This window comes from Pectobacterium sp. PL64 (genome assembly GCF_022477975.1).
Lineage (GTDB): Bacteria > Pseudomonadota > Gammaproteobacteria > Enterobacterales > Enterobacteriaceae > Pectobacterium > Pectobacterium jejuense.
In genome coordinates this window covers 2,364,530-2,420,924 of the sequence record NZ_CP092070.1, presented here as the reverse complement: position 1 = coordinate 2,420,924, position 56,395 = coordinate 2,364,530, and the positions used below count along the sequence as shown (strand labels likewise).

At 54.4% G+C, this 56,395-nt stretch carries 56 protein-coding genes and 4 pseudogenes (2 of these 60 cut by a window edge); 17 read left to right on the top strand and 43 right to left on the bottom strand.

The annotated features are described in order from the left end of the window. Nucleotides 1-411, top strand: the 3' portion of a protein-coding gene (locus HP572_RS10735) for a carbohydrate porin (protein ID WP_240585610.1). Its footprint begins 90 nt before the window's first position; 411 of the gene's 501 nt are visible here — the last part of the coding sequence; the start codon falls outside the window, past its left edge; it ends in the stop codon at nt 409-411. Between the two features lie 127 nt (nt 412-538). Here the strand turns inward: HP572_RS10735 and HP572_RS10730 are convergent, their stop codons facing one another. Then, complete coding sequence (locus tag HP572_RS10730) at nt 539-976, bottom strand: OsmC family protein (RefSeq protein WP_240585609.1); 438 nt, start codon at nt 974-976, stop codon at nt 539-541. Between the two features lie 102 nt (nt 977-1,078). Between HP572_RS10730 and HP572_RS10725 the strand changes: the two genes are divergently transcribed. From HP572_RS10725 to HP572_RS10695, 7 genes and pseudogenes are all read left to right on the top strand, one after another. After that, nucleotides 1,079-2,071 (top strand): GlxA family transcriptional regulator, encoded by a 993-nt coding sequence (locus HP572_RS10725; protein WP_240585608.1) that lies wholly within the window; start codon nt 1,079-1,081, stop codon nt 2,069-2,071. Nucleotides 2,072-2,302: 231 nt separating this feature from the next. Next, the gene (locus HP572_RS10720; RefSeq protein ID WP_240585607.1) at nt 2,303-3,283 is read left to right on the top strand and encodes a cation diffusion facilitator family transporter; all 981 of its coding nucleotides are present in this window, start codon (nt 2,303-2,305) and stop codon (nt 3,281-3,283) included. Nucleotides 3,284-3,319: 36 nt separating this feature from the next. Then, nucleotides 3,320-3,620, top strand: a pseudogene (locus HP572_RS10715) (ArsR/SmtB family transcription factor). A 312-nt stretch (nt 3,621-3,932) separates the two neighbouring features. Then, nucleotides 3,933-4,481, top strand: coding sequence for a cysteine hydrolase family protein (locus HP572_RS10710; protein WP_240585606.1), 549 nt, complete (start codon nt 3,933-3,935; stop codon nt 4,479-4,481). 745 nt (nt 4,482-5,226) lie between these two features. Then, complete coding sequence (locus HP572_RS10705; protein ID WP_240585605.1) at nt 5,227-5,436, top strand: TetR/AcrR family transcriptional regulator; 210 nt, start codon at nt 5,227-5,229, stop codon at nt 5,434-5,436. Between the two features lie 139 nt (nt 5,437-5,575). Then, nucleotides 5,576-5,782, top strand: a complete 207-nt coding sequence (locus tag HP572_RS10700; protein WP_240585604.1) for a hypothetical protein — start codon at nt 5,576-5,578, stop codon at nt 5,780-5,782. A gap of 51 nt (nt 5,783-5,833) precedes the next feature. After that, nucleotides 5,834-6,181, top strand: coding sequence for a carboxymuconolactone decarboxylase family protein (locus HP572_RS10695; RefSeq protein WP_005967016.1), 348 nt, complete (start codon nt 5,834-5,836; stop codon nt 6,179-6,181). A gap of 256 nt (nt 6,182-6,437) precedes the next feature. Here HP572_RS10695 and mobH read toward each other — a convergent pair whose 3' ends face one another. Continuing rightward, a complete protein-coding gene (gene mobH, locus HP572_RS10690; protein ID WP_240585603.1) occupies nt 6,438-8,228 on the bottom strand; it encodes a MobH family relaxase in 1,791 nt (596 codons plus the stop codon). A gap of 364 nt (nt 8,229-8,592) precedes the next feature. Here mobH and HP572_RS10685 point away from each other — a divergent pair, with 364 nt between their 5' ends. From HP572_RS10685 to HP572_RS10675, 3 genes are all read left to right on the top strand, one after another. Next, nucleotides 8,593-9,309: a hypothetical protein gene (locus HP572_RS10685; protein ID WP_005967010.1), complete on the top strand. Its 717-nt coding sequence runs from the start codon at nt 8,593-8,595 to the stop codon at nt 9,307-9,309. A gap of 1 nt (nt 9,310) precedes the next feature. After that, nucleotides 9,311-9,886, top strand: coding sequence for a hypothetical protein (locus HP572_RS10680; protein WP_152413512.1), 576 nt, complete (start codon nt 9,311-9,313; stop codon nt 9,884-9,886). A gap of 191 nt (nt 9,887-10,077) precedes the next feature. Next, nucleotides 10,078-10,437: a DUF3742 family protein gene (locus HP572_RS10675; RefSeq protein ID WP_371745329.1), complete on the top strand. Its 360-nt coding sequence runs from the start codon at nt 10,078-10,080 to the stop codon at nt 10,435-10,437. A 6-nt stretch (nt 10,438-10,443) separates the two neighbouring features. On the opposite strand, the gene HP572_RS10670 is transcribed toward HP572_RS10675, so the two are convergent. The 16 genes and pseudogenes from HP572_RS10670 to HP572_RS10595 all read right to left on the bottom strand — a co-directional run bounded on the left by HP572_RS10670 (nt 10,444) and on the right by HP572_RS10595 (nt 25,246). Then, nucleotides 10,444-11,967, bottom strand: coding sequence for a conjugal transfer protein TraG N-terminal domain-containing protein (locus HP572_RS10670; RefSeq protein ID WP_240585602.1), 1,524 nt, complete (start codon nt 11,965-11,967; stop codon nt 10,444-10,446). Between the two features lie 12 nt (nt 11,968-11,979). Next, the gene (locus HP572_RS10665; protein ID WP_240585601.1) at nt 11,980-12,330 is read right to left on the bottom strand and encodes a hypothetical protein; all 351 of its coding nucleotides are present in this window, start codon (nt 12,328-12,330) and stop codon (nt 11,980-11,982) included. Continuing rightward, nucleotides 12,327-13,725 (bottom strand): annotated as a pseudogene (locus HP572_RS10660) (integrating conjugative element protein). Before HP572_RS10660 ends, HP572_RS10665 begins: the two are co-directional and overlap by 4 nt. 10 nt (nt 13,726-13,735) lie before the next feature. Beyond that, a complete protein-coding gene (locus HP572_RS10655) occupies nt 13,736-14,671 on the bottom strand; it encodes a TIGR03756 family integrating conjugative element protein (RefSeq protein ID WP_240585600.1) in 936 nt (311 codons plus the stop codon). After that, the gene (locus tag HP572_RS10650) at nt 14,668-15,102 is read right to left on the bottom strand and encodes a TIGR03757 family integrating conjugative element protein (RefSeq protein ID WP_005966996.1); all 435 of its coding nucleotides are present in this window, start codon (nt 15,100-15,102) and stop codon (nt 14,668-14,670) included. The genes HP572_RS10655 and HP572_RS10650 overlap by 4 nt, the downstream gene beginning before the upstream one ends. 162 nt (nt 15,103-15,264) lie before the next feature. Further along, nucleotides 15,265-15,762, bottom strand: a complete 498-nt coding sequence (radC, locus tag HP572_RS10645) for a DNA repair protein RadC (RefSeq protein WP_005966994.1) — start codon at nt 15,760-15,762, stop codon at nt 15,265-15,267. A gap of 380 nt (nt 15,763-16,142) precedes the next feature. After that, nucleotides 16,143-18,992, bottom strand: a complete 2,850-nt coding sequence (locus tag HP572_RS10640) for a conjugative transfer ATPase (RefSeq protein ID WP_240585599.1) — start codon at nt 18,990-18,992, stop codon at nt 16,143-16,145. Then, a complete protein-coding gene (locus HP572_RS10635; RefSeq protein ID WP_240585598.1) occupies nt 18,992-19,429 on the bottom strand; it encodes a TIGR03751 family conjugal transfer lipoprotein in 438 nt (145 codons plus the stop codon). The genes HP572_RS10640 and HP572_RS10635 overlap by 1 nt, the downstream gene beginning before the upstream one ends. Beyond that, the gene (locus HP572_RS10630) at nt 19,410-20,816 is read right to left on the bottom strand and encodes a TIGR03752 family integrating conjugative element protein (protein ID WP_240585597.1); all 1,407 of its coding nucleotides are present in this window, start codon (nt 20,814-20,816) and stop codon (nt 19,410-19,412) included. The genes HP572_RS10635 and HP572_RS10630 overlap by 20 nt, the downstream gene beginning before the upstream one ends. Next, on the bottom strand, nt 20,806-21,708 hold the full coding sequence (locus HP572_RS10625; RefSeq protein ID WP_240585596.1) for a TIGR03749 family integrating conjugative element protein: 903 nt from the start codon (nt 21,706-21,708) through the stop codon (nt 20,806-20,808). Before HP572_RS10625 ends, HP572_RS10630 begins: the two co-directional genes overlap by 11 nt. After that, entirely contained in the window at nt 21,705-22,385 is a 681-nt protein-coding gene (locus HP572_RS10620) for a PFL_4703 family integrating conjugative element protein (protein WP_240585595.1), read from the bottom strand. The genes HP572_RS10625 and HP572_RS10620 overlap by 4 nt, the downstream gene beginning before the upstream one ends. Then, nucleotides 22,382-22,780: a TIGR03750 family conjugal transfer protein gene (locus HP572_RS10615; protein WP_240585594.1), complete on the bottom strand. Its 399-nt coding sequence runs from the start codon at nt 22,778-22,780 to the stop codon at nt 22,382-22,384. The genes HP572_RS10620 and HP572_RS10615 overlap by 4 nt, the downstream gene beginning before the upstream one ends. A 12-nt stretch (nt 22,781-22,792) precedes the next feature. After that, a complete protein-coding gene (locus HP572_RS10610; protein WP_240585593.1) occupies nt 22,793-23,152 on the bottom strand; it encodes a TIGR03745 family integrating conjugative element membrane protein in 360 nt (119 codons plus the stop codon). Between the two features lie 20 nt (nt 23,153-23,172). Beyond that, the gene (locus HP572_RS10605; protein ID WP_005966978.1) at nt 23,173-23,406 is read right to left on the bottom strand and encodes a TIGR03758 family integrating conjugative element protein; all 234 of its coding nucleotides are present in this window, start codon (nt 23,404-23,406) and stop codon (nt 23,173-23,175) included. Beyond that, nucleotides 23,403-23,780 (bottom strand): RAQPRD family integrative conjugative element protein, encoded by a 378-nt coding sequence (locus tag HP572_RS10600; protein ID WP_240585592.1) that lies wholly within the window; start codon nt 23,778-23,780, stop codon nt 23,403-23,405. The genes HP572_RS10605 and HP572_RS10600 overlap by 4 nt, the downstream gene beginning before the upstream one ends. A 587-nt stretch (nt 23,781-24,367) precedes the next feature. Further along, a complete protein-coding gene (locus HP572_RS10595) occupies nt 24,368-25,246 on the bottom strand; it encodes a LysR family transcriptional regulator (RefSeq protein WP_240585591.1) in 879 nt (292 codons plus the stop codon). A 103-nt stretch (nt 25,247-25,349) separates the two neighbouring features. On the opposite strand from HP572_RS10595, the gene HP572_RS10590 reads away from it, so the two are divergent. Next, nucleotides 25,350-26,282 carry a DMT family transporter gene (locus HP572_RS10590; RefSeq protein ID WP_240585590.1) on the top strand — a complete coding sequence of 311 codons (933 nt, stop codon included), beginning with the start codon at nt 25,350-25,352 and terminating at the stop codon, nt 26,280-26,282. A 1-nt stretch (nt 26,283) separates the two neighbouring features. Then, nucleotides 26,284-27,210, top strand: a complete 927-nt coding sequence (locus HP572_RS10585; protein WP_240585589.1) for an AEC family transporter — start codon at nt 26,284-26,286, stop codon at nt 27,208-27,210. 126 nt (nt 27,211-27,336) lie between these two features. On the opposite strand, the gene HP572_RS10580 is transcribed toward HP572_RS10585, so the two are convergent. The 7 genes from HP572_RS10580 to HP572_RS10550 are packed head-to-tail and all read right to left on the bottom strand — an operon-like array spanning nt 27,337 to nt 33,299. Continuing rightward, on the bottom strand, nt 27,337-28,086 hold the full coding sequence (locus tag HP572_RS10580; RefSeq protein WP_005966968.1) for a TIGR03747 family integrating conjugative element membrane protein: 750 nt from the start codon (nt 28,084-28,086) through the stop codon (nt 27,337-27,339). Next, the gene (gene traD / locus HP572_RS10575; RefSeq protein WP_240585588.1) at nt 28,083-30,242 is read right to left on the bottom strand and encodes a type IV conjugative transfer system coupling protein TraD; all 2,160 of its coding nucleotides are present in this window, start codon (nt 30,240-30,242) and stop codon (nt 28,083-28,085) included. The genes HP572_RS10580 and traD overlap by 4 nt, the downstream gene beginning before the upstream one ends. A gap of 4 nt (nt 30,243-30,246) precedes the next feature. Beyond that, entirely contained in the window at nt 30,247-30,786 is a 540-nt protein-coding gene (locus HP572_RS10570; protein ID WP_240585587.1) for an integrating conjugative element protein, read from the bottom strand. Beyond that, entirely contained in the window at nt 30,783-31,373 is a 591-nt protein-coding gene (locus HP572_RS10565; RefSeq protein WP_240585586.1) for a transglycosylase SLT domain-containing protein, read from the bottom strand. Before HP572_RS10565 ends, HP572_RS10570 begins: the two co-directional genes overlap by 4 nt. After that, entirely contained in the window at nt 31,355-32,071 is a 717-nt protein-coding gene (locus HP572_RS10560; RefSeq protein ID WP_240585585.1) for a TIGR03759 family integrating conjugative element protein, read from the bottom strand. The genes HP572_RS10565 and HP572_RS10560 overlap by 19 nt, the downstream gene beginning before the upstream one ends. An 11-nt stretch (nt 32,072-32,082) precedes the next feature. After that, complete coding sequence (locus tag HP572_RS10555) at nt 32,083-32,733, bottom strand: hypothetical protein (protein WP_240585584.1); 651 nt, start codon at nt 32,731-32,733, stop codon at nt 32,083-32,085. Beyond that, nucleotides 32,730-33,299, bottom strand: a complete 570-nt coding sequence (locus HP572_RS10550; RefSeq protein ID WP_240585583.1) for a PilL N-terminal domain-containing protein — start codon at nt 33,297-33,299, stop codon at nt 32,730-32,732. The genes HP572_RS10555 and HP572_RS10550 overlap by 4 nt, the downstream gene beginning before the upstream one ends. 197 nt (nt 33,300-33,496) lie before the next feature. Here HP572_RS10550 and HP572_RS10545 point away from each other — a divergent pair, with 197 nt between their 5' ends. After that, nucleotides 33,497-35,287: an ATP-dependent endonuclease gene (locus HP572_RS10545; protein ID WP_005966959.1), complete on the top strand. Its 1,791-nt coding sequence runs from the start codon at nt 33,497-33,499 to the stop codon at nt 35,285-35,287. After that, nucleotides 35,274-37,095 (top strand): annotated as a pseudogene (locus HP572_RS10540) (ATP-dependent helicase). Before HP572_RS10545 ends, HP572_RS10540 begins: the two are co-directional and overlap by 14 nt. Before the next feature lie 83 nt (nt 37,096-37,178). On the opposite strand, the gene HP572_RS10530 reads toward HP572_RS10540, so the two are convergent. From HP572_RS10530 to HP572_RS10505, 6 genes are all read right to left on the bottom strand, one after another. Next, entirely contained in the window at nt 37,179-39,458 is a 2,280-nt protein-coding gene (locus tag HP572_RS10530; RefSeq protein WP_240585580.1) for a helicase-related protein, read from the bottom strand. Between the two features lie 96 nt (nt 39,459-39,554). Continuing rightward, on the bottom strand, nt 39,555-39,800 hold the full coding sequence (locus tag HP572_RS10525; RefSeq protein ID WP_240585579.1) for a plasmid related protein: 246 nt from the start codon (nt 39,798-39,800) through the stop codon (nt 39,555-39,557). 204 nt (nt 39,801-40,004) lie between these two features. Further along, nucleotides 40,005-41,114: a DUF6094 domain-containing protein gene (locus tag HP572_RS10520; protein ID WP_240585578.1), complete on the bottom strand. Its 1,110-nt coding sequence runs from the start codon at nt 41,112-41,114 to the stop codon at nt 40,005-40,007. Between the two features lie 71 nt (nt 41,115-41,185). Next, nucleotides 41,186-41,833, bottom strand: a complete 648-nt coding sequence (locus HP572_RS10515) for a hypothetical protein (protein ID WP_240585577.1) — start codon at nt 41,831-41,833, stop codon at nt 41,186-41,188. A gap of 95 nt (nt 41,834-41,928) precedes the next feature. Next, complete coding sequence (locus tag HP572_RS10510; RefSeq protein ID WP_240585576.1) at nt 41,929-42,603, bottom strand: DUF3275 family protein; 675 nt, start codon at nt 42,601-42,603, stop codon at nt 41,929-41,931. A gap of 82 nt (nt 42,604-42,685) precedes the next feature. Further along, a complete protein-coding gene (locus HP572_RS10505; RefSeq protein WP_240585575.1) occupies nt 42,686-43,606 on the bottom strand; it encodes a DUF3577 domain-containing protein in 921 nt (306 codons plus the stop codon). Nucleotides 43,607-43,981: 375 nt separating this feature from the next. Here HP572_RS10505 and HP572_RS10500 point away from each other — a divergent pair, with 375 nt between their 5' ends. After that, on the top strand, nt 43,982-44,305 hold the full coding sequence (locus HP572_RS10500) for an H-NS family nucleoid-associated regulatory protein (RefSeq protein ID WP_044202785.1): 324 nt from the start codon (nt 43,982-43,984) through the stop codon (nt 44,303-44,305). Nucleotides 44,306-44,370: 65 nt separating this feature from the next. Here the strand turns inward: HP572_RS10500 and HP572_RS10495 are convergent, their stop codons facing one another. Together HP572_RS10495 and HP572_RS10490 are read right to left on the bottom strand one after the other, a co-directional pair. Further along, nucleotides 44,371-44,520: a hypothetical protein gene (locus HP572_RS10495; protein ID WP_240585574.1), complete on the bottom strand. Its 150-nt coding sequence runs from the start codon at nt 44,518-44,520 to the stop codon at nt 44,371-44,373. A 6-nt stretch (nt 44,521-44,526) separates the two neighbouring features. After that, nucleotides 44,527-44,850 (bottom strand): hypothetical protein, encoded by a 324-nt coding sequence (locus tag HP572_RS10490; RefSeq protein ID WP_240585573.1) that lies wholly within the window; start codon nt 44,848-44,850, stop codon nt 44,527-44,529. A gap of 548 nt (nt 44,851-45,398) precedes the next feature. Here HP572_RS10490 and HP572_RS10485 point away from each other — a divergent pair. Further along, nucleotides 45,399-46,289 carry a phage exclusion protein Lit family protein gene (locus HP572_RS10485; protein ID WP_240585572.1) on the top strand — a complete coding sequence of 297 codons (891 nt, stop codon included), beginning with the start codon at nt 45,399-45,401 and terminating at the stop codon, nt 46,287-46,289. A 208-nt stretch (nt 46,290-46,497) separates the two neighbouring features. Here the strand turns inward: HP572_RS10485 and HP572_RS10480 are convergent, their stop codons facing one another. From HP572_RS10480 to HP572_RS10435, 10 genes and pseudogenes are all read right to left on the bottom strand, one after another. Then, nucleotides 46,498-46,908, bottom strand: a complete 411-nt coding sequence (locus tag HP572_RS10480) for a hypothetical protein (protein ID WP_240585571.1) — start codon at nt 46,906-46,908, stop codon at nt 46,498-46,500. 124 nt (nt 46,909-47,032) lie between these two features. Continuing rightward, nucleotides 47,033-47,398 carry a DUF3085 domain-containing protein gene (locus HP572_RS10475; RefSeq protein WP_240585570.1) on the bottom strand — a complete coding sequence of 122 codons (366 nt, stop codon included), beginning with the start codon at nt 47,396-47,398 and terminating at the stop codon, nt 47,033-47,035. Between the two features lie 148 nt (nt 47,399-47,546). Then, entirely contained in the window at nt 47,547-48,344 is a 798-nt protein-coding gene (locus HP572_RS10470) for a GTPase (RefSeq protein ID WP_240585569.1), read from the bottom strand. Nucleotides 48,345-48,577: 233 nt separating this feature from the next. Continuing rightward, nucleotides 48,578-50,007: pseudogene (locus tag HP572_RS10465) on the bottom strand (DNA cytosine methyltransferase). 523 nt (nt 50,008-50,530) lie between these two features. Then, nucleotides 50,531-52,543 carry a DNA topoisomerase III gene (locus tag HP572_RS10460; protein ID WP_240585568.1) on the bottom strand — a complete coding sequence of 671 codons (2,013 nt, stop codon included), beginning with the start codon at nt 52,541-52,543 and terminating at the stop codon, nt 50,531-50,533. Between the two features lie 167 nt (nt 52,544-52,710). Then, the gene (locus tag HP572_RS10455) at nt 52,711-53,112 is read right to left on the bottom strand and encodes a single-stranded DNA-binding protein (RefSeq protein ID WP_240585567.1); all 402 of its coding nucleotides are present in this window, start codon (nt 53,110-53,112) and stop codon (nt 52,711-52,713) included. Nucleotides 53,113-53,173: 61 nt separating this feature from the next. Continuing rightward, complete coding sequence (locus tag HP572_RS10450; protein WP_240585566.1) at nt 53,174-53,734, bottom strand: DUF3158 family protein; 561 nt, start codon at nt 53,732-53,734, stop codon at nt 53,174-53,176. Next, nucleotides 53,731-54,549 carry a PFL_4669 family integrating conjugative element protein gene (locus HP572_RS10445; RefSeq protein WP_240585565.1) on the bottom strand — a complete coding sequence of 273 codons (819 nt, stop codon included), beginning with the start codon at nt 54,547-54,549 and terminating at the stop codon, nt 53,731-53,733. Before HP572_RS10445 ends, HP572_RS10450 begins: the two co-directional genes overlap by 4 nt. Before the next feature lie 279 nt (nt 54,550-54,828). Further along, on the bottom strand, nt 54,829-56,043 hold the full coding sequence (locus HP572_RS10440) for an STY4528 family pathogenicity island replication protein (RefSeq protein WP_240585564.1): 1,215 nt from the start codon (nt 56,041-56,043) through the stop codon (nt 54,829-54,831). Continuing rightward, nucleotides 56,043-56,395 carry the 3' portion of a DUF2857 domain-containing protein gene (locus tag HP572_RS10435; RefSeq protein WP_240585563.1) on the bottom strand. It continues 208 nt past the right edge of the window, so the window shows 353 of its 561 coding nt (coding positions 209-561); its start codon lies beyond the right edge, outside the window; the stop codon is at nt 56,043-56,045. The genes HP572_RS10440 and HP572_RS10435 overlap by 1 nt, the downstream gene beginning before the upstream one ends.

Sequence of the window (56,395 nt, the reverse complement as noted above, 5' to 3'; positions counted from 1 at the left end):
AGTGGTATTTCTTACAGACTGATATCACAGAGTGAGATATATCTCACCGATAACATCATTATGGAAAGTACAGCGCTGCTATCGGCCAGCAAAGATATTTTCAGCTCAGATGCGGGAGCATATTCTGATTTTGAAAATATAAGGACAATGATCCGCCCGTCTTATATCTGGGATACTTTCAACCAGACTGGGCTTGAACTGGGTTGGTTCAAGCAGAAAAATACGGACTTCAACGAAAATAGTTATACTGAATCGGGCACACAAACCACGCTCTTTCATGCCTTCAAAGTGGGGACTAGTATGCTGAACTCTAGACCAGAGATGCGCTTTTACGGTACCTGGCTATATGTTTTTGATAAAGATATTGAACGCTTTGCTTTCCCCAGCAGAAAAAAAATCAGTTCACTGTAGGTGTTCAGACCGAGGTGCTATTCTAATTATATTGCTATGAATCAGTTTTAAGGCGCGATTAGTATAAAATCGCCCCTTATTTTAGAAAAAATACCGTATCGTAAAATTTCAGATGGTGCAGTATCACTTACATGTTACCTGAAGATATTACTGCGTCACCGGATACTGCAATGTGTACCCCAGCATCTTTCAGTAGATTCCCAATCATGCATGATTTGTCTGCATCCTCCACCAGTACCTGTGCACTTTTTAATTGCGCCTGTGTGGTTTCTTCATTGAGTGCAATTTCCACATTATGCACGATTTTCATGTTAGTTTTTTGTGTGCCAGTTAATTCTGAACGAAGTGTGATACCGGATGCTGGAATGTTGTGGCCCTGTAACATGGCTGCAAGAGTCATTAAATAACATGATGCAGCGGATGCCACCAGCAGATCCTTAGGATTGGCTCCCTTTCCGGTGCCGCCAAAGTGCTGTGGAATAGCTACGGGAAGTTTCATTTCCTCAGATTCGATAATACCTGAACCTTGAGTTAAACCCGTCCAGTCGAGTGTCAACGTTGTCATAATTCCCTCTTTCATACAGTGATAGTTTTCACTACCTAGCTTCTGCTTGAAATGCTAAGGTGACAAGTGTCATTATCGACATAATTACAGGTAATAACGACAATGGGTGATGTGTTCACTGAAGAGATTGGGGTGTTGCTTTATCCTGGAGTTCAGCAGGCGGCAGTACTTGGTCTGACGGATCTGTTTTGTGTTGCAAACCAGTTTTCGTCTACCTGCAAGAAGAATAGTGGGAAAATTTTGCGGGTATCGCACTGGCAACAGAAAGAAATCTCCTCTGAGCCGGTGCGTGTTTTTGATACTGGTTCCGAGGAAGCTACCTCGGTGATTTCTGCAATGGTCATTCCACCGACACTTACTGATCCCGTAAATGTTGATGTAGTTGACGAAATGACAAATTGGCTTCGTAGCCAACATGCCCAGGGAGTGGTTCTGGGGTCTGTGTGTGCAGGCGCATTTTTACTGGCCGCAACGGGCCTTATGGCCGGCCGCCGAATGACCACGCACTGGGTATATGCAGATCTCTTAAAACAACGTTTCCCATCAGTGCTTGTCGATGCAGATCAACTGATCATTGACGATGGGGATATCATCACTGCGGGTGGGCTGATGTCGTGGACAGACATGGGACTTAGGCTCGTTGACCGTCTTCTGGGACCAACGATTATGGTCGAAACTGCACGGATGCTGTTAGTTGATCCTCCGGGCCGCGAGCAACGGTATTACAGTGTTTTTTCTCCAATACTGACTCACGGTGATTCTGCTGTTCTCAAAGTGCAGCATTGGTTGCAGGCGACTCAGGCTAAAGATATCAGACTCTCTATACTCGCTGCACATGCTGGTCTTGAAGAGAGAACATTTCTGCGTCGCTTCCAGAAAGCGACTGGGATGACGAGTACGGAATATTGTCAGCGCCTTCGGGTCGGTAGGGCTAGGGAATTGTTGCAGTTTGAGACTGCATCTATTGAGCGCGTTTCATGGGACGTCGGTTATCTCGACCCTGGGGCTTTCCGTAAGGTATTTACTCGGATTGTGGGGCTTTCACCCGGCGAATATCGGCGTCGTTTCAGCGCAGGTTCTAGAGAAACCTTTTGAATACAAAGGAAAGAAAGGCATCAACACATCAGACGGAAGTTTGCCCGTGCTTATCTTATTGATGGATGACAGTCCTATTAGTCAGTGTTTACGAGTGTTCCGTTCTTGTTTTAGCATTATCTATACATGTCGCTTGATGAGATAAACCTTTTAAGAAAAGAAACGGTCCAGCATTTGACATAAACATATAAATATGTATTTATATGTTTATGTCAAATGCTGGAGGTTTTTATGTCACATTCTCATTCCAATGAGCACCACGACCATTCGCATGTACCCACTGTCAGTAGTGCAAATGAGCGAAAGGTACTATTGTCTTTCTTCTTTACTTTTTCTTTCATGATTTTTGAGGTTATTGGTGGTGTTATGTCCGGCTCACTAGCATTGATTGCTGATGCGGGACATATGCTGACCGATGCCGCAGCGCTTGCGCTGTCTTATACCGCATTCCGTTTTGGACGGCGTATGGCTGATCCAAAGCGAACATATGGGTTCCTGCGAATTGAAGTTATTGCCGGATTCTTTAATGCCATAATTATGTTTTTTATTGTCGCTTGGATTTGTTATGAAGCTTTGAGGCGTTTTCAGGATCCTCAGGAAATTCTTGCTGGCCCCATGCTATGGGTCGCCATTGCAGGGCTGATCGTGAATGTGCTTGTGTTCTGGATCCTGACTCGTGGCGACAGTGAACACGTTAATATTAAAGGGGCATCGCTCCATGTTATGGGGGATCTGCTGGGTTCGGTAGGGGCGGTGCTGGCGGCAATTATTATCCATTTCACGGGGTGGACGCCAATAGACCCCATTCTGTCTGTGCTTGTATCATTATTGGTTTTACGTAGTGCGTGGAGACTGTTGACGAAATCATTGCATATTCTTCTTGAGGGGACCCCAGAAGATGTGACTCCAGCAGCGATAGATAAATTTATCTCTGATTCTGTTGCGGGGATCTCCTCCGTTAGCCATATTCATGTCTGGGTGATCACCTCTGGTCGCAGGGCGGCAACCCTGCATATCCGACCACAACAGAATGCGAGCATTCCAGAAGTGACGCAACTGGTTGAAGATGCACTCAAATCTCGATTCAATATTGAGCATGTCACGGTTGCTGTTGACTGGACTGATGAGGTCTCATCGTGCAGTCTTAGCCAGATACCTGCTTCTGTCAGTGGTCACCACGAACATCACCACCATGGGCAACACCAGCACTGAAGAAAACAAGAGGCAGTTTTGAACCGTCATAAATCTATGTTATTACATGATATTACCATCCTGGCAGAGACGTTCCGTCTGCTAGGTGATACCACTCGACTAAGGATTCTTTTCTTTTGTCTGTCAGGTCCCAGAGCGGTAGGGGACATTGCCGAGGGGCTTGATATTTCTCAGGCACTAGTCAGCCATCATCTGCGATTGCTCAGAGGGGCAAGACTGGTCAGAGGTGAACGAAAGGCAAAACAGATTTTTTACGAAAATTGATGATGATCATGTCAGGGGTATTCTGGTTAATATGGAAAGCCACATCGATGAGTGCCCTTCTGGTGAAGAATAAGCGAATTTATGCCCGCCGTTGTGGTACTTACGATCTCTCCGCGGATTTCTCATTAAGCGATGAGTGGTCATATGCCCTTCTAAGGGGTTAGTCGTTATTTAAGTGTTGTTGATCAGCAGATTTGTATTACACAGAAACTGGTGTGTAACTAACAGTCATTAATAAGCAACCTGCAGTATTACCGTTTCAACAAAAGCCTTGAGAAAATTCGTTTTGTCGTTTTTGGCGCTTTTAATGTCGACAGTGCCACTGTTTTGGTTGTTACCCTATTGCCATAATAGTGTTCATTAAAAGCGCAAACAGGAAAACATCATGAAACAACGTGGTTTAATCGTTATTGATCTTCAGAATGAGTATCTACCGGACGGCAAACTGCCTCTTTCAGGGATTGAGGCCGCCGCAGAAAATGCAGCAAGAGTGATTGCCGATGCACGACAGAAGGGGATGCCTGTTTTCCATATTCGTCATGAATTTGCTAATGGAGAGGTTCCTGTGTTTGTGTCGGGCACTGAAGGGGTAGAGATTCAGCCTGCTGTGGCTCCGGTGGCTGGAGAGCCAGTCATTGTCAAAAATTACATTAATGCATTTCGTGAAACAGATCTCAAACAGCAACTCGATACGCATGGGGTTGAGGAAGTGGTCATTGTTGGTGCGATGAGCCATATGTGTGTAGATGCGTGTGTGCGGGCATCTGCTGATATGGGCTACCCAGTTACGGTATTGCATGACGCTTGTGCCACGCTTGACCTCACCTTCGGCGGCGTAACGGTTCCCGCTGCTCATGTGCATGCGGCGATGATGGCTGCATTTGAGTTTGGATATGGTTCCGTGAAGTCAACAGAAGCATACCTTTCCGTCTGACAAGCGTTATATCCTTCCATACCATCCAGCCTGCTGGTGTTCGCTCTATCACAGGAGCGTCGCCAGTTGTTTCCCGGCGTTGTCAGAATAGGCAATGCCGTTTTAGTTATGCTTATTTCTGGTTTTCTTCACGACATGTGTCAAACCGGTAACCGTATTTACCGATTTTAGGTGAGTGCAGCCCTTTCCGGTGAATTCTCATAATGAGATCGTAGTCCTATCCGTGATGAAATTTATCTACATTTTATCGATAAATGACCCGATTTCATCGAAAACTGACCTTTTGCCTTACGGCGAGATTTTCTGATTCCACCATAATAACAGCAACGGGCTATGACACTCTGGCTACCGCTCCTATACTATAGCTTCAAAATTAACCAATGAAATGGGCACCATTACTGCGATATTGATGTGGCCCTTAGTTAATTTTGAGGAATTGTTACTCTTGAATCATTCTATTTTTGGATCAAAACATGGCTCTGCACCGATTCCTCTTTCACTGCTGGATTTCGCAATGGCAGGGAAGTCGCTGATGCTTGTGAAGCCAAAGCCAAAGCCAAAGCCAAAACTCGTGATTTAGCCATCGACACGCACACAAGCGTTCAGACCCTTCTTGGTCTTTCACCAAGAATTGTTGAAAAATGGCTTCATGAAATCAAAATTTGATAGCCTGCAGTAATACTTTAAAAAGGCATTGCGATTAATTTTTTAAGGTTGTAAAGTCTACCTACTAGTAGATAGACTTATGGTTTCTGAAAAAATTGACAAAACAGGACTTAGTAAAAGAATCGATGATCTGGATGAGGAAGAAGGATACTCCTCCTTTAGTTATGCTGATTTTGCAACAAAAATCGGAATAAGTAAGGCCAGCATACATCATCACTTTCCCTCTAAAGAAATGCTGGGGGAAGAGGTTATGGGGCAATCGCCTACAGATGTTGGCTCTTGGTCTTGAGTCCATTTTCAGGGAACAATGTAGTCTCACACAAAGGCTTAAGGCATATATGGAAATTTTTTTGGGAAGGGCAGAGTTTCGATGAGCTTTCTTTATGTTGTGCACTTTCTTCTGAACTTGAAATCTGCCAGAAAATATTGTGGAACTAACCGCAGATTATTTTAATATTCAACTCAATTGGTTGAATAAAATTTTACTTGCAGCAAAGCGAACTGGCGAGCTTGCACCAACTATTTTACCACTTAAAGCTGCTTGGCTAATAATTGGTAAATTTGAAGGCACAAGTATTGTATCGCGAGTACTAAGAAGTACCTCTATATATCAGGATAATCTCAAGAAGATATGATCATATTCTCTTGAAACTAATAAATCCACTGACGACACTTAGGAGTTAAATATGGCTGTAACTGATTGGAAAGATATGCGAGCTGGGTTGCTTGAGCGAGTTGGAGACCTTGGGAAACTCTCACCAGATACACTAAAAGGAGTAATGACGTTGGCTGGCGCTGGTGCAAAAACAGGGCACCTTGATGAGAAAACGCGAGAACTTATTGCGATCGCTTGTGCGGTGACCACCCGCTGCGAAGGATGTATCGCTGTTCATTCAGAAAGTGCGGTTAAAGCAGGCGCGTCTGAAGGAGAAATAGCTGAGGCTTTAGGCGTGGCGATTAATATGAATGCTGGTGCTGCTTTAACTTATTCGACTAAAGTTCTGGATGCAGTCAAGCAAATAAAAAATAGTTGATATGCTTTAGGATTATTTTAGTAAATTTTTTATTCCAAGGCAGCGACGGAAATATCTTGTCTGTCTCTGCTTTTTAGTAGATGTTAAGTTGTAGTGAATATAAATCAGTTGCAAAGTCATTGCATTTATCTTTAGGTGCTAAATTCCTTATTTTCATATCACCACTTTCAAGTGCGCGAACCTTTTCGACGCAGAAGAAAGACTGAAAACGCTACTTTACGCCGGCACCGAACAAAGGGAATAGTTCGCGATCAAATCACGAGCCTGATGCTGGTGATATAAGCGAGAGATACGGGTTATTTGGCAGCGCTTCGTCAAAAATCAACTCTGGATCGGATAACAGGTAGCCGTTCAGTCGGTGTGATTTGCGTGGTCCACTGATTGTGCAGACCCAGATGTTCAGGCCGTTGGTTTGTTTACGATGGATTTGCAGATGTTCAAAGCGTTTCTGTATCCACTGCCAGTCCTGAATTTTCTCCTGTTTGGCAAACGCACCGACTTGCAGGTGTTCTTGCGCATAGCGCTGGAAAACGCCAGGGCTGACCAAAAAAGCCGTATTGTCCACGCTATGTATCAGAGCCTTTGCATCATTGATGATGATCTTACGGGATTGAACCCCTTTTCGCAGCCAGGTCATGAAATGATCGGCGGAAGGTTGTTTGGTAGGCTCAGGATTGAATTGTGTATTCGAGGGCTGTGTCAAGGCTGGCTCATCAGCATCTGATGCGTTGCTGTCTGGAGGTGCGATGCGAGGTGCTTCTGCTGGGATCAGCATGGCAAGTACGTCTTCCATGGCATCGTGTTGTGCTGTGCCTGCCTGCGATGCTGCAATGCCTGGTGTGGTGGACGAGGCAGATACTGCCGGTTCAGTGGTGTCAGGTATTGAGTCGTTACTATCGGCGGGGCTGATGTCTACAGTCACCTTTCCTGTGAAGGGAGCCGGGCGCACGGATGCTTCCCAAATCAGCGCTGGAGAGAGCTTCAGCAGCGTGAAACTGTGTGACCAACCGGATGCGCTGCTGATGGTGGCTTTCCAGATTGCCTTGCCATCTAGGGTAGGCTGCAGTACGCCATGCTCCTGCAACACGTTGAACACAGCCGTGTTATTGGATGGAATGCCTTCGATTCCCTGTGCCAGCAGATGGGCTCGCAGTTTGTCAGAGACGGTCTTGCTGACCAGCCAAAGCGTATCCTCTGTCAGCCAGCCATCCGAAGCCTGGGGCTGGTTGATTTTCAATTCTTCCTTGAGCAGGTAACGCAACCCGTCAAGTAGCTTGCGCTGTAGCGCCTGCTTGGGGGCCGCCAGGATGACGCGGTTGGGATTTCCGCCCAGTTCCTGAGCCACTGAAGCGCGATCGGCCTGGATGACGAGTTCGCCCAGCATGCCGGCGTGTTCGTATTGGCCAGCGAGCACATACAGCAGCGAAGTCCAGAGGACAGGGTAGCTGCTAAGCCAGTCGAGGATGTGGCCATCGAGTATTTGCCGGTAGAGCAAGCCAGTGGCGGCTCCGTGCAGGCGGTATTCACGGTCATCCCGGTAGCGAAAGCGGTAGGGCTGTTTCAGCGGTCCATGCCAGGGGTGCCAGAGGCTGCCATCCTCGTGCTCAATGTGCAGATCAACGGCGATCTTGCCGATGTCGTGGAGCAGGGCTGCATAAGCGATGGCTGCTGTCCAGGCTTCTGATTGCGTGGCTTGATCTTCCGGAGGTGTGCCTGCCGGCAGCAGGTGGGATTGTCGCAGTTTCAATGCAAAGGCGACGATCTCAAGTCCGTGATCGAGCATGCCGCCATGGTAAGCATGATGATGCGTTTCCGAGGCGGGAAACAACTGTACCAACTCTGTGTAGCGCTCCAGAGGTCTGCGGTAAAGTGTGATGAATTGCTTGCGAGAGAGTGAGGTGCGTTGCCAGATATGTTCCAGCAGCTTTTGCCGACGAGGCGTGTCCAGCAAGGACGCAGCGGGTTCTGGCTGGAATAGCCCTTTTTCTGGCATGACAAGATCTGGCTGGGCTGGCGTGGGCTTTTTTCGCTGGAACAGAGTAAACATTGTGGTGCCTCAGGTGCGGGGTCACGGGCCTTTTCCTTTTCTGGGTAGAGCCTTTCCCCTTAACCCATTCCATTACCTGTTTTGCCCTTGTTGGAGCCTTTTGATATAGCGCTGTTTGTCTGTGCCATCGAGTATCAATGCGGTAGGGGGGAATTCTTTTTGTGTTGGGAAATGGATGGTTATATGAAGGTCTTGTGTCTCAGAGGTGTCAATGGGGCTTCGCGTGGCTCTAACGATCATGCTTCTGATAAAAATAAATAATGTATGGGGTAATGAGGCAGAGTGCTTCATGGTAAAAGATATTTTCAGATAAGATGTATGGGAAATGGATGTTACATGGTTATTGAGCAGTGGAAGGACGAACGTGAAACTTTATGAAAACGTGGTGATTGGTAATTTTCTTTATGGATTGGGTGTTTCCATAGGAGGACGTCTTAAATCCGGATACCTTCCGAGTGCTGTCAGTTTGTTGCAGCAGACTCCGGAAGATAAGGCGCTAGGTGATGTTCTGCTCGATTTTCCAGGCACGTTACGTCTTATCGAGTTCAAAGCACAGGGGAACTACTCTAAAAAAGAACTCTCTCGGTACAAGAATCTGTTACCGGCTATAGAAGGTTCGCCGGAAATGCTGAGTATCTCTCGCAGAGTTCACTGGTATGTGGAAACGGCACCCTCTGCTCTGAAAGGTGTTGAAGCATTCTTTTCTCCTTATCTTGATGTATTCGAGACAGAAAAACCTGCGAAACAGCCATTTGCTCTGGAGAGGTTCATTGAATCCGTGGCGGATGACGCGGTTTCGTCGAAGAACGATGAGCGGGATGCATTGGAGAAAGACTATCTGAAGCTTGTGCGCTGGTTTCAGGGCGCGGGGGAAACCGGTGCGGGTGCGCTGATTGTGATTGTGGGTTCTGGTGGTGGCATAGAATTTGTTGCGCTGGAGGATTTGATGGCGCTGAACATGTCCTATCAAAAATGGATGGCGTATAGGCAATATCAGGAATTGAAGATGGAAAAAGCATTGGAAACGGGGCTTAAGAAAAAAGAGCTGCAAAAGGAGCTAGGACGGAGCTATGGGAGATAACATGGATAGACGCCTGACAGATCATGATGTCCAGTTGTTCTTTGACGCGGCTAAAAAGTTGAGGGAGGCAGCGGAGTGCGATGGTGAGAAAGCCAGGGAAGCAACGGCGACTTTGGAATCTTTTGTTAAAAGTATGAGCATCCACCTTCAAACTTTGGAAAAAGGTGTTTCCCACAAGATAGCTGATTCAGCGGAAACAACTGCCAACCGGGCTGCGGAGCTACTGAGTGCCAAGTTTCGGCAGGCAAATGATGCAGCTAAAATAGCAACAGAGCAGTACCAGGAAGCGGCAGAAAATCTCAAATTTAAGAACTGGCTTTATATTCTGGGTCCACAGATTGTAATGATGCTGATTTTTATCGCATCTATTTTATTTTTGGTGCCTTCGTTAGACGAGATTCAGCAACGCCGAACAGAACTGTCATCTCTTAATGAGCAGATCAAAAATTCCCGTCTAACATGGACCACGTGCGACGGCGACAAAAAATGTTTCCGGACTGATGAGCGTGGGCATGGTGGGAAGCTCTACACAAACGAACGAGATGGCAGTACCTGGCGTATTCCTTGGACAGAGTAATTCCATTCAAAAGCCATTCTTGAAACTGCCCGCTGCCGAGTGTTTTTCTCCCCCCCGAAAAACTAGATATTTGATGTATGGTATTTCTGCTCTAAGCTAAGTAGACAAGGCGATTTCTATAACCACATCGCGTATCAATCGCTGTAAGGTGGGCTTTCGGTACAAACAGGTGATGCAGGCAAATGATGACCATGAATAGCACGAGCCATAACAGTATTGCAGAACGCTTTGGCCGTTGGCTTGGCAAAGGCTGGCGTGGCTATGTGCGTTGTGAGCAACAGATATCATGCTGGCTTGTCGATCAGGGAATGTCTGCGAAGGGTGTGTTTACTCTGCTGTGGATTATCAAACTGGCTCTTCTGGGACTATTGCTTTATGTGGCATTCTGGTTGGCTCTCTTGCTTATTTTTGTTGTCGCTGCTGCCCCGATGGCTAATGCTGCTGGGTTCGGCGATGAGCCTCCAAAGCCAGAGTGGCGTAACGGCCCTGCAGGATTCGGGCTGTATACCTACGATGGCTTTCGTATTGATCCGCATATTGACGACGATTAAAAGAGCTTATTTTTTCGATACGGATTTAAGTGCCATGCCACCCCCTTTGCCTCCTGCTGTTTTGACATCACTGGTCGCTCCCGCAAGCCCTTGAAGAACATTGCCGGCGCGGATGCCTGCCCAAGCCAACGCCATGATCCAGAATGTGGGTAGTACAATGAACATCGAGCCCATAACGAAGTTCAGCAACATGTCGCCGAAGGTATTGTGCATGCCTACAAGCGGATCAACATTGTTATGCGGCCGATTCCAGCCCCATCCCCATCCGTAAAGCGCATCGAGGATCGTACTGTCGAGCCAGCGTGCAAGCTGGAACCAGAAATCCACAAAGAACAGCGCAAATTGCACGATGCTGAGCGTGACAACGGTCTTCAGGTCGTAGGTGCCGACCAGGAGCACCAGAGGGATACAGATCACCAGCGCCATCTTCAGTAGTGCAAGCACCATCGGCAGTGCCTGGCGTACGACGTCCAATGCCGGGAATGCGGCGATCCCTCCAATGGTCATGCCGATGTCTCCTGCAGCACGTGTGACGATATTCGGTAAGGTTTTGTCGATTTGACCGCCATAGTCTGTGTAGACATTGCCTTGGTTGAGTTTTTGCTGGCGGGGAGAAGCAAGCGCCCTGATGACGGAGTCATCTACCTCTGCTCGGCTGATGAATCCCGCCCAGTTGGCGATGCGACTGAGTAGACTGGGATCGACCTGTGCCAGCAGGCGTGCGCGTAAACCGTTGCCACCATCACTCCACCACTGTCGGCAACTTGGGTAGCCCGCACCGCTTGGCACCTGAGCCAGTCCAGCGTCACGATTGCTGTCGTAAGCCCAGCCCTCACGTGGTGTCTTGGCGCGGTAGGTGTCATAGAAGCCGCCGGTGCTGACAAAATAGGTCGAGCCGATCCAGGTCACGTCGTGCATTTGTGCTTCATCAAGATCAGGACGGCTCATGAACAGTTTGGCGCGTGCAGGGCCGTAGCAGTCGTGGGTAAAGTCTGCGACTTCCTGAGCCAGTAGGGGATCATCAATACGGGTGGCATTGATCTCCATCCACATTTGTCGCAGGTCGGTGCCGCATGGGATAGTCGCCACCGAGGCACCCGTGATCGCGCGTGAGAGCGCATGCATGAAGGCCCACCATATTGGCACTTTTGCACTCTGGTTGTTGAGGGTGCTGAAGGATTGCGACCAGCCCGTGTCTTCGGGCTGGGGCACGCTGATCTGGCACTGTGCCGAACGCGCCTGATCGTACCTGAGTGTGTTGAGGTCAACATCAATGAACGGAATACCGGCGAACATCACCACCACGATCGCCACCCAGACCCGGTTTTCAATGCGCATTGAAGACAGTACGCCCTTGTTGCCTTCGTCGGCACCCTCGGTACGGGATCTCAGCCACTCGTCGATGATGATGGCCACGAAGGGGAGGACGAACACACCGCTGGAAACCAGTACAGCCCAAATGCCGTTGTGGACGACCCAGCTCACCAGAGTCAGGTAATACTCCAGATAATCGGTGGTGAAAAGCGTCATGGTCATATTCCCCTATACGTCCTGTACCAACAGGCTGAATTCCAGCACCAGTAATGCGGCTATACCGGAAATCTCGGCACGAATGAGCCTGCGCCGGGCGTCGGAGCTGGTATTGCGCAGGAGCAGGCGGCGGCGCATCCACAGCCAGCCATAAACGGTGGCACCGTACAGGCACACGCGCCACAACAGGAAATAGCTGGCCGCATCGGCCAGCCAGTGTTCCCAGCCAGCGATGCTGCCAGCAAAGTAGATGCCCAGAACGTTGGCTGTGACGGTGATGATCAGCAACACCACCGTCCACAGGAGGACTCTGACGGTACGCCAATGGAACAGACGGTGTGATCGTAACCAGGCAAAACTCATGGTGTGCCTCCGGGGTTGGGGCGCTGCAACTGGTCAAGACGGTTAGGTACGGGATCGCCTTCATAAATGCCGCGTGAGCCGGCTGCGCGTGCGCTGTGGCGCTGGATGATGGCCATCGGCGAGTTGTTGGCAAGTTCGCGGCGCAGTTCAAGCTCGGTTTTGAGATTGAGGATCTCGCGGTCAAGCCTGTTGCTTTCCTGATCGACGGCGGCAACTGCCAATTGGTTGGCGGCGACGTTTGGCTCTTTCCTGCCGGTCAGCAGCGTACGTTGCAGCAGCAGGGCTTTTTCCAGTACCGATGCCAGCGCGACTTCGGAGGCCAGACGTCGGGGTAGGATGTCTTGATCAGGTTCGTCACGCAGTGCCTCGATCACGCCACGGGTGATGGGCAGTGAGGCACTGCCCGCTTCGCGAAGGTTCTCGAACGTGGTATTGCGGGTTCCCCTGACCAGTTCCTGCAGGGCTTCCAGCTTGGTGTCGTATTCGTCCTGGATGATTGGGGTCAGCCCGACGCCTGGTACGGTCTCGGTCTTGGTGCAGCCTTCGCAGGTGCGTTGTTCCTGTTCGCCCAGCACACGCGTGGCAAAGTCGATGGCTTGTTGGGGGGATGCCCACGTCTGGCAGGACAGGCTTTGGCAATTTGCCGGATCGATGGGGGTAGTGTCGGTTACCCCACGGCCATTGACCAGGTTGTAGCCTGCACGGGTTACGTCACCCGACGACCTTGATTGAGCGCTGACCTGCACCACCGGCATTGCTGCCACCCACCCACGGTATGCCGTCGTTGCCCCGGTTGTTTTCGGCCTGTTCAATGGCTGACACGGCGTCGCTGCTGCTGACCGCCTGACGCAGCGCCATGCCTTCGGCGATCTGGCTCCAGCCGAGCTGGCCGCCTGCGGTGTCTGCCATTTTTTCAGCCATCGCTCGGCAGGTGAGTTTGGAGCGATCAAAGTCGAGTCGTGCTTGCAGAACGCCATTGGTCAGCAGGTTATAGAGGCCCGGATCGGCCCGCTGGATGATCAGTGCGGGCAACGAGGCGACGGCGCTGGTGGCGTTCTGGATCACGTTGCCCATGATGTTCTGAAAGCCGTTGGTCAGCCCATTGAGCTGATTCTGTATTGTGGTACTGATGTTCATGTCACCGCAGATCAGGTTGCTGTTCCAGCCCACGCCGACACCAATCGAGCGCATTCCGGCCGCACCGCTCATTGATACGGCGTTACCGCCGCCGATGGAGTACATCACTTCATCACCAATGACGGCTCCGCTGTTCTGGAAGCCTCCGTCCTGTGCCAGAGCCAGGCCACTGCTCAGCGTCAGTGCAGCAACCCATAGCGTGTGTTGCCACTGGCGCGGTGCAAGAATTGAAAATGCTTTCGGGTCGAGACGTTTCATCATCATGTCCTCAGTTGAAATCCACGCTGCCGAGAAAGGTCTGGCCGCGTCGCTGGCAGCAGCTATAGGGTCGCCAGAGTGCCCAGGCATAGTTGTCTTGCTGTGCCTGAGTGCGTGTTCCGTTGTGTGGGAAGACCGTGCAGGAATAGGAGGGGCGAGGAGCCAATTCTTGCCATTTGCCGGTTGCAGCATCGCTTTCCATCAGTGCGCCTGCCGGCCAGTAACCGTCGCGTGCATTGGCGAGCAGGGGTTGGTATACGTGCAGTTGCCCTCGGCGGGTCACGATATCGCCTACCCGCTGGGCGACCACGGCGCTGGCCTTGTAGCTGTCCACCTGGTGCAGGAAACCGCCGCGCGGATAGACGTTGCCCCACAGGTTCAGTGCGGTGCGTGCGCCGATCTCGCGCATACCGGGGATCAGTGCCTCGGGGTACACCGATTCAGGGATGTTGTAGCGCCATGCGATGGTATCGAGTGTGCTCAACAGGTACGGCATGAAGGCGGTGCCAGCACCGTCGCAGATGGTGCCTGATGATGATGCAAACTGACTGAACACCTGGCCGCCGGGATGGCCGCTCACGTCTGCGTTACGGAACCTGGATAGGTTGTTCTCGCTGCCATGGTTGCTGGTGCCGTCACCACCGCTCCGGGCCGTGGTGTTGGTTTGGCTCATGGCGCGTACTTCAAGCCATGGATTCTCACCAGTGTTGCCGTAGCTCGACACCACGGCGTCGGGGACGTAGTGCCTGACTTTGACGGAGGTACGAACCGTACATCCGAATTTGGTACAAAGCAGCCAGTAGCAGATCCCGGTGACCCGGTATTCCAGGCAATCAGGGGATAATGATGAGGAGATGATGGCAGCGGTGTTGAGGGAAAACGAGGAACTGGCTGCCGTGAGCAAAACGGTGGCAAGGCTGACGCGCAGACGGTGGGGGAGTCTCATGGCTGAGCCTTCCTGTATGTGTTGATACGCGCCACTGCTTTGGCGACGTCAGGTTCGCCATAAACCACATAGCGTTGAGCGACAATGACGGCCGGAAGGGTGGTAATGCCCAAGCTCCAGGCATTGACAACATCCTGATAGGCTTCGTTGATGCGTTGCTGCAGAGCTGTGCCGCCTTCTTTCAGGCGTTGTTGCACGATGATGGCAGCGCGGACGGGGTCTTGGGGGAGGTTGGCTGCTAGCTCAGCTTCGATGCGGGAGGGGCGGTCCAGCTCGATGAGCTGGGTATTGCCCAGGTTTTGCATCGGGTGTCGAGTGTCAGTGACGGCCAGAACCTCTGTGGCCTGTGCTGGTGAAGCCAGCAACACAATGAGAAAGCCAGCGGCAATCGTATGCCGCCAGAGGGAAGAGGTGAGAGCGGGAGACAGCATATCGGAGCACCACGAAATTGATCATGGCGGTAGTCCACTCCAATCTGCGTCAGGAAACGACAAACAATCGGGAAGAGCTGATCTCCGGTTTTAGGGAAGAATAAGCAAAAAGGCATCGAGTTGTCCTAAAGGGACCATTCGATGCCATGAAGAACAGGATGGTCAAAGTAGCCCCATTTCAGCAAAGGAAAAGGGCCGCCCCTGACCGACAATGACATGATCCAACATGCGCACGTCAACAGCGTCCAGTACTCCTTTCAGGCGGGAAGTAATGAACTTGTCTGCATTACTGGGTTCAGTGAGTCCTGATGGATGATTATGTGCGAAGATGATAGCTGCGGCATTGTGCGCCAGTGCTCTGGATAACACGACACGGGGATACACTGACGTGCTGTTTACCGTACCCTTGAACAACTCTTCATAGGCGATGACTCTGTTTTGGTTATCCATAAACAGTGCGGAGAAGACCTCGTTAGGCTCCTGTGCCAGTCTGGTACGAAGAAAATCCATAGTGGCAGCCGAGTTTTGTAGTGTCTGGCCGCCACGGAACATCCTACGTTCCACGATTTCCATAGCGCGGGCGATAATCCAGTCTTCGTGCTGAGCGTCCAGTATGTTGAATAATCTGGCGCTGTTTTTGAGAACAACAGATGTAGACATTATTTGCCTCCTTGAACAAATGGAGGTGCCGTTCCTGGAGGACGGTTCCCCCAATGTGATGGAAAGTGCATCCTCCGCCTGAAACTGGCGGATATCCGCGTAATTGATGCGAAGCGGAACGGGATACAGTCAGCACGGCGGGTGTCGTGCCGTAGCCTCGAAGACTGTTGGCTACCTGGGCTTGTTGCTGGCGACACCAGCAGACAATTCAGGGGGCGTTAAGTATTCGTGGTGTGGATAGCAGATGTTGTTTTCATTGAAGTTCCCGGCTGAATGTTGTGCATATTGATGCTTGAGTTGAACATGAACAGGTAGCTGAGTAGAGCAACAATCCGAAACCGTTGAAATCCTTTATCAGGCGATGCTGAGTGCTCCGCTGATCACCTCTGCACAAGGGGCGTGATACCACGCGCATGATCAATCATTTCGGCCACTTTGAACGCGGCATCCAGCTCGCCAATCCCGAACTGCTGCATTAGTTGGTAGCGTTCGGCTTTTTCCTCGGGCTCGGTCTGTGCCAGGGCGAGATAGAGGCTGGGCGGTACGGCACGAAATAGCACTTCCAGGTTCTTGGAGAGGATGACACCTTCGGTGAATTTGCCGGATTCTTTCCGGGCTGACAACATCAGTGCCTTCTGCGCGGGTGTCAGTTCCCTGAATCGCGCGATTTTCTCGACTTCGTCGGGCGGCATCGACAGGCAAATCCACCACTCGATCATGTTGAGCATCGGTTCTGCGGCCTTTGGCAGATCGTCGATGTTCTGCGTTGCGAGCCAGAACCATGCCCCAAGTTTGCGCCACATTTTCGTGACCTTCACGACGTAGGGCGAGAGCAAGGGGTTTTTGGTGATGATATGGCCTTCGTCCGTCACGTTGAGGATAGGGCGGCCCTGGAACTGGTCGCGCTCGGCGATGTTGTTGACGGTATTGATCAGCGAGATGTAGGCGATCGACAGTTGTGCGTTGTAGCCTTCGCGTGCATAGGTCGCCAGGTCGACCAGGGTGAGATCGGCCTCGGGCCAGGGGGTGCCGTCGCGGTCGAACATTTCACCATCGCTGCCCTGGCAGAACATATCCATTGCGTCGGCCATCTCCAGCAGGCGAGCGCGCCGGATTTCCGGCAACGTCGTGTCATGACCACGCTCACGTAGCGCATCGCGCACATCGCGGGTCAGCACGGTACGGTTGGTTGTTACGCAGTGCTGGGCGGCATCCAGAATGCATTGGCGGATCAACGAGCGATCGGCGCGGGTCATGCGGGCTTCTTCCTTGTCTTCACCCCCCGTGATCATTAAACGTGCGGTGATCTCCAGTTCGCCCAGCACATCACGTTGTTCGTCGGCCTCGGTTTCCTTGCTCTGTGGCTCGTCATCCAATTCATCGGCATCGAGTGTTTGTACATCACTGGGCGTCTCAATGAGTCGACGGGCGTCGGCGAACGGTGCGAGACTTACGCCTGCACCCGGAGCGAGCTTGACACGGTTGACAGTCAGCCCCAAACGTCGGGCGAACTCGCAGAAAAGCCCGAAGGAATTGCCAGCCTCCACAATGAAGATCCGTGGACGATAGATAGCTGTGACCTGATTGAGCAGGTTGTTGAGGGTGGCGCTCTTGCCCGACCCCGTAGGGCCGAACAGGAAAAGGTGCGCGTTCATCTGCCGATCCAGGCGGTTGAAGGGGTCGAATGTGATCAGGCTTCCACCGCGATTGAATACAGTGATCCCCGGGTGACCCGTACCCCGGCTACGTCCCCAGGTCGGTGAGAGGTTGGCCACATGCTGGGCGAACATCAGTTGTGTGTACCACTGTTTGCGGTCCTGTGCCGGGTTGTACATACACGGTAGCCATCGCAGATAGGTGTTGAGCGGTGCGACTTCATCTTCTTCGCGTACCGGCTGCAGGCCTGCGCCCAGCATCACGTTGGCCAGTTGCAGCCCTCGGCTGTCGAGTTCTTCTTCATCCTTGCCACGCAGGTAAAAGGCCAGGCTGGCACGGTATAGTTTGTGGGCGCTGCCGATCAGTGAGCGCGCCTCTTGCACATCCGCCAGGGTTTGTTCGGAGGCCAGCGTTTCGCCAACGGCTTTCTTTGCCAGATGATTCAGGTGTGCTTCGAGTACGTCCTGTGGTGCGGCAACCAGTGTCAGGCACATCATCGTGTCTTCCGGCATCTGGTCGAATAAGGTGTTGATGGCGTCGCCTTTGCGATTCTCGCCTGTCATATGACCTACACTGGGCGGTGTGCGCAGGCGGTCGGTCGTCATCACCCGATGCGGCATGCCGTCAAAGTGCCACTCGCCCCTGGCCGTATCTGAACGTGGCTGGCCGAAGAACAGCCTCTGGCTGAAATCGCACCCGGAGGCCAGCTCGATTTCGTCGAGGTCGTGGGTGTCCGGGTAGGCGGTCAATTGGTAGAAGCGTTCGCGGTCTTCGGCGCTGGGGCCCAGCAGCGTGGGATGTGGGTTGAACCAGCGCAGCAGCCAGTTGTGGATGTGCGGTGCGTCCAGACGCTGTGCGCGGATACCTGCGTTGGCCAGACCACCGCTCAGGCGATCACAAACCACGTTCAAAGCCTGTTCGGGCATCAGACCACGTCGCGTCGTGCTGCCTGCGGTGCGGCGATAGACGACCATGCGTACCCGTCGAGTTTGCCCTCGCCAGGGCAGGCGCGTGACCGTCGTATCCTCGAACAGGCCTCCCTGCTTTGCTACTGCGCGCAGGTGATGGGCCATCGAATGCAGATAGAATTCGGTAAAGCGTGAACGCTGCGCACGTGGCTGGATGTAGCCCTTGAGGGTCTGCAGATACTGATCAAAGTTGGTCTCGTCCTGAGCGTAGAGTTGCAGTACCCAGGGATTGTCGTCGAGCTCGTCGAAGCTGTCCTGCAGCGCGTTTTCCAGCGCATCTCGTGCCTGGGCCAGCCAGACCGGCTCACGGCCTTCTGTACCCAGCGGGGTCAGTTCAAAGAAGGCGGCGACTGAGATACCATCCTCCAGCAGCATACTTTGTGATTCGGGCAAATATTCGACCCAGGGCAGCAACGCGACAAACGATGGGGCCACCTCGTACAAGGCCTTCTCATCCGTTTGCGTGGCGGGGCGGTTCCCCCTCACGCTGGCACCGGGTTCGGGAATGCCAGTTTGCCGCAATGTATCGGTGTGGCGCTGCCAGCCGTCCGGCTGTTCGCCTTTGGTCGGCACAGTGGGCTTGCGCCAGGGAAGCGACCAGACCATCAGTAGTCCTCCGTACGTTCGCCCGGCATTGCGTATTGCACACGCTGGTAGAGGGGGAAGATAGTGGTGTAACCCGGTACCGGAACCGGGTCCGTCCCCGCCAGATGCGGGAACACGTACATCAGCAGGTCGGGGTTGGGCAATCGCTGAAACTGGCTGCGTACTTCATTGTCGGCGGTACGCGTGTAGTGTTCCTGTTCTGCAGGAGCAGCTTGCCCATCCGCATGGCTGAGTGGACGGCGCAGGCTCTGACGGGCATCAAGCAGTTGGCGATAGGCCATCTGTCCCACTCGACCTCCATTGCTGCTCTCTTGCTGCCAGATGTCCTGCATGGTGCGACCCCCGTGGGGTAACAAGTCTTCCTTGCTCGTGGCGCAGCCGGTCAATACGGTCACTGATAGCATGATTGTCAGCGGTTTAGTCCAGTTCGAGCGCATGGCTTTCTCCAATACGATGGTCGACCTTGCGGCCTTCGGTGTCGTAGTCAATGGCGAGCGGTTTTTCGAGGTGAACGGCGACGTGTGCGCCTGGCTTCACATAGACTGCTGCGAAGGCCTGTCCATAGAGCTTGTTGACCCAGTCCGACATGTCGCGTACGCCGCCGGCGAGAATGCGGCCCACAGCCTCGTTGCTGCTGATGCCCACGGTGCCGAGGGAGCCGTCGGCACCGGCGTAGGACATCTGACCGCTGTCCGAATCGATGAGGGATGCCGCGCCTGCGCCTGCTGCGGTGATCAAAGCCTGTGTACCGAGATACTGCTGGGCATTGCTGCGGCGCTCGCCGGACACACACGGGATACCGTAGGGATCACTGATCCACCCGAGACCGTTCTGGTCATTGCTTTGCTGATTACTGCGTTCGCTGTCTTCCGGAATTGTGCGGATGGTGCCGTCGTGGAAAACGAAGGTGATTGAGCGTACCTGTCCCCTGACGCATGAGAGCGTCCAGTCGCCGGACGCGGTGCCACTGAACACAGCGCCAGCCACATCGGGGATATCGATGCCGTTGGCCGTCAGATTGTCGGGGCCGACCAAGACTTTGAAGGGGTAGGGGTCATTGACGGTGCCATCGATCGGTACGCGGCCAATCAAGGCTGTCATCACGACTGAACCCATCAGTGTTGAATTGGTGGGGACGGTGTAAACGGCTTTGGCGGGGTTGGTTCCGGTCGCGTTTGTGCGGGTACTGGTGACGCTTTCGACCGTGGTGTCCAGCGTCTTCTGGGCGGGCCCGAAACGTGTCGGAAAGTTCAGCGCAGTGTTGCCATGACGGCCATCAGTTTGTCTGGCATCGTCAGGCTCTACCCAGCGGATCGTGGTCTCGTCGCTGAATCCTTCAGCATCCCCGTCTCGCAGGCCAAGGCCGACTGGCAGGTCGCCGTGACCGGCGTTGCCGATACTGTCCAGCCGCCGTTGCAAATCTGCCAGCAGGCCCTCAGTTTGTTGGCGCTCGTTGTTGAGTTGCTCCTGGTCGCGGCGAAGGCTGGCCCGCTCGGATTCCAGTGTGGTACTGATACGCTGGTCAATGGCACTTTCACGTTGACGCAGACGCTGGTTTTCTTCTCGTTGTGCCCGGTTGTCGGTGGCGGCGGTTTGTAGCTCAGTGCGTAATTGCCGAACCTGGGCCACCAGCGTCGCGACAGTATCGCGTGGGGTGTCACCTTCGATGCCCAATGCCTTCATTTCCTCCGGGGTGAGCTGGCTGCCCGTTTCTGCCGTGGCAGGGGACTGTGTGCCGCCACCAGAGAACAGGCGGATGCCAACGAACAGGACCAGCAGTGCGACTGGGATCATCAGCCATTTCAACAGACCGTTACTGCGCATGATGTACCTCCGTTGTTGGGGGCGTGGTGGCAGGCAAGTGAATGGCAGGATCAAAGCGCTGGATGGCGGGCAGTAGCGACTGCGGCAGTCCGTGCTTGCGGGTAACCAGATACAGCACCGTGGTGTCTTCGGGGGAGCCGCGTGGGCCGAGCGCCGTATGCTGGAAAGTGGCGGTGAGGAAATCACCTTGTAGTGCGCGTGGATCGAGTTCAATCCAGCCATTGCCTGTATGGGTCAGTCGCACGGCAGTGACCCACTGATCTTCCAATCGCCATGAGGCCAGCGCTTTTGCCTCGACAGGCAGTGTCGGCAGCAGCGTATCCAGTGGCAGGTCGCGGCGCAGGCTGATGCGCATTATGCCGGGTACAGGCTCTAGGGTGCGTAATGGCGCGTACAGGCTTTGTGCGGCGTAACGTGTGAGTACCACGGCCACAGGCGTTTCACGTTGCGCCGGTCTGGCCTGATCTGTCGTGGAGGGGCGGGTTGCGTTGTCTGGCGGCTGACCATAGCGGGGTGGGGTTGCATGACCTTCAACGATGCGTATCGGCTCAAGTGCTGGCTCGCCGTCTTTGGCTGGTGTGGCCGCAATGTCGAGCAGGATCAGCGCACCGCTGTCGGCGTCCTGCAACTGCAATCGGGTGGGTTCGATAGGCTCGCTGGCACGCAGGTAGATGGCTCCACCTGCGCTCTGTACACGCAGACGGTCACCGATGCTGGCCGGGACGCCGACACGGACATTGCGATCTACGAACACAATGCGTTCCTGCCCAACAGAAAGTGGCACTGCAAGTGGCAGCCGCTCCCAGCGCAGGATTTCCACGGCATGGAGCGCAGGAGTCTGTACCAAGGCCATCAGCCCCAGCCAGATGAGACAGAGACGACGATGTTTCATGGGGTTTCTCCTTGTGTGCCCAGGCCGCCGCGACTGGGGGCTTCCTGTGCCGGGGCTGCGATGCGCTGCGGGGCACCGTCATAGCAGTCCAGCATGAGGCCGAACGGGTTACGGGCTGGATCGATATCTGCACGCGTGACTTTCACTGGATAGCGCACCAGAGCGCGTTTGACCTGCTCCGGGCCGTGGTACTCGTCGGCGCTGAGGTCGAGTGTGACGACCCAATCACGATCAGAGACCACGCGTACCCGTGCTGTAGGGTTATCGCCATAGCCGCGACCGGGAATTTCGTAGACGCCGCGTACACGTTGCCGCAGTTCGCCCGTGCTGCGGCGATAGTCGTAATCTGCCTGCAAAAAGGCACGGCATGCCGGGGTGAAATACGGTGATAACGCATGGAGGTTGCGCGTGTAGTCCTCTTCTCCGTTAGTCGGCCAGCGGTTGAGTTGCTGGAACACATAGAAGGTGAAGGCGTAGACCGATTCGGGAGGCACTTCCCACCAGGCCCGGGAACTCCCCGAACGCAGATCGGGGGGGACATGGATCGTCAGATCGCGCGGTGCGCTCCACCAACCGGCACCCATGACCAGCGCCACCAGCAGTAATGCGCTGGCACCGATGCGAAGGGTCTTGATGTGCGCTTGTAGATTCGTGACTTCGTTCTTGAATCGGCTCATCGTATCGCCCTCCGGTTTGACCAGAAACCCGAGCGTGTGATGAGTCGGTACCCACCGACCCAGCCAGTGAGCAGCGGGTAGCGAGTCGTGATGTGCCATTGCAACTGACGGTACAGCCAGGTATCAGGACGGCCCCGTTTCTGTCGTCTCAAGAAGCCACCACCGATGAACACGCCGCAGGCGATGCCCAGCACAATGCAGGTCGGTGCCAGAGCAATGGTTGAAAGCAACCAGGACAGCGGCACGCCGATGATCAGCCCGGCGCTACCGGACAGGCCGCAGCAGATCCACAACTCATCAGCCGTCAGGCCGCGTACCACCACCGGATGTCGATTAAGCCGATGTGGCAGGAACGTGATGGTGCCGTCCGTACGGACATGTGGAGGCTCTGACATGCCCAGTCCCTCTTACAAAATGCCGGTGGCTTCGGTGAGCAGCCAGATGCCGATCACCAGCAGTACCGCCCCAACGGCGACTGTCAAGCCGAATTGGCCCCAGGTTTTCTTGCCGTTGTGGATTTCGGCGTACGTGCCGTAGGCGTGATAGCACACGCCGATGAACATGCTGGCGACCACCAGTAGCGCCACCAGCAGCACGATGTCGTAGCCGTAATTGCGGATGGTTTCCATAATGCCGCCACCTGTGCCCCGAGACGGGTTTTCCAGTTGCGGCAACCCCTGGGCGAAAGACAGCGCAGGTAAGGTAGCAAGACCCATGGCCAGTACTGCATGTTGTGCGAGACGAGCGGGAGATAGGAGGTATTTCATATGGGGTTGCCCCTTTCTGGTTACGAGAGCAGGAAAAACGTCAGCACTAGGTACATCGCGAGAAAGCGTACGATGACACCAAGGAACTGACGCTGGTTGAGCTGGTTTTCTGCCCAGCCGACGTAGGCGGTTCGGATGGCCCATGCGCCCCAAAGCAGCAGTACTGCGAATACGACGCCGATGAAAACGGCGGACATTGCCGCAGGTGTAATACCGCTATTGGCTTGGAAGGCGTTGATTTGTGCGGCAGTCATGGCTTGTCCTTCAGGAAGGTGCCACCGTGTTTTGCTGTCGATTCCTGGCGGTAGTTACCATTCAGCTCGTTAGGGTCGCGCGGCTGGGCGCGGGATGGTGTGAGATGAGCCTGGATACCGGTGCGTATGCGAGCAAGGTCATCGCGTAGTCTTGGGTAGTCGAAGTAATAGCGTTCTCTTGGTTCTGCGGATGTTCTGGATACACTCTGCACTACGAGGCGTTCCAGTGTGTCGAGTTGCCTTAGTGCCGCAACCAGATCCTGGCGTTGTGTTGGTGTGTCTGCATGGGCTGTCAGTGGGAGGTTCACTAATAGGGCAGTGAGTAGCAACGGTGCGCCGAAACGCACCGCGTGGATACGGGTTAGTAGTGCCATCGCGCGATATCCTCGTTAGATCAACAATGGGGTGATCGTGGCGATGTAAGGGGGGTAGGTCTGCAAACAATGGGAACTGGATAGTATCCAGATTGATGGAAAAAGCAGTAACAATCCAGATCTCACAAATTTTGATCTTCAGGTAGATATTTCGTCTATCTCATGCAGACGTCCCTGCCTGTAACATGTACGTATTTTTTGAACGTTAATGACCAGAGAGAGTGTTATATCAGAGACGATGATGAACTATTCTCAGGTACGCAGTTGATAGGAACATCGCCGTGTTAGTAACCTGTCGCTTGTGACGTGTCGATTATCACTAGTGATTTCATAAGGGATGGCCAAGTCAGGAAGCAACCAGCAGGAGGCTCACGTATGATGATCCGACCTTCTGTGTGGGACTGCAATTGTGGATCGCATGGCTGGCCCTACAGATTTCTGCCATGCTCACTAGTGGGCGCTAAGTAATGCGGTGGTAGTGTTATCTTTATAAACATTAATGTAGTGTAGCGTCTCAATCGAGTAGCTCCTGCACCAGCATTAATTGCCTTAGTAAATAGGAGGTAGAAGTGCTGGTTTTCTTTTTATTATCTCAAAATAGATTTTGCTACTTTCAAAAAGGCATTTGCTGCTGGGCTGGCCTGATTTTTGTTGGGAACAGCCAAGCCAATAAACCTTCTTGCTTTGGGGGTTAGCGGCCGTTTTACTACTCCAGGGCATAAGGCCATAATCTGAGCTGGAACGGCAAGGTCTGCAACGATTGAAACACCCGCGCCACTTTCCACCATTTTTACAATAGTGATTATTTGGGAGTATTTGTGCTTGATCATTGGGTGAAAGTTTCCTGCGGAGAAAATTTCCTCGACATATCTCCCACTGCCGGCAAGGGTCATGATAAATGGTATTTTGCACAGGTCTGATAAGTGAATGGCCTGGCGCTTAGCCAGCGTATGATCAGTAGGCACCAACGCCACAAACTGATCCTCCACCAGTGAAATAGTATCAAAGTGGTCACTGGGCAGAACAACAAAACCTATGTCCACATGCCGTTCGGTTATCCATTGATTAACTTCGCTATCTGTTCCTTCTTCTACCAGAACGTCAATTCCTGGGTACATTTCATTGAATTTTTGGAGAATTTTAGGAAGTAACTGCAATGATGATGATATGCCAAGTGAGCCGATTCTTAGTATGCCCTGATTGACTCCTCGAATAGCGGATATCTCTTGGTGCATGGCTTCTGAAATACTAAGAATCTCCCGTGCTCTGACTAGAATACCTTGGCCTACGGTGGTGACTTCGATAGTTGCCTGTCCTCGTGTAAGCAATGTCAGACCCCATTCTTTCTCCAAATTTTTGACAGCATGGGAAACCGCCGACTGACTTATACCCAGTTCCCCTGCGGCTGCAGTGAAACTGCCAAGTTTCGCCACAAGGGCAAATATTTCCAGTTGAGTGAAGGTCATTAATAATCCTATTTTGTCATGAGTTATTGCTCATTTTACTATTATATTAAATGAGTAATAGCATTTGAGACCAGTGACAAAACAATAAACTACGGATTCTCCTATGACTACTTCAACAGCCACTACTTCGCCGACGGCAGAACGGCCCTCCTTAAGTCCCATGTTGGGGGCCAAGTTGACCTTGGTTGCATTTTTCTGGGGGGGGACCTTTATAGCGGGTCGGGTGCTGGCTCTGTCTATGCCTCTTATGACAGCGGCTTTCTGTCGTTTCCTTGTTGCCTCTGTGCTGCTGCTTCTGCTGTCATTAAAGTTAGAGGGTGGATTGCCTCGCCTGAATCGTTCCCAAATGCTTACGACAGCGGCGCTGGGGTTGACAGGAATATTTCTATACAGCGTTTTTTTCTTTGGTGCCTTGGCACAGATTCCCGCTGGGCGAACCGCATTGTTTGTTAGCCTAAATCCAATTGTGACTGCTATTGCTGCCAGTTTTATATTCAGAGAGCGTCTTGGTGCGAAGAGATGGCTTGGTATCGGTATAGCTTTGGCTGGGGCAATGATAGTGATTACGCGGGGCGACTTTCTAGGCGCTTTACACGACATCAGTCGGTCATTTGGGATCGGGGAAATGCTCATGTCGTGTGCCGTACTAAGCTGGGCTGCCTACACATTAATTTCACGAAAGGCGATGGAGTCTCTTTCGCCCGTTGCCGCAACAACCTATGCCACCTTGTGGGGGTTATTTTTCCTTCTTATGGCCTCAGTAAAAGAAATGAGCTCGATTCAATGGCTTTCCCTAGGTTGGTCTGTTTGGGCCTCTATTTTTTACCTCGGTGCAGTGGGAACGGTGGTCGCGTTTATTTGGTATTACCAGGGAATCAAGGCGGTAGGCCCATCAAGGGCTGCGGTATTCACCAATCTCGTTCCTGCCTTCGGCGTGTTGTTATCGGCTGGATTGCTTCAGGAGCCAATTCTCATTTCCATGCTGATCGGCGGCGCATTGTCCGCAGTGGGCGTTTCCTTGACGAATCGGAAATGAAATGATTGCCTCCATGTTGCTGGCTTTGGTACCGATTGCCCTACTGATTACGCTTGGGGCAGGAGTTCGGCGGTATGAATTCATCGCGGAAACGTTTTGGCCGCAGGCAGAGCGACTGGGTTACTACATCTTATTACCCTCACTCTTTCTTCATGGATTGGCGACGGCGGACCTGTCTGGATTGCCTGTGCTGACAATGGTGAGCTCCCTGGTGCTGTCGACCGTGGCTGTGGCAAGTCTTATAGTGATTTTTCGCTGGTGGCTGCCAGTGACTGACCCCGCTTTCACTTCCGTGTTCCAAGGAGGAGTGCGATTCAATAACTATGTGGGCGTATCGGTCGCAGCAGGGCTGTTCGGAGCCCAGGGGATCGCGCTGGCAGCGGTCGCCAATGCGGCGATTGTGCCAACGGTCAATATTCTGTGTGTGCTCGTTTTTGCGCGCTACTGCAATCGTGGTTTCTTTTCTGTGAAAAGCATAATACAGCAACTCATGAGCAATCCCCTAGTGGCAGCGTGCCTCATTGGTATCATCCTGCAGGTAACAGGCTGGGGGCTGCCGGGTGGCATTGAACCTGCTCTTAAAGCATTGGGGCAGGCTTCCCTGCCTCTGGGCTTGCTATGCGTCGGGGCAGCCTTGGACTTCTCCTCGGTTCGAAAATGGGTGTGTCCAGTGTTGCTTTCATCCCTGGCAAAGTTTGTTCTCATGCCATTGGCAACTCTGGGTGCTTGCTATGCCTTGGACCTGCAAGGACCGGCCGCTGTGGCTGCCTTGCTCTTTCAGACGCTACCCACTGCCTCTTCGTCATACATCATGGCGCGCCAACTTGGAGGGGATGCCCCACTTATGGCCGGAATAATTGCCAGCCAAACCCTTTTGGCTGGCTTGGCTCTGCCGTTTGCTGTGTCGTGTTTGTCCGGTTGGACGTAGGGGCTTGTCTATTGAGGGGCAGGACCTATTACACGTTCGCAACGAGGGTTGATCGAGCAGTCTTAATTTAAGACGAATAAGGTATTTTTCGTTGCGATAGCACCTGCACTGGTTCTTTTGCCGTCCTCACAAATATTTCTTGAAACTACTCGCTGTCAGCGCCACAGCAACGCCCAGCAATGCAGCGCCGGGCAGCAGAATCATCAGCGGATGAACCGATACCGGCAGTGCCAGATAGGTTACCCAGGGCAGCACAGCCAGCGGCAGTAACGCGGCCTTTGCCCTGTGGTAAACAAAGCCTGATTCCCGGCCCGCGCCAAACCTGCGCACATCACGCCGTACCAGGCCATCAACCAGGCCCACAAACACAGCCATGACAATGAGCGGCAATGTCAGTACCAGCACCAGCAAGCGCACCATGAACGTCAGCGTGGTGAAGGCTGCGGCGATCAAATAGTTTTCCGACCATACATAGACTTGGCTCACAAAGTAGCGGAAGTCGCGTCTGGGTATCTGGCTGGGAACACGCGCACGCTCGGCGGTCTGCTTCATGCGCTCAAGCAGTCCGGTTTTGACGAACATCCATTCATATCCGGTATCGACAATCTGGTGTGCCGTGCGGCCCGGCTCCTGCACGATGACGCTGCGGATAAAGTTATTCGACAGGTGTCCCAATTCGTACTGCAGCATCGCCTGCGAGTGTTGCCAGCCCTGGTCTTTCCAGAAAAGATGCATTCCAGCGCATTCCACGATGATTGAAATCAGCAATGAGCCAATCAGCACACCCACTAACCTGAATGGCAAGGTGATGAAACTGGCCAGCAGGCTTTTCCGGCGTGTCTGCTGATGTTGTGCCGTGGCCGCTGGATCGCTCATGGCGCTTTACTCTCGTCGATAATATGGTCGGCATCCTCATCAAGCAGTTCAGGCGGTAGCGCTTGCTCCTGTAGCGTAGGCGAGCCTTGGTTCTGCCACCATTGACCGGTATCGGTGTAGCTTTGACGCATGTAACCTGCCAATTGCTGAAGATCCGTCGGCATGATTTCATCTGGATCGGGGGCGGGCAGGGGCATGCGGACTTTCCACAGGTTGCCGCCTTGAAGCAGAGCAAAGCATTGCCCTTTCGGAAGTTGAACCACATGGGACGGCTCAATCATCGGCACGCTCGACATGCTGATGCGATCCTGTGTGTTGCTGGTGAAGTCGGTTTTGGCGTGGATGTCGGAGCTGTCTGTCGCGCCGCTGACCACTGTCGTCGTGTAGACCTCCACCTTGGGCAACTGTTTTGTGAGCAGTTCGGCGGTGGCTGTCTCGCGCACGCGCAGCATGAACAGGTTGTTGAAATTGCCGACGACTTGACCGGCTTTGGCGCGATTGCCGATGCGGGCTTCAATATCGCTCAGTGTCTGAGTGTAAGCGGTGACCTGGATGCCGGCACCGCCGCCTTTGTTGATCATCGGGATGAATTCGTCGCCCATCAGTTCATTGAATTCATCGGCATGAACATTGATTGGTACTTTGGTGTCAGCCGATGCACCGGGCAGGCCATCGTCGATGCCGAATTTATAGATGTGTCCGGCCATCGAGACCATATCGCTGAACATCGAGTTGCCCACCGCAGCGGCGACTTCGGCATCGGAGAGCGCATCGAGTCCGACGTAGACGACCGCGCGTTTCCTGATGATCTGCATCCAGTCGAAAATCGGCCTGGGATCGCTCAGATCCGAGTAGTTCGGTGCCAGCAACTGGGCGATTTTGCCGCTGGTGAGTTTTTCAAGCAGAGGCAGCAGGCTGGCGACGATCTTGTCAAAGTACGTTTTGTCGTAGCGAACCGCTGATCTCAGTCCGTCCAGTACGGGATCGTAGTTGCGGGCCTGACTGAGGTATTGTTCAAGGGCGACCACGCGCTTTTCGCGACCGATCATGTTCCTAGGAATGTTCTTCTCGTTGAGCTTGGCTTCAATCTGGACGATGACCTCCCAGGCTTTCGGTTCTGTGCGGGCGAAGTAATGTTGGGCGTACTCGATGAACAATGCATCGATATTGATGACATGGCGCTGGATCAGCAGGTAGTCAGGTCGTTGCCCCAGCTCGATCAATGCGCGTGCAATCACATTGACGAATCTCCAGGCAAATTCTCTGAATGCAGCAGAGTTACCCTCTCCGGAAAGCTGCCCTGCGATGCGGGTCGCGACTTCGCTGATGCGACCAAAACGTCCCACCGCGTTGTAACGAGCGCTGATCTCCGGCCACCCCAGATGAAACACGTAGAACGCATTCTCTCTGCCTGCACGTCTGGACTCGACGAACATTCTCTTGAGCAGATCCGCGTCGCCTTTAGGATCGAAAACAATGACCACTTCGTGCTCGTCCAGGTGATTCTTTCGACGGATATCCTGGGTGATGAATAATTCAGCCAGGCGCGTTTTGCCTACGCGCGTGGTGCCCAGTACCAGGGAGTGGCCGACACGCTCACCCAAGGGCAGGCTGACGTCCACCTCGTCAGGCTCAATACCATGCAGACGCGGTAAGCCGCCAACGGGCGGTAATGGCCGCACCGGATTGAGCGGTATATTCCAGGTCGTAAGACGGGGTAGTTGCGATAATAGGAATGGTGCGAATTCCAGTCGCTCCTCCAGACGTCGGGCCAACTGGTAGGCGGATGTCGGCTCGACATAACGCCTGAACTCAGGTCGGTAGGTTTGCATCAACCGGTGAGTGTGTTTCTGCTCCCAACGGAATCCTTTGCCAATGAACAAGCGTTGTTGGCTGACTGGCACGTCGCGGCTGGTCATCACGTAACGTGGCAGGCGACGGATATTGCGTCGGTAGCGCAGGATCACCTGTGCATCGCGCCAGCGCAGTGTGCCAAAAATCCCGAAGGCCAGTGCGCTGCCGATGCCTATGTCCGGACTCAACGCGAGAGACCATGGTGCCGTCAGGCACAGCAATGCGGCTCCGGCACAAACCGCAACGGTATAGAGTTCTACGGGTGGACGCAGCAGTACCTCGACTGGCTGAGACTGTGCCATTGTGTTATTGCTCAATTCCCGTGCTGGTGATGAGCACGGGGTAATGCCGCAGGCCAAGTCGCTCAGTCAGGTCATCGGCCGCCACTGGCGCGAACTGCAAATTTGGTGCGATAGCACGCAGGCGTGCCAGGCCGTCTTTGGTCTCGACGTTGACCACCAGGCCGATGGCACCTCGTTCGTGAAGTAATACGCTTTGGCGCTGCAGCCATGCATAGGATGCCTCATCGTCGCCGACCAGAAAGAACGGTTGCAGGCCCGGTGCATCGATGCCCCTGCGTGTTACGGTGCCAGGGGAGAGCTTCGGGCTGCGTACTGGCAGCATGTCTGCTTCGGTTGCTGGATTTACCTGCATCGGTGGCATGGCAATGGGAGGGCGTGGGGTATCGGGTGAGCGTACCTGAAGGTTGAGCGCCTCGTAGTACGGCAGCGCAGATGCCCCGCCGTGGTCTTCCACCACGATCGGCGGCTGTGCTGCGTGAATCAACGGCGATACGGTGGCCAGTGTCAGGAACAGGCTGTATGACGTCTTAATATGGATCATCATGGGGTGGTTTCCTTGCTGAGAATGGTGGGGACAGTTTGCTGCGGCCCCAATACGCGTTGAAGGTGTTGCGACACACTGCGCCGGTAGCGTGCCGCAGGCGCACCTCCAGCAGGCCGGTGGTAGCGACCCATTGCCAGAAGCCAGTCCTCGCCGGGAATATGCTGCTCCTTGAGGATCTGTGCCGCGATCGTCAGGTTGTTGTACGGATCGAGTAAGTCGCAGGGCTGGCGGTAGCGGTGCTTTTGCCAACCGAGATTGATCTGCCCCAGGCCTACGTCAATGCGGGTAAGTGGTATGTCTTGCAGAGCCTGGTGTATTCCTGCACAGGCCTGCGCCTGGCTGGTGTATCGGCGAGACTGGCCTACCACATTCAGCGACCACGGCCACGGCACGATACGTTCTGCACGGCGCACACCACTTTCCTGCAGCGCCACCGCATAAAGGACGACAGAGGGAATACCCGCGCGTTGAGCCGCCAACTGGTAGGCCGGTGGGGGGATCTCCTGGGCTCGAGCCAGACTGGCCATCAGTATGCTTACCAACAGTGTCCAACTTCGTTGCATGGATGTCAGGGCTGACGCTGCCATTGACCATTTACCTGTCTGATACTGGCGGGCAGGTCTCCGGACAGCCCAAGAGACAACCAGCGACCTGCGTCGTGGTTCAGTGTGATGGTGCTATTGCGTACCAGCTCTGGGTCAATCTGTGCGTGTCTGGCCCAATCCCGGATGCGCACGTCGTCCTGATGTGAACCGACCATATACAGGTCGAAGGGCGTGCTGGAGGCCTGTAAGCGCTGCACAAGTTGGGTGCATGGCTGGCAATTCTCCTTGACGAACACCGCCGTGCGTCCGTTTCCAATTACTGTGTTTCTGTTGAGTCCGGCATCAGGCAAATTTACCCGCAACAGGTCGGGATTCTGTCTTTGCCAGGCTTCGTCGTACGCTCGCTGATAGGCCAGAAGTTTTTCAACACGACGTGCTTCTGCCTGTACTTGTAGTTCGGCATAGCGTTGTCGCTCGTCGTCACTGCGGGCCTCAATACCCAGTGCGGATAGTGGGTCGAGGTTGGGTGAGTAAGTGCCAAGGGGCCCTTCCATGAGTTCGCGATAGCGTAACCATTCGTCAGCGTTCAAGCCCCAGTCCTGCGCCAGGCGTTCGTCCCGGAGCTGTTCGACCTGGGTCGGTACGATACGGGATTGCATCGTGGTGGAGGGCTGTGCCATCGTGGACATTGTCAGAGTGGTCAGTGTGGTAGTGAGGAGGATCGTCATCAGACGTTTCATTGTCTTCTCCATCAGGGGATCGTCAGGCGTCGTGTCTGCCCGGCACGGCTGAAAATTGCGGTGTCGCCATCGATGGTTTCCAGTCGCCACTGGCTCACGGCTTCACCAGGTAATACAAGCTGGATTTGCTCAGGTGCGGGTTCTCCACTGGCCGGCGCAATCGATACCATGCGTTGTCCAGCGCGCAGCTCCAGACCCAGGATGCGAAACGGGAATGGCATTTTCTTGGGCGTGGTAACAGCAGGATTGGTGGTGCGGCTGGTGGTTGGGGCGCTTTGAATGGCTGCTTTCTGTTGAGACTTGAGTTGCGCCAGCTCATCACGAAGCGTTTGCACGACTTGTGTGGAGGCGTAGTTTTCCTGCGTTTGCTCCATCTGAGCGATACGAGTTTCCAGACTGTGTTGCATGCTTCGTAAGGCTGTTGCACTGGCTGGGTCCGGGCGTGCTTCAAGGGCCTGTATGCTGTCGGCCAGCTCTGTCAGCAGACCTTCCAGTACCTGAATCTGTTGCAGGCTGGAATCCGCCTGTTCGCGTTTGACCAGATCGGCTGTTGCGCGATAGTTCAGGACGGCAAGAGCAGTCAGTACACCCAGCCACACCCAGACCAGGAGTCGGATGATCATGGTTGAGGTGTGCCTCAACGTGATGGCGGTGTTGTTCATGGTTGCCCTCCAGCAGGAGGGAGGGGCTTAACCGCCCCGGCGACTCGGGTGTCGTCATTTGCTGTGTCAGTGCCAGCGTCGATATCGGAGCGTTTGAAGCACACTTGTCGCGTACGGTTATCGACATACAGCGCCCAGAACGGCCCGGCCAAGGTAAGCAATGCCTCCTGCAAGGTCATCGGGCCGAGGTGCAGATGCGCAACGGGCAGTGGCAGTGAATAGAGTTCAATAGCAGACTGGGCTGTTTCGCAGAGCTGGTAGCCACTTCGCTTGAGCGCATGCCGCAGGCCGTCACCCACGGTAGCGCGGGAATGCTCGGGTATTGATACGTCAATCACCTGCAACAACAGATTACGCTGCGCCGCATCGGGAGCCAGTTCAACCAGGGTATAGCGTCCGTAACGTACAACGGGAATGAAGTCCGGCGTAGCGTCGGGAACCGAGGTGACCGCTTTGATGGGCGGAGAGGGGAGCTGGGCAGTGGTTGTTGTGCATCCGCTGCTCAAGGCTGCAATGATCAGCAGGTGACTGACAAACAGCCGCCGGATTGAATGTGTTGGTGACATGGTTCAGCTCTCTATAGCGATGAGCTGTTACCTTCGTCTGAGGCGTGGGGTTGATCAGCAAAGAATGCGCAATGAGCATGAGCCGTTTTGATCTCAACCGTATCTACTTCGCAGATTTGGTAGCGCCAGGCAGTATCTTACAGTTTGAGTGCTACTATTATTTTTTGGAAGATAAATAAAAAGATAGGGAGGTAGCAATGCGGATTTCTCGAGTCCGGTTAATTAATTTCGCCAACTTCTCCAACGTTGATGTTGAAACGGGTGAAAGCATTGTTATTGTCGGTGAGAACAAAGTAGGTAAGAGCAATTTTATTCGCGGCTTGCAGTTGATTCTTGACCCTGGGTTGTCCGAGCGCGATCGGCAACTGGGCTTTGAACATTTTTGGGATGGATTAGGCGAAGAAAAATTGGGGGAGACGATTGAAATTTCAGTGGATCTTACTGATTTTACTGACGATCCCCGATTGATGGCTCATCTGAATGATTGTGTTGTTAATCCAGGACCACCCATGGTGGCTCGTCTTACCTATCGCTTTCAGCCAAAAACCGAGTTAAATCGTGCCCCTGAATCGCTAAAAGACTATGAGTATGTGATCTTCGGTGGTACTGATCCCGATATGCATATTGGCGGAGCGCTTCGCCGTATGTTACCCATAGATGTTCAGGGCGCGTTGCGTGATGCTGAGAAGGATCTTTCAAGCTGGCGCAATTCACCATTGAGACCACTTATTGAGGAGCTCACCGCGTCGCTAGATGATGATGCTCGTGAGGAAATTCAGACTCAGATCGACGAGGCTCAACGGGAGCTGGCTGGTCATGATGACGTAGTGGCGACAGCTGAACGAATTAGCGAACGGTTGGTAGCTATCGCGGGTGATCAACATGCCGTTCCAGTATCGCTGGGGCTTGCTCCGGCTCGCGTTGATGCTCTGCTACGCAGCTTACGCTTGTTGCTCGACAATGGTATCCGTGGCATTGGTGATGCCAGCCTTGGGACGGCCAATCTGATTTTCCTTGCCCTGAAAAGCCTCGAGCTTGATCGTCTTGTTGATGACGGAGAACGAGACCATACGTTTTTCGTCGTCGAGGAGCCAGAAGCACACCTACATCCGCATGTGCAGCGCCTTGTCTATCGTTACTTCTTGGGCACTGATGGAGATAATCGTGATGAAAGTACTCCGCTGACAACGATTCTGACCACCCATTCCCCACATATCGCCAGCGTTACGCCAATCAGATCCATCGTTCTGCTGCGTCATGACCCGGAGGAAGAGGAGACAATTGCTCTTTCAACGGTAAATGCACCATTCACGCAGCGGGATGAGGATGATCTACAGCGCTATATTGATGTCACTCGTGGCGAAATATTTTTTTCGCGAGGTGTTGTCCTTGTTGAGGGCGATGCTGAGCGTTTCCTTGTCCCAGCTTTCGCTGATGCACTGGGTATCCCGCTCGACATGCTTGGGATCACTGTGTGTTCGGTCGGTGGAACTAATTTCACCCCGTATGTGAAACTCCTAGGGCCACAAGGGCTTGATATTCCTCATGTGATTCTGACAGACCGTGATCCAGTGAACGGCAGGCATCCACGTGTTCGCAGACGGTTCATCAGTCTCCTTGAATTGGTTGAATATGAGCACTACCGCGACTACGAAAATATGGATGCTGAAGATGTGATCGGACTTGCCAACGATTACGGGTATTTCGTTAATGAGAATACCCTTGAAACTGAACTGTTCGAAAGCGGACTGGCTGAGGAGATGATAGATGTAATCCGACAGGAACTTCCACAACTGAAGCAAGAGACTCTAAATACATTGCAGCAATGGCTGGACGATGGTGAAGTCGATCAAGGTCGGTTGTTGAAGCTAATTGAGCGAATTGGCAAAGGGCGGTTCGCTCATGCGCTGGCCTCCTCGGTGTCGGAGGATGTTTGCCCGGATTACATTCGTGAAGCACTGGAGCATATCCGCGATGCTGTCGCGTAGTGTAAGTGCAGCCTACCTAGCCCAGGCTTCCGAGTTGGCTGGAAATCCTGGTCAGTTAGCCGCGTATAACTCCCTGGGGCATTGCGTTGTGCTTGCCGGGCCTGGAAGTGGCAAGACCAAGACACTTGTACTGAAACTGGCCCGTATCTTGGCCGAGGATGTTCAGGCACCGCGTGGTGCTGCATGCATCACATATAGCCAGGAATGCGCGCGTGAGTTGACACGTCGTCTTGAAGCGCTGGGGCTCAGAGAGGCACCGAATCTCTTTGTCGGAACCGTTCATGGGTTCTGTTTGCGTCATCTGTTGATGCCTTATGGGCGATTGGCCGATCTGCCGATCTCATTTCCGCTGTCGGTGGCTTCTCAGCGTGTGGGTGATCGGTTACTGCGACAATCTGGTGATCAGCTCTTTGGCTCAGGTCATCCCCATAAGGCCATTGATCTCGGGCGGCATCGCCGTTCAGTGCTGGACCGCAACAGCACTGCTTGGCGTTCAGAGGAGGAACTCGCTGCCTGGACCGAGGCTTACGAATCGGCATTACGGCAGGATGGGCTAATCGACTACGACGACATGGTGGTATTCGGCCAGCGTCTGATCGTCGAGCATGATTGGGTTTTGCCCTTAGTTCAGGCGAAATTTCCGGTCCTCGCGGTGGATGAATATCAGGATTTGGGGGTGGCGCTCCATCGTATGGTCAACCGTCTGGTTTTTGAGGGGGGCGTGCGCTTGTTCGCTGTGGGTGATTCAGACCAGTCGATATACGGTTTTACTGGGGCCAATGGTGCGTTGCTCATGGAGCTGGCAGGCAGTGAAGGCGTTGAAACAGTTAGGCTCCAATTAAACTATCGTTCAGGTGCGGGTATCGTCAGTGCTTCTGAGATGGCGCTGGGTGAGGCTCGTGGTTATCGCGCGAATGATCCAAACCGTCAGACGACTATTGAGTTTGTGTTGTGTCCTGAGGGGATGGCGGATCAAGCGACTCATGCCATTGCACAGATCATCCCTGCTGCTTTGGCTGCTAAACCAGGACGGACGCTTGGTGATATTGCCATTCTGTACAGAGACTATCGTGCCGGAGATATTGTGGCTGATGCGGTGACCGCTGGTGGTTTTGATTATATCCGTGTGGATAACGCAGCACCTTATCGCAAGGTTGCCTTGACCAGCTGGGTGGAAGATTGCGCCGCATGGTGCGCCGGTGGCTGGCGTGTTGGTCGTCCGCAATTGCGTGGGCTAATAGACCGCTACCTCGCGTTATCATCGGACGAGATTGGATGATGCGCAAGCTCGACGTGAGGGGCAGAGGCTAACCGCGCTGCTTTGGGCTCTACGCGCCGACCAACAGCCTGCGCGTGATTTTGTCACGTCGCTGCGCAATGGTATCGTTGATTCGTTGCTGGGCACTGAGCTGGTGCTTGCAGATCAGGCTGAGCAATTGAATCGCATGTCTGCAGCGCTTGCCGAAGGTGGTGCGTTGGCGGCGTTGGATATTGTGAGTTTGGGTGGGCGTGATGGCTCACCTGATCACCTTAATCTGCTGACGCTCCACTCTGCCAAAGGCTGCGAATACGACGTGGTCATTATGGTCGGCTTGGATCTGGGCAATCTGCCGTGGCGTGGTGAGACGCCAGAAAAGCTGCGTGAGAGCCGTCGCCTTTTCTATGTGGGGCTAACTCGAGCACGGGATGAGGTTCATATGCTGTATTCTGGTTTTGTTGATGGTCGCTACGGCTCGATGCGTCAGGGGCATTCCCCATTTCTGGATGAGCTGGAGGGGCGGATGCGTGAGGCTGGTTTACGGCAGTAGGTATTGAACAGATGTCGAATATGGTTTACTACCAGTTAAAAAAACGCCAACATCCAAAGAGGATGCTGGCGTTATCGTGTGAACTACGCCGCGACAAGCTGTCGGGCCAGAGCGACTTCAATAGAGTCACCATCTTGATTAAGCACATCCAGTCCTGATTCAGGCACGTCTCCCGACGTGCTCTGAGAGACCAGAATTTTCTTCGCCATCAGAGCCAGGCAGGTCATCTGCGACGTGGCCGTATACCCCAGGTAGATCACCTTCACAGGCTGCTTTTGTCCGATACGCCAGGAACGACGTGCGGCCTGCTGCAGCGTGTACACGTTGTACCCAGATTGCATGAACACAATCGTTGGGAATTCCAGAAGATCCAGCCCCGTCTTGACCAGCTCGGGATTGGTGATGAGGACATCAATTCCTCTGTCGAGTTGTTCGGCAATCCAGTCTTCGCGTCGGCTGGCATCTACGCTCGCACGCAGTACCGCCACCTTGAAGCCCTCTTGCTCCAGCAACATCTTCAGCCTGCTGGTGGTGTCTCGCGTACCGGTGTAAACGGAATAGATCAGAGTCTTGCGACCTTTTGCTTTCTCCTGTTTGCAGATATTGATCAGTTCCCGCTCCTTGGGCATCACCTGCAGCTCATTGAACTGGGCCGGGGTGAAAGCCAGTACTTCTCGCGTACGTGGATGGCGCACGGTTTCAGTACGAAAGCAGCAGTCAGACCAGGCCAGCAGCACATTGAGCACCACGCCCAGCAAGGTAGTGTCCCGCTTTCGCAGGGCTTCCTTGAGCTGAGTCGTCAGGCTGGCAGCGAGCTTGCTGTAGGTATCACTTTGCTCAGCGTCCATCTCGACTTCCCTGAACTCTTCGTCATACGGGGGCAGTACGCCACCAATATCCCGGAGCTTGAGGAAAATCGTGAAGGGCAGAACGCAGCGAAGCACACCTTTGGGGCCGAACCCCGGCGCTTTGACTGTCCTGACGGTAACCTTCGAGCCTTTGGCGGTCTTGTGGGACGGACCATCGCTCTCGGAATAGATATCCTTGAGGACGCCGTGCTCCCGCATGAATGCCATGGCTGCAGCGTTCATACTGCCGCTGGCACTTGGTCGGTAGCCGTCTTCGATCATACGTCCGGGCAGCGCCCGGAACAGCAGATAGAACAAATCGGAAGCGTAGCCTCCCATCAGCGTGCCGGTGAGCAGCAGCGTTTTGCGGGTTTTGGCCGCAATAACACCCATGGCCTGACCTTGCGCGGAACCGCCTGTCTTGTACTCGTGGGCTTCGTCGGCGATGAGCAAATCGAACGTGCTTTGCGGCAGATACCGCTTCACAAATTCGCTGGGTTGATAACCGCCTTCACCGAAGCCGAACTCCATACTCGACATGGCGCGTTCCATGCGCTGAGCCTGCCTGTCTGAAAAGACCAATTCCCCTCGGTTGTCCATCAGGTTGATGAACTGGTGGAAGTTATCCCCCAGCATCGATGCCAGGAATGAATCGCCGAAGGTCTTCATCAGTTTGGCCGCAGTGGCTTCACCTATGGTTGGAATACGTTTCAGCGCCCGCAGTACCGCTGCGGATTGATCGCTGCCTGACAAACTACGTGGTCGCATCAGTGTCCAGAGGGCACTCTCGCAAAAACTACACTTGCGACGTACTTCCTCCGCGTCGAGTTCCAGTGCGTTGACCGGTTCGCCATCAAGATTGCGAACCATGGTGCCGCAGTGTGGACAAAGCCCAACTGTGCCGTGACGGGTGCGCTTGCGAACGAACGCGGGCTTCCAGTGGAATCCCATGCGCATGCGCACACGGCCAATGATGAAAAATTCCTGTCCATCGGCTGGCACATTCAGTTGCTCGCGCAGCTTGATCAGTTTGAGCAGCGTGTCCGGGCCGTTGAGCACCCAGACTTTGGCCCCTGTGACGGTTTCGAGAATTTCCCTGCGCCATTTGTAGACCAGGTGTGGCGGGCTGAGGACGAGAGTGCGGAGATAGCCCTCCGCATTGAGCACCGCCGCCAGCGCGATGCCGACGGTGGTTTTTCCCGTCCCCATATCACCATTGACGATAGCCGCACGCTCGCCCTGATTGACGAGCAACTCGGCCGCTGCATGCACGACCTCAGCCTGGGCGGGGAACAACTGTCGCTTGAGATTGGCCAGAATACGTTGTCGGTTTACACGTGGCACGCCGTTGTAGACCGGTGGATTAGCCCGATTGAGAGAATCGAGCAATTCATCCCCGAACTCGCTGACAAAATCCTGCATGCTGATGGAGAGTTCGTCGTTCGCAGGGTCGAACAGATCGTCTGTTGCAGATGAGTGAGTGACGGCAGATGCCGCTTCGATTTGCATGGTCATGGAGATGCTCCAAAAAATGGGGCATGCACCACCCCAGGGGCGATGTATGCCCCTGGGGGAAGAAAAGTGGACGCCGTAGCGCCGCCTTTTGGAAGGTCAGTATTCGCTGGGTAACAACAGCGTAGTAACGCTGCGATCCCACTCAGTAATGATCCAGATTTTCAGATTAGGGTTGACCTGATACGAGGGAAATAAACGGTCTTCGCCTGACGCGAGCGCGTGGTCATTCTGCCGTCGGTCATTCTCCTCCAGTTCTCCCCAGTCGCCGCAGAGATGGCGGTTCAGATAAGCGGCTGGATTGAGATGCCCTTGTTCGACCAGATTGGTGATGCCGGAGGTCATGATGATTGCCCCTGGTGAAAAGCGCAGTTTGGTCACAGTGCTGAGAAAAGTGCCTCGATTGCCATGAGATAGCTCCTTGAATAAACAAGGGGTCATGGCATGCCCAGTGGGGTGTCATGACCCCGGTGGGTGAGTGAAATGGACTGGCGTTGAACTCGGGTTCAGAGACCAGAAGATCGCGGGGGGCAGTTACCCCAGTGGGGATTAATGGATGGTGAGAATCTGTCCCAGCGTGGCTGAGTCAGGAGACAGGTCCCATGCTCTGATGACGGGCACGAACTTATCGGTGAGAATGCGCGTTTCGGCGATGGAGCCGTCATCGCGTTCGCAATACTCGGTGCTCGTCGCTTTTTGCTTGTAGGTATCCCCCTTGACTGCAAGCGTGCGACCGCTTGGGGACTGCACGACACCGGAGATAGCACCCGCCGCCAGGGCTAATGCCAGGTGCCATTCAGATAACGCACGAGCAGGCGCACGCAGCGACTGCTGCGCGGCACCGAGGTGAGTCTCGAACGCTGGCCACAAACCTCGCAGGCGTTGTACCTCTTCGGCGAACTGCATCGGCTCCATGCTGATGCGATAAAAATGCTCGGGTTCGGTTTGGGCGCTTGGCACGATATAGGGAAGCGACGTCCACTCGGGCGACAATTCTTCTACGTCCTGTTCTCCCTGCCCGATTTGCAACAACCGGGCGCGGGTGGACTTCACGTCTTCACTCGCCAGATCGCGCTGGCGAGCACGACGACCAAACAGCACCACTTGTTTGAACTGTGTATCTACCGCACGGAAGACACGCAGGTCGGCGAAGTGGCGTGTGAGCCAGCCAACCATTTCCTGGTCGAGCATATAGAACGGAATGATGAAAACGAGAATACCGTGGTACTGCAGCAAGGGCAGCGTCCGCTGGTAGAACAGCTTTTCCAGTCGGGGCCGACCCTTACCGTCGTAGCCGATGTTGCCGTTGGCATCTCTGGATAAGTCGCCGTACGGTGGATTGAGCCAAAGCAAGCCGAATGCCTGACGCGAGATGAGGGTATCCATCAGGTCGGCATGGATGCAGTGATCGACCAACAACCGTGCATGGCTGGCGCGCTCCTGATCGTACTCGACAGCATACGAACGGGTGTGATCAAGCCCGAGGGCATGGGCGGCTTCGGCAATCGCAACGCCTTCGCCGGCACAAGGGTCAATAATGCACATGGGCTCATCGCTGGGAGCCAGTGCGGCGAGTGTCCGTTCGAGCGTGGACTCATCGGTAGGGTAATAGCCATTTTTGGCAAAATTTCTGGCGAGCCGGGGAAACATGAGTGCCATAGGGATCTCCTGTCTGGCGGTGATGAAAGAACGTGCAGGAGCCTGGTAAGGCAGCGCCTGCTGTGGAACGATCAGACCACCGCGTGCGGTGTCCAGATCTGTGACGGGTATGGATAGGCCGTGAGAACGCCGTTACGGATAAGCTCGCCCAGCGCGTCGGTGAGTGCTGGCACATCCAGTCCAAGGCGAAAGCCCCGCAGCGGCCCGAGGGCGACCGGTAGCTCATGGAGCATATCGTGGCTGCGCAGCAACTCCAGCACCGGCGTTTGCCAGTGGTCGAGCAGTGGCAGCGGACATGTGTCTTTGACGAGTTGCCACAAGCGAACGGTCGGTTCAGCAGCAGAGCGCGGCAATAGTGCCAGTGCGCTGGCTGTGCTCTTGTCAGGGCAGATGCAACGCTGGTCGAACAGCCACAGATTGGTGAGCGATCCAAACAGCGTGCGGCGATAGTTGCGGGTCAGACGCTTTTCAAGGTGCTCGACCGAAGGGATGAACACAGGTACGGAGCCGCCGTGCTCTGTGATGAGGTGAAACTGGTTCAATCCATCGTCATCGCGGCCCAGTGTGAGTCGGGCGATAAATTGCTGGATGGCAGTATCCCGCGCCCAGATTGAGACAAAGACCAGATCGCCATTCTCGCGGCAGACGCAGGCATCGACCACCAGGTCAGTACATTCGTCGATACGGAACAACGGTTGCTGTAATGAAGATTCGGGCATGGTGGTGTCCTCAATAAAAAATTGAGGGGCAACACTGCCCTTGGGGCCGTGTTGCCCCGAAGGATGGGAAAAGCGCGCAGCGGTGGCTGGAGGAATCAGATCGCCAGAGATTCAGACTGGCGGTTCCACTGCTGGGCCGTGGCGTCGAACACATAGCTCAACTGGCTCAACCGCGCGACTTGCAGGCGCAACGTGCGGCGGTCAATGGTTGCGTCCAGCTTCACCGACTCACCCAGCGGCCAGAGGATGCCGAACAATGCAGCATCATCGCTATCGGGATTGTCCGAGGCCGCTACAATCGAGGAGGGCGCATCGATGCCGAATGGCGTGGTGTCGACCAGTGGGTCCTGGGGGGCTTGCACAGGGGCAGTCCTGGCCTTGGATTTGGACGTTGCGGTTGGCGTGGGTACGGGTTGAGTACCCGATTCCTCATCAAGCGGATCGACATCCTGCGTGGCGAAGGCGCGAGCCTCTGCTTTGCTGAGTTTGTCGATGCCGGACAAGGTCATGCCATCCAGGTTGGCCCGGATTTCGAATCGCATGCCGTCGCCGACAGGATAGGCTTTTGGATAAATATATCGAATCGCAAATTCACCCTCATATTTCCCTTCGGGATACTGCTCCAGTTCGGGATCTTTGACATGGAACAGCCCAAGGTGGGTGGTGAGACGACCGACAGTGAATCGGCCATTACGACTGGATATTGTGCGGATTGCGAGTTGGCCGCGAACGATGATGGGGGGAGCAGATTGAACGGCTGTTGTAGCCATGGTGAATCTCCTGAGATGCGTTGTACTGCCGATAGACCTGAAAAAAGAGACAAGACCCCACTGTGAGGTCTTGCCGATCGGCTTAGTGTGACGTGACGAGAGCGGGCTCTTCTTCTACCGAGGGTTGCGCTTCAGGTTCGGCTATGCCGGGTGTCGTAGACGGCATATCCACGCTGTGATCAGGACTTTCTGACGCAGTGGATGCCGCCGTGGCGTGCCCGGAAGAGGGAGTCTGACTGGCACTGGGATAGACCAATTGGCCATCGATCTTGATCAGGCCAATATGGATTAGCTTGGACTCCAGACTCGCTGCCGGCTCGCCAGCATGTTCTCCCTTCGTGCGAAGGTACGGATCGGCTTTCATGTCGTTGAGACGAAAGGCCACCAGTACCTTGCGCTCAGCCTCGACGGCCTGCACGCAACGGCGCACCAGGTGTTGAGCCTCCGGAGTGGTCACGATGGTGTTGATGTACCGATATTCCGGTTCTTCGACAGGCCCGGCCAGCGCACCGATGGTGCATGTGAGGAACGGGTCACCGTTCTTCGGTGTGACGTCTTTGGGCCGATTGAGGTAGCCAATGCCCCGAGTTACCAGCTCGTACTGTTCGATTATTTGCAGTGCAACAGGGTCGATCAGTTCAGCTTTCAGGAGCCGTCCCTTGAGGCTGGCTGCCGGTTCACCCTTGCGCTCACCGCTGGGGCGAATGAATGCATCACTCCACAGATCCCCCAGTCGGAACTTGACCATCGGGCGCTGCTTTGGATCATCAATGACGACATAGTGTTCGACCAGTTTTTTAGCCTCGGCACCTGTGACTTTGACATCAAAATAGCGGGTGGCCGGTTCTTTGGCAGAGCCGACCAGCGCGGCGATGGTGCAGGCCAGGAAGGGTTGAGCACGTCGGCCACCCCGCACGGGAACTTCCCGTACGCGCTGCAGACGACCGTAACCTTCAGTGTGCAGATCGAAATAGGCCTTTTCGCCTGAAGTAGAATGAGCCATGGTGAAATCTCCATTGAAAATGAAGCGGAGACACACCAGGCCCGATGGCGAGGGTGTGTCACCCCGCGATGGGTTGATAAGGCGAATGCATCCACTACCGGTAAACCGGTGGTCGTTCGCGTGAGGATGCTGTGCGAACTGGCTCGGTCATGCGTTTTTTGCCGCACCGCAACCTTGGAGACCGTGGTTGCGTGGCATGTCGCTGACAACGTCAGCAAAACATGCAGACAGACTGCCCGCGCCTCCATGCCGGCGCGACGAGAAACATGAACTGGAGCCGTTCCCTATTTTCGAGATGCCATTCCTCTGGAAATGGCTGTCGTGGTACAAACGCGTACTTAACGACTTTCTGCATCACCCATGGAGGGAGAAATAATGTCGATTGATTTGCAGGCGCTGTCCGCAGCCGAATTGAAGAACCTGATCGCATCCGCACAGGATCAACTGGTCAAGGGAGAACGTGAACGCATCAAGGCTGTTCGCGAGAAAATTCTGCAGTTGCTGGAAGGTGAAAATTTGGAGCTGGAGCAGGTCTTCCCGAACTCGAAGCCGAGTCCTCGGGTAAAAAATCCTGTGGCTCCCAAATATGCACATCCCGACAACCCAAGCCTGACCTGGAGTGGTCGAGGCAAGCAGCCGAATTGGTTCAAGGAGGCGCTCGCAGCGGGCAAAACTCAGGAGCAGTTGTTGCTGCCCTAGTCGTTATCCAAAGTGGCACCTGATCAGTACAGACCCAAGACAATCAGGTTTCCCTGCGGCGCGATTTAATCACCGCAAAAACAGGCCACCGCATCTTCGGTTGAATCGAACAGATCACCCTGGTTTGCGGCGAAGCGCGCCAGATCGGCATAGCTGGGACCGTCAATACGAAACCGTGTGCCACTGGCTTTGCTGGCCAGATTCAGTGATTCCATGCGTATCTACCATATGGCAGCTTCCGGTCTGGCCTTGATGAGGGCCAGTCGCTGTCCCTGTGGCTTGAGGAAGCACAAATCACAGTTGCCTTCGAGTGTGCGGCCTTTCACGGTCAACAGTTCCAGATCGAAAGGTTGCGCCTGCCAGAACGCACTGATCTCGTATACGCTGATGTTTGCATCGGCCAATGGCATGCACATCATTTCATGGCTTGATTCCGTGGAGTGACCGCGCGCCCGAATTTTGGCAACACGCCGTTGCTCGTCGGCGCGGATGCCAATGAATTGATCCCATTCTGTCCAGCCGAGACTGCGCAGGTATTTATGCATCGGCCGAATTTTCAGGCTGGTGGTGTGGGTGTGTAATAAAGTCTCATACCAAGTAATAAAGAATCATACTGAGTATTAAAGTGTCATACTAAAAAGGCAGCGATCACATCGATACGCTGCCGTTTCTAAAACATTTATGCCCCATAACGAGCTACCCAGTAGCCACTGGCCCAGTAATTGAACAGACTTTCCGGCCTAGAAATTCTAATTCATCTACCTCGCGTGGCGTAGCTCATCGTTACGCCGAAAAACTGTTCAGATATACAGTCATATCAAACTCGCGAGCATTTTGGCGGATTTTTAGTCCATATTCGTGCGCACTTTCTCATTATCGTTCAGGCGAATATTTTTAAAATTAATAGGTTATACTTCGAAATGGTCAGATAGTAGGTTTGGAAACCGCGCATGCGCGTTTTTCCAGATGGTGTATTTCGCAGAATGCTGATAAATTCATTAAATACAAATAGTTAACTGTGCGCGCTTTCACTGGTCCAACGAGGTAAACGCGTGTACGCACTAATAAAATGTTTAGGCGGTAAGGAGGTCAGGTGACACCTATTAGAGAATTGGATTCAGATTTAATAAATTCTGTGGCTAGAATTGCACCTGAGAAGATTGATGAGTTGGACTCTTTTCGGCTTCAGCATGATCTGTGCGCTGTTTTTACGAATGACAAAAAGTTTAGCTTCAGGGTCAATACTGAATCGAAAGAAGTTAAGTTGCCCACGGCGGCCTTAGAATATTTGTGGTGTGCTTGCTATGCCTTTTATGTGCTTTATCAAGAGTACGGTGTGGCAAACCAAAATAATGCAATACAGTTTGATGCAAACGGTACCGAAAGATCGCGAACGGCTATGTCTGTATATCGGTGGGGTATAGAGCAGCTAAGCAAAAATCCTGGTGAAGAATGGCCTCTTAATCTTCCGGCTCCAGTAGCAAACACGACGAATTCAAATTGCGATATTAAAGTTGCAAATGAGCTATATCTTTGCTCCGCATCGTGGATAATTCATCATGAATTCGCGCACATATACTGTGGCCACAAAAATGAGCCTATCAATGATGAAGAATCTCGTGCTCAAGAAAAGGAAGCTGATGATTCAGCAACAAAGTGGGTTCTTGAAGGGGTTTCTGATGAAGCCGTCCTAAAGAAAAGGGGGTTGGGAATAGTAATTGCGGCCCTCGTCATTACGACGCAAGACATACTGGCTGGTGAATTTAAGGAAACAACCCATCCGAGATCGTTCAATCGTCTATATGAGATTCTTGTGAACTATTTCCACGATCCGGATCATCTGGTTTATGCCTTTAGTGTCGTTATATGCCATATAAATATGACAGTTGCAGGTATGGATATCGATATAAACGGTGAAGAGACATGGAAGGGGAACCTAGAAACTTGTTTGGTGCAATTCAGTCGCCTAACAAGCGGCTGCTAGGGACTGCATTACGCTGCGCTCCATGCAGCCCCAGAGCCGAGCGTTAACCCATAGAAATTATTATCCGAAAATAATGAGTTAGAGTTAAGGTTTTAACTCGAATCCGTCCCGAAATGAGTAACAACGAGTATGATACTTTAATACTCGGTTGTAGCTCGACTCGGACGTGGTAGTGGCAATTAGTATGAATCTTTATTTTGGGTCATGTTTAATCTAAAGCGGTACGAACAGGGTTACTTGACTGTGTAGTATGAAACTTTATTCCACTCCTATAGGTGGTGCAGCCGCGAGCAACGGGATTGGGTAGGTATTGGCGCTTACGGATCAACGCCTCGAAAGGCTCACCCTGGTGGCTGGCAGTCGCGAAGTCGACTCGCGTGAATCCCGGTTCTGCATTCTGATATTCGAGCCAGTGGATAGGGATTTTCCAATGTGTGGCACAGTCGCGCACGAAGCGCAGGGTGGCTTCGACTTCTTTGCCCGTGTTGGCGAAGCAGACAACGGTATCGGCAGGCAGGCCGCAGTTGGTCTGTAAAACGCGCCACAGCATATAGGCACTGGTGCGGCCACCGGAAAAACTGATGCAGGTCGGGGTGTCAATCTTGAACGGGTCGCGCATGGGGGCGTCTCCAGGGTATCGCTGGTGGAATGGCCCGTCGTGGGCTGAGACGAATGCGCGTCAGCGGTGGAGGTGCTGGTGTGAGAGGAAAGAAGCCCCCATCGGGGGCTACGGAGGACGAAAGTCAGTTGCTATCGGGGGTTGTCGCGACAACTTGCAGGAAAATTTGTGTTGCGGTAGCGGACACTTCGAGATCGCCGGCACCATCCAGGATGCCGGTAAACACCCTGTCGCCAGGTTCGAAAAACTCACCAAAATCATCGCCACCGAACTCAGCGCGTGAACGCTCCCACCAGTCGTCGAAGGGCGCAACGTCAGGGTTGCAGCCAATTGCGTAGGCGATCAGCTTTTGACGCCCATCGGGATGGCGTTCACCATGCTCGGCGAGCCAGTAAACACCCTGATCCTTGACCAGAATGATGCGGCACTGATTGGCAACAGCTTCGGCGATGACGGGCCGCAATTCGGCTCCTTTGAAGCGTAAAGTCATACACGTTACTCCTGAGAGGATGGTATGCCGGGCAACACAGTGAAGAAGCGTTGTCCGGGGCGGGGGATTGGTGCGTATCCCGGTAGAGGCGCGGTAAGTAAACAAGGCTGGCCAGATAACCTGCCGTATAGACGGGCTGTCTGTCGCGTCATGACTTGCGCCGCAGCGGCTTTTGAATGGTGCGCACACGTATGCGACGCCAACTGCCATCGTCGATCAGCCTGAGCAATACGTCTCCGAGGGTATCGAAGAACACACCGTCAACCCGTTCGACCAACTCTCCATCGTGGCTCAGCACGACGGCATAGAGGTCGTCGGCGCGTTCGTATTGCACAGTGACGCGGCCATTGAATTTCGCCGTGCTTGTGTTGAAGCTGATAGCCGGTGGTGTAGCGATGATGTCCTTGGGCAGTGGATCAACCCAGGTGAAATCTCGCGCACCCGCATCAACCAGCAGATGCGTAATCCGACGAAAACCATCCGGTGCCGGCAGTTCCTCCAGTTGCCTGATCAGTTCCTGTAACTCCGGGCAGCGGGGTTGCGGGATCGGCAGTTTGGCGGGGGCGGAGCCGAGTACATACGTCTGGAGCTTGTAGGGCGTGCCATCAGCGGTGTATTCGGTGCGCTCTTCGGGGGTGTCTGCGCGAAGACCGTCGAAGCGATGCCGTGCGTAGGGTTCGACCTGCACCCTGGCTCCTTCGTCGGGATCTTCGGTCACGAGCGTCCGGTCAAGCACGGCGAACTCGATTCGGCCCGTCTTGACGACAATGGCATCCTCCGTCCTGGCGATGATCTTTCCTTCAAAAGGCTTGGGATCAATGTGAAAGCCCAGTGTCGACACCTTGGGCTGGCCGTCAAAAATGTTGAACCTGAAACTGCGGGCATTGGAAGGAACGTGGTCACGCACCAATGACTGCATCTGATTGCGAATGGTTTGATGATCCATGGGAAAGTCTCCAAAAAAAGGAGCTCCCCAGCCACAAGGGAGGAGAGCCCCTATGGGTGGAATGAGAAAATAACGAAAGCCAACACACCGTCGGTGTGTCGCAGTCTTGATGGCCTTGACTGCCTGGGATGTTGCCAGCTGCGCCGGCGAACATGTATTCAGCATGACGTGGCAACGGTGCGTGCATGTGGAACAACACGCATCAGTACGTGCCCGTATTGGTTAGCGCGATGTCACCCGGGTGTCTGCAATGCCTGGAGCAGACGCTGACCCAGCCAGGCTACGCATGGTACGGCCATAGAATTGCCGATCGCTTTGTAGCGGGGGTATCAGCAGCAGGTTTGCCGCCGCGATATGGCACCAGCGTCCAGCCATCCGGCATGCCCTGCAAGCGTTCACATTCGACGGGCATTAGCCGCCTGACCCTCCATTGCTGCCAGTTTTCTCCATCATGCTCAAGCGGCGTGTAATGGAAGTGAGCGTCAGGCGGGGTGACGCTGAACACGGTTGGCATGCCCTGACCGGGCTTTCCGCCGCTGGCGAGCAGCGTGCCAGCGATCTGGCCGTGACCCGATTCCAGGCGCAGTTCGCCACGCCCGTTCTGTGCAAAGGCGATGGCAGGCCAGGCCCTGGTCCGCAATGTCGGGGTGACGTCTTTTACGGCATCCGCGCCATAGTCCTGAGCGGTAAAGGCCATCATCGGGATACCTTTGTTGGCACCATCTTCCCTGTCGTCTTTGCCATGCGTTGCCGGGTTCAGTGTATGGCTGAGGGGGCCTGCCATCGACTGCACCAGAAAGTTCTCGGTGCAGATGTCATGTTTGGAACCGGCTGCCATCAGGCAGGCCGCCACGTTGACTGGCCCTGTACCGCCAGCGAAACTGAATGTCGTGACCACCTTGTCATAGGGGCTCAGTCCGGCATAGTCGCTTGCTGTCGCAGGGCCTGCTCCAGCAGCGCGGGCAGCTTCTTGCCACGGCGAGCTGCTCGCATAAGAATGCCCGCGCACGCTGTCGCGCTCAAAAAGTACTTCGCAGGGATCGAGGTCGTCTCGACCACTTGCCACAAGAAACACACGCTTGCGGCGCTGGGCGACACCGAAGTGTTGGGCGTCGAGTACCCGCCACGCGAGGCGACGGCGGGGTCCAGACACGTGACCTGCGTGCGCCCATTTTTCCCCTGGCGGGTTGAGCGCATGGCTTTCTCCGGCCAGTGCGCCCAGCAGGCAGCCAAAGGCGTTGGAGCGGTCACTGAGCACGCCAGGGACGTTTTCCCAGACGATCGTGGTGGGGGACTGATGATTTTTGAGACGGATTTGGTCAATGACATTGGCAAGCTCCACGTAGCTGAGGGTTAAGGCACCGCGAGGGTCGTTCAGTCCCCGTCGTGCGCCGGCAATGCTGAACGCCAGGCAAGGTGTCCCGCCAACCAGAATATCTGGGGCGATGACCTCGCCAGCGTGTACCTGGTTGGCGATGTGCGTCATGTCGCCGAGGTTGGGCACATGGGGGTAGCGGTGTGCGAGCACGGCACACGGGAAAGGGTCGATTTCCGAAAACCAGGCGGCTTTCATACCAAGTGGTTCCCAGGCGAGGCTGACCGCCTCGATGCCACTGCAGACGCTGCCGAATTGCAGTACATGGGGTGTAGGTTGCATGTTCATGGGGTCTCCTGTTTTTTGGTTCAGGGCCACAGGCCCAACCGTGTGTGTCGTAAATCAGGAGAAAAAGTGTCGGGGACCTGTTGGCCTCCGACTTGGTAGGAATAAACCACCTGTGGGCTGTTTCAGGATGTGGTTGTCGTCAAAACCATTCACTGTCGCAGCAATCGCACCCAGCCGTTATCGTGGTTGTGGCCGGAATCCTCTGGCATGTATCCACACACAAAGGGAGCCCAGTTTTTCGCCGTTGGGCGCGGCAACGAATACCGTCATCCCCGAAGGGTTTCCTGATGTCTGGCCTCTCAAGCAAGGCATCAGGAAACCCTTCAAGGAAGGCGGAAGTACCGGAGAAGAGGGAAAGCGTCTGGTGCGATCCGTGGACGAGTTGCCCTCTGCCTCGCTGCCGGAGCATAGCGAAGTGCGCACTGTTTAGTAGAAGGCTTGGTGCGCTGGGATTCCCGCATGGGCGCGGGGTGGAGCCATGTCATCACTGAAGATGTGGCATGGCTTTTGGGTTCAGGGCGGTTCAGGATGCCCGTGTGCTGCTGTTACGTTTGCGCGGCATAGCACGTTTGTGTTTGCCGTTGTCGATAGGCTGAGAGCCTTTGCAGTCAGGATAGCGAGGGCAAGACCAGAATGGCCCGCTTTTACCAGTACGCTGACGCATAGCGGTGCCGCATTCTGGGCATGCAGGTCCCTGTGGCACCTTGATAGACAGCGATGCTCCTCGATACTGCTGTACCAACTGCGTGATCCAGGCTGACTGCTTGTCGATGAAGACATCAAGAGTGAGCTGACCGGCTTCGATCATGTCCAGCGCCTGTTCCCAGATGGCGGTCATGCCGGGATCGGCAATGGCACCGGGAACGGCGTCGATGAGTGTGAAGGCCGCATCGGAGGCACGTACCGAACGGCCTTTCTTCTGCAGGTAACCACGGTCAAGCAATCCTTTGATGATATTGGCGCGAGTCGCCTCAGTGCCGATACCCGTGGTGTCCTTCAGCTTTTGCTTCAGGCGTGGATCGGCAACCAATTTGGCAACGCCCTTCATCGCTTTGACCAGTTCGCCCTGGGTATAAGGACGTGGCGGCGATGTCTTGAGCGCTTTGCAGTCGATTCCAGCGATCTGGCAAGACAAACCTTCATGCAGCGCTGGCAGAACCTGGCTGCGCGGAGTGGTTTCGCCATCATCGTCTGGCCTGGGCTCAGTGAGCACCTGCCGCCACCCGATGACGACGACCTGCTTGCCGACAGCCTGTAGCGTTTCACCCGCACAGGATAAGCGTGCAGTGGTGCGGTCAAACTCATGTTGCGGCAGAAACTGCGCCAGATAGTGGGCACGGATCAGCATATAGACTGCCCGTTCCTTGTCACTCATTGCCTTAAGGTTGGCGGGTTCGAGCGTGGGAATGATGCCGTGGTGCGCCGTGACTTTGCTGTCGTTCCAGGCACGTGAGCGCTGGTTGCGGTCTAGCTGGTCAACGAGCGGTCGCAGGCCAGGATCGGTCTTGAGAAGACTGTCGAGTACGGTGGGCACCTCGGCGAACATGCTGTCGGGCAGATAGCCGGAGTCTGAGCGCGGGTACGTTGTCGCTTTGTGAGTTTCGTACAGTGCCTGAGCGATTTCCAGGGTTTCCTGCACGTCCAGACCCAACTGTTTTGAACAGATTTCCTGCAGCGTGCCCAGATCAAAGGGTAACGGCGGGCCTTCACGCATGCGTTCAGTTTCGACGGACGTGATCTGTGCGCTACCAGCCGAACGCATGCGCTCCACCGCCTGCCGGGCTATGGATTCCTGCAAGCAGCGGCCGGCATCGTCTGTTGCTGTATCTGGTGCCAACCAGGCTGCAATGAAAGATTGACCTGCGCTCGATAGTGCACTCTCGACTGCCCAGAACGGTACAGAGACAAAGCATGCGATCTCGCGGTCGCGATCGACAACCAGTTTTAGCGTTGGGGTTTGTACCCGGCCCACGGAGAGGACGCCGTCGTAACCGGCATGCCGCCCCATAACGGTGAACAGGCGACTGAGATTCATGCCAATCAGCCAGTCTGCGCGGGAACGGGCCAAGGCCGAGAAGTACATCGGCAGGGTTTCGCTTGATGGCCTGAGCGTTGCCAGTGCTTTGCGGATCGACGCGTCATTTAATGCCGATAACCAGAGCCGCTGGATGGGGCCGCGATAACCGCACAGTTCGATGATCTCACGTGCGATCAACTCGCCTTCCCGGTCAGCATCCGTTGCGATGACCAGTTCGCTTGCCTTGCTCAGAAGGTCTTTGACGACGTTGAACTGCGAGGCGGTCTTGGATTTGACGTCGACGCGCCAGCGCTCGGGGATAATGGGCAATTGCTCGATAGACCAGCGTTTGTACTGCTCGCCATAGGCATCGGGCGGTGCTGCTTCAACGAGATGACCGATGCACCAGGTTATGGTGATACCTGAACCGGTGAGGCAACCTTTGCCTCGTTGGGTAGCCCCCAGTACACGTCCGATATCTTTGCCCTGGGAGGGCTTCTCGCACAGAAATAGCTTCATGGAATTCTCTCGGCACGTGAATCATGCTGTCGAGTATTCCCGGCTGGAGATTTTAAAATGATAAAGAATGAGGATTGCGAGCCAACGTATTTGAGTGTGCGAAACGCAATAGACGTCAGTGGAATAGGGGACGACCGCTGTCTGGGATCGTCCCGAAATGCGATGTGTTACTCGGTCTGTGGCCCCGGATCTGCTGACCCTGACTTGGGGCTCAGGGTGATGGCCTCGATGCGGTAAGGGAGGATGCCAACGCTGCGTGCATTGACCCGGTAAGTCGTGCGCGGGTTGTTGTTCTCATCGGTCCAGTCGTCGCGCTCCACACGTCCGCCAACCACGACCCGCATGCCTTTCTGGAACAGTCCAGCAAATTGCTCCGCATCACGATGCCACCAGTCAACTGGTCGCCAGAAACCGCCACGATCTTCAAAGGCACCGCTCTTGCCGGGGACGGGGTTGTCGAAGTAGACATTCAGACGCAACACCCGACGTGGTTCTTCGTTGCCGTTGGGGTACTCGTGGAATTCTGGCGCAGAGCCGATATTTCCCTCGCCACTGAAATGTGTACTCATATTGATGACTCCTGCTTGATGTGAAAGGCCCGCACTGGAAAGACAATGCCGGTTGAAACCGTCAACGGCGTTGTGCCGATGCCGGATATTTCATGCGGTCTTCACCTGGATGTGGCTGGCTCAGATCTGCCTGATGGCCTGTCCGGCGCAGATAAACCTCGTCGGCATGAACCAGTTTGCTGGCGCAGTCCCTGGCCTGACGTGTGAGTGTGTGCAACAGGCTAATCTGCATGTTCAGCACAGCTCGCTGGACTTCCATTGCATGTAAATCGCTGATGAGTCCGGGTGGCGTGGCCGGGTTGACCATCACCTCTTGCCATAGGGCCACGCCCATGCTGCTGCGGTCGAGGTTGCGCCAGCGCAGAAAAGTGGTGCCTGCGCCAGTGATTTGCTGGGCCAGTTGCGTCGGTAGCAGGTTGAAGGGATGGCTGCGTGCCTGCGCCAGAATTTGCCGCTGCGCCAGCACGATCAGGTCGTCGCGCAGTGCCTCGCATTGGCTGGCCCAGACTTCGAGTGCCCCTTTACCTTTAAAAGGTTTTAAAAGGCCTTTTAGGTAGCCTGCATGTTCCAACTGCTGGAAGGCGGTCTGTTCCAGCATGGTGAAACGTGTCGATGCGCTCATGCGTGGTCATCCTCGCTATTTTGTGCACCTTCGGTTGGCTTTTCGCTGGCGCTGGCAGGGGCATCCGCAGGCTCGTCCTCGTGTGAGGATGTTTGATTCGTGGTGCCTGAGTGCGCCATATGCGTTTGTCCACGCCGGATCAAAGGTGGTGCGAAGCGTGAACGGCGCGCGCCTTCGAGTACGTCCTGCGGCAGTTCTCCGAACTTTTCCACTGCGGCACGGGCTGCGGCGTTGTTGGCGGCAAAGTCGTCACGCTGGGTGCCGGAGTAGCGGTATTGCTGTGCCAGACTGAAGAGACTGCGCAGGGCATGGGCACCGTCGTTAAGCCAGCGTTCGAGAGTTGATCGGTCGATCAATGCGGTGTGGTGGGCCAGGATCAGGCGGCGGGCAAGATCGTCGTAGTCGGCCAGTAAATAGACCGCCATAAAGCCCAGTTGCGAGGAGACGAACAGTGGCAGCTTGACGGGTTGCACATTCATGTTTTCTCCAAGGCTTAGCGCGGACGGTACGTCTGCCAGTGCCTGATCCACTTGTTGGCGCAAGCTCTGGAGCTGTTCTTTGGTGAGAGACAGCTTGTCTTCGATGCGCAACATCCACCAGTCAGAGTAGGGATCGTCCTGCTCGGCCCCGCGCTTGAGCTTGTTCATGATGGAGACAAATCCGTTCAGGCCGACGATGCCGGGTTTGCCTTCTGCGGCTGCGCGTCCGTGCCAGATGCGCGATGCGTGGTGAGTATGCAGGGTCAGTGACATCGCACTGCGCAATGACCCCAGGTTCAATTGCAAGGATTCAGTGGCATTGTTTTCGTGGGCCATGGTGATGACTCTCTGTAGTGAAACGAGTCGTTAGCTTCGGCTGCAACGGGAAGGCCGTCAGTCATGAAACCGTACTGCTGGTCAGCCTGTTTTGCGAAGCGCCGGACGGCCTGCGAGGGAAGGCTGTGTGTGCAGCTATACCCGGGGTATAGGCGACTGTGGACGTCAGTGGACGATGCATGGCTATTTCTGCGTGAGTCTGTGCATCTCGTCTGGAAGGCTATGTATGCAGCTATACCCAGGGTATAGACAAGCATGGATGGTGATGGATAGGCCGACTCAGGGGGCATCCAGCAATTTGCGCAGCCGTGCCAGATGCGCCAGTGCGACATCTCTGTTCGCCGCAGGCGGCTGCGGTGGGGAGGGGGCTTCACGTGGTTTGGTGGCGGGCGTTGTTTGTGTGTTGTCCTTCTGCCCAGCCCAGGCTCGGAAATCACCGCGCAGGGCTTTCTGGATGATGCCAAACAGATAGCCTGCGGGGTTGCGAATGGTGGTTGTCGTGCAGCGGGCATCCCATTCGTCAAGGACGGATTGGTGCAAACTGGGCTCAACCGACTGCAATGCGGCCAGCGCACCGGATTGCTGCTCAGCTTTGAGTGCCATAAAGCGCTCCGGGAAATGCAGCATCCCAAGTTCTTGCGCACGCGGTACTGTAAGTACTTTTTTATTATTTTCTTTTATATGTACTGTACTGATGTTCTTCGGATTCCGAAGGGGGTTGATTTTGCTGGCGCTCAGGCCTGATTTGGAATCCGAAGTCAGGTCGCCATTATTCCGAAGAGGGGGCGTTATCCCTTCTTCGGAATCGTGATCCTTCATATCCTGTGGGTAACGTGAATCCATACGCCAGCCCTGTGCGGCCAGACGCTGTGTCAGCACCTGCAATCGGGTTGGCAGTACCTGGCCGCTGAGCATCGAATCCTGGGACATCTCCTGTAGCGTATACACACCGACACGTTGGACAGACTTGCTGGCATGGACCAGAGACTGGCTGACCAACGCCAGGTAGTCGGCGTCAAGCTGGATGGCCTCATAGGGAGTGAGTGGTTCATCGTGCAGGACATAGAGGTTGCCCAGAATGCGGCCTGTGCGTGGATCACGTCTGCGCCTGACCAGGCTGATCCATCGGGTCAGGCGCAGCATCGTCAGGGTGCGTGCGACTGTTTCGTGAGACGCTCTGGCTGCGCACGGCATGGAGGCAAGCCAGGGAGCGAGTTGATCGTACGTGGGCATCGCGGTAATACCATCCTCTGCGAGCATCAGCCGGAAAACTTGCCAGCCGTTGCGCTCAAGCGGGGTCAGCCGTCCGTCCATCAGTAGGGCCCGTGGCACACTGTCGTGGTGATTGCCGCTGAAGAGGAAACCATCCGTTGCCGCAGGCGATGAGGCGGATTGAACCGGCTTCGCAGATTGCGGTTGCAGATGGGAGAAAGCCTGGTCGAACAGCTCATTCAGCCGGATGGGGCCGTTCGTGCGTGGCTGGCCTCCTGCCATCAGGTCTGTCCTTCATCAATCCATCCGCGTATGGCACTCCAGATAACGGACAAAGGCAGATCTGTAGCTTCGGCGAGATCTGCTGCGATACCCAGCATATCCATATCGTCATTGAGTGCCACTTTCTGTGATTTAACTACAGCAGACCAGCGGTGCCACAGATTGGTATCCTGTTCTTCGGTCAGAACCGGATGGCGGCCTTTCCGTTTTGGCAATCCGATGACACTGCGGCGCAACGCGATTTCCTGATGGGTGAGCCCGAAGAACTTGCTGATAAGTTCGGTACTGGCCCCCAGGCGCAGAAGCCGGTCAATTCTGGCGACTTCTTCGGTTACCCCATCGACCTGATGCA

Coding starts and splice junctions, on each gene's coding strand:
- HP572_RS10545 (WP_005966959.1), top strand. CDS start 33,497: ATGCGGATTTCTCGAGTCCGGTTAATTAATTTCGCCAACTTCTCCAAC.
- HP572_RS10570 (WP_240585587.1), bottom strand. CDS start 30,786: ATGATGATCCATATTAAGACGTCATACAGCCTGTTCCTGACACTGGCC.
- HP572_RS10525 (WP_240585579.1), bottom strand. CDS start 39,800: ATGACCTCCGGCATCACCAATCTGGTCGAACAAGGGCATCTCAATCCA.
- HP572_RS10675 (WP_371745329.1), top strand. CDS start 10,078: ATGAATAGCACGAGCCATAACAGTATTGCAGAACGCTTTGGCCGTTGG.
- HP572_RS10450 (WP_240585566.1), bottom strand. CDS start 53,734: ATGAGCGCATCGACACGTTTCACCATGCTGGAACAGACCGCCTTCCAG.
- HP572_RS10495 (WP_240585574.1), bottom strand. CDS start 44,520: ATGGAATCACTGAATCTGGCCAGCAAAGCCAGTGGCACACGGTTTCGT.
- HP572_RS10730 (WP_240585609.1), bottom strand. CDS start 976: ATGACAACGTTGACACTCGACTGGACGGGTTTAACTCAAGGTTCAGGT.
- HP572_RS10505 (WP_240585575.1), bottom strand. CDS start 43,606: ATGGCTCATTCTACTTCAGGCGAAAAGGCCTATTTCGATCTGCACACT.
- HP572_RS10580 (WP_005966968.1), bottom strand. CDS start 28,086: ATGAGCGATCCAGCGGCCACGGCACAACATCAGCAGACACGCCGGAAA.
- mobH (WP_240585603.1), bottom strand. CDS start 8,228: ATGTTTACTCTGTTCCAGCGAAAAAAGCCCACGCCAGCCCAGCCAGAT.
- HP572_RS10650 (WP_005966996.1), bottom strand. CDS start 15,102: ATGCTGTCTCCCGCTCTCACCTCTTCCCTCTGGCGGCATACGATTGCC.
- HP572_RS10695 (WP_005967016.1), top strand. CDS start 5,834: ATGGCTGTAACTGATTGGAAAGATATGCGAGCTGGGTTGCTTGAGCGA.
- HP572_RS10605 (WP_005966978.1), bottom strand. CDS start 23,406: ATGACTGCCGCACAAATCAACGCCTTCCAAGCCAATAGCGGTATTACA.
- HP572_RS10640 (WP_240585599.1), bottom strand. CDS start 18,992: ATGGTCTGGTCGCTTCCCTGGCGCAAGCCCACTGTGCCGACCAAAGGC.
- HP572_RS10440 (WP_240585564.1), bottom strand. CDS start 56,043: ATGGCAGGAGGCCAGCCACGCACGAACGGCCCCATCCGGCTGAATGAG.
- HP572_RS10630 (WP_240585597.1), bottom strand. CDS start 20,816: ATGCGCAGTAACGGTCTGTTGAAATGGCTGATGATCCCAGTCGCACTG.
- radC (WP_005966994.1), bottom strand. CDS start 15,762: ATGTCTACATCTGTTGTTCTCAAAAACAGCGCCAGATTATTCAACATA.
- HP572_RS10460 (WP_240585568.1), bottom strand. CDS start 52,543: ATGAAGCTATTTCTGTGCGAGAAGCCCTCCCAGGGCAAAGATATCGGA.
- HP572_RS10635 (WP_240585598.1), bottom strand. CDS start 19,429: ATGCGCTCGAACTGGACTAAACCGCTGACAATCATGCTATCAGTGACC.
- HP572_RS10680 (WP_152413512.1), top strand. CDS start 9,311: ATGGATAGACGCCTGACAGATCATGATGTCCAGTTGTTCTTTGACGCG.
- HP572_RS10725 (WP_240585608.1), top strand. CDS start 1,079: ATGGGTGATGTGTTCACTGAAGAGATTGGGGTGTTGCTTTATCCTGGA.
- HP572_RS10705 (WP_240585605.1), top strand. CDS start 5,227: ATGGTTTCTGAAAAAATTGACAAAACAGGACTTAGTAAAAGAATCGAT.
- HP572_RS10470 (WP_240585569.1), bottom strand. CDS start 48,344: ATGGATCATCAAACCATTCGCAATCAGATGCAGTCATTGGTGCGTGAC.
- HP572_RS10595 (WP_240585591.1), bottom strand. CDS start 25,246: ATGACCTTCACTCAACTGGAAATATTTGCCCTTGTGGCGAAACTTGGC.
- HP572_RS10590 (WP_240585590.1), top strand. CDS start 25,350: ATGACTACTTCAACAGCCACTACTTCGCCGACGGCAGAACGGCCCTCC.
- HP572_RS10665 (WP_240585601.1), bottom strand. CDS start 12,330: ATGAGTTTTGCCTGGTTACGATCACACCGTCTGTTCCATTGGCGTACC.
- HP572_RS10625 (WP_240585596.1), bottom strand. CDS start 21,708: ATGAAACATCGTCGTCTCTGTCTCATCTGGCTGGGGCTGATGGCCTTG.
- HP572_RS10490 (WP_240585573.1), bottom strand. CDS start 44,850: ATGCATAAATACCTGCGCAGTCTCGGCTGGACAGAATGGGATCAATTC.
- HP572_RS10615 (WP_240585594.1), bottom strand. CDS start 22,780: ATGTCAGAGCCTCCACATGTCCGTACGGACGGCACCATCACGTTCCTG.
- HP572_RS10475 (WP_240585570.1), bottom strand. CDS start 47,398: ATGACTTTACGCTTCAAAGGAGCCGAATTGCGGCCCGTCATCGCCGAA.
- HP572_RS10620 (WP_240585595.1), bottom strand. CDS start 22,385: ATGAGCCGATTCAAGAACGAAGTCACGAATCTACAAGCGCACATCAAG.
- traD (WP_240585588.1), bottom strand. CDS start 30,242: ATGGCACAGTCTCAGCCAGTCGAGGTACTGCTGCGTCCACCCGTAGAA.
- HP572_RS10670 (WP_240585602.1), bottom strand. CDS start 11,967: ATGACGCTTTTCACCACCGATTATCTGGAGTATTACCTGACTCTGGTG.
- HP572_RS10560 (WP_240585585.1), bottom strand. CDS start 32,071: ATGAAACGTCTGATGACGATCCTCCTCACTACCACACTGACCACTCTG.
- HP572_RS10710 (WP_240585606.1), top strand. CDS start 3,933: ATGAAACAACGTGGTTTAATCGTTATTGATCTTCAGAATGAGTATCTA.
- HP572_RS10565 (WP_240585586.1), bottom strand. CDS start 31,373: ATGGCAGCGTCAGCCCTGACATCCATGCAACGAAGTTGGACACTGTTG.
- HP572_RS10585 (WP_240585589.1), top strand. CDS start 26,284: ATGATTGCCTCCATGTTGCTGGCTTTGGTACCGATTGCCCTACTGATT.
- HP572_RS10455 (WP_240585567.1), bottom strand. CDS start 53,112: ATGAGTACACATTTCAGTGGCGAGGGAAATATCGGCTCTGCGCCAGAA.
- HP572_RS10530 (WP_240585580.1), bottom strand. CDS start 39,458: ATGACCATGCAAATCGAAGCGGCATCTGCCGTCACTCACTCATCTGCA.
- HP572_RS10550 (WP_240585583.1), bottom strand. CDS start 33,299: ATGTCACCAACACATTCAATCCGGCGGCTGTTTGTCAGTCACCTGCTG.
- HP572_RS10610 (WP_240585593.1), bottom strand. CDS start 23,152: ATGAAATACCTCCTATCTCCCGCTCGTCTCGCACAACATGCAGTACTG.
- HP572_RS10600 (WP_240585592.1), bottom strand. CDS start 23,780: ATGGCACTACTAACCCGTATCCACGCGGTGCGTTTCGGCGCACCGTTG.
- HP572_RS10720 (WP_240585607.1), top strand. CDS start 2,303: ATGTCACATTCTCATTCCAATGAGCACCACGACCATTCGCATGTACCC.
- HP572_RS10520 (WP_240585578.1), bottom strand. CDS start 41,114: ATGGCACTCATGTTTCCCCGGCTCGCCAGAAATTTTGCCAAAAATGGC.
- HP572_RS10445 (WP_240585565.1), bottom strand. CDS start 54,549: ATGGCCCACGAAAACAATGCCACTGAATCCTTGCAATTGAACCTGGGG.
- HP572_RS10655 (WP_240585600.1), bottom strand. CDS start 14,671: ATGAGACTCCCCCACCGTCTGCGCGTCAGCCTTGCCACCGTTTTGCTC.
- HP572_RS10480 (WP_240585571.1), bottom strand. CDS start 46,908: ATGCGCGACCCGTTCAAGATTGACACCCCGACCTGCATCAGTTTTTCC.
- HP572_RS10510 (WP_240585576.1), bottom strand. CDS start 42,603: ATGGCTACAACAGCCGTTCAATCTGCTCCCCCCATCATCGTTCGCGGC.
- HP572_RS10515 (WP_240585577.1), bottom strand. CDS start 41,833: ATGCCCGAATCTTCATTACAGCAACCGTTGTTCCGTATCGACGAATGT.
- HP572_RS10500 (WP_044202785.1), top strand. CDS start 43,982: ATGTCGATTGATTTGCAGGCGCTGTCCGCAGCCGAATTGAAGAACCTG.
- HP572_RS10555 (WP_240585584.1), bottom strand. CDS start 32,733: ATGAACAACACCGCCATCACGTTGAGGCACACCTCAACCATGATCATC.